Raw genomic sequence first — 57,671 nt, forward strand, 5'->3', positions numbered from 1 at the left:
GCCTTCACCATGCCCGAGGCTTATCCGCTCTCCTATCTGCGCCGTCCCCTTCAGGTCCTCGCCTCCACCGCGTGGGGCAGCCCCCGGATGGACAGCTACCTCGACTACGAGGTGCTCGCCGACGACGTCGGCAACGCGCCCGGTGTCCCCGACGTCGTGGACCCGGCCGCACGGCCGGTCGAGGGCGTGCCGTACGGGTCGGCAGACGCCGCGAGCGCGTTCGACGGTGACGCGTCGACGGCACCCACCGCGACTGTTGCGGGCGCCGCCGTCGGTCTCGACCTCGGTGCGGGCGGGGCGAGGCGGCTGGCCGGTGTCCGGCTGCTTCCACGCAGCAACTCCAGCGCGGATTTGGCCTCTGTGGTCGGGGGAACCGTGCAGGGCTGCACGGACGGGCCGGACACCGGCTGCCGCACCCTGGCGACCGTCCAGTGGACACCGACCCACGACTGGCTGACCCTGCCGGTCGACGACTCCGGCAGCTACCGCTGGGTCCGCTTCGTCGGTGCCCCGTCTGCGAAACCTGCGGTCGCGGAAGTGCAGTTCCTGAGCACATCGGCGGACGTCACGCTCACCGTCCAGGCCCCGGCCACGCTCGCCACGGGCCGTAGCAACACCGTGCGGGTATTGGTCACCAACCCGACCCCGCACGCCCTGGCGCAGCTGCACATCGGCCTCACGGCGCATCACCTCCTGGACAACACGGCTCCGGGTGAGGCCCCCGCCCCGCAGTCCACCACGGTGCCGCCGCACCAGAGCCGTACAGTGGAATTCACACTCCGGCCTCGTCACGACACCTCGCCCGGCAACTACCGGCTCATGGCCACGGCCGACTTCCGCTCCGCAGGCACCACGCAGGCGACGAGCCGCCGGATCAGCGCCACCTCCCGCACTGCCGTGGCACTCCACGACCTCGCCGAGGCCTTCGACAACATCGCCGTGACCAACGACAGCAACCCCCAGCCGGGTGACATCGACGGCGCGAAGTCCAGCTTCTCCGCCGAAGGCCTCGCCGCAGCCGGTGTCACATCGGACGGCACGCTGAACGCCGGAGGACTGACGTTCACCCTGCCCGCCCCCCTCGCCGGCACCGAGGACAACGCCCTCGCCCACGGCCAGGTCATCCCCCTGTCCGGTCACGCAACCCGTGTGGGGCTACTGGCCACCGCGACGTACGCGCCGGCCGCCGGGCTGAACGGCACCGTCACCGTCACCTACGACGACGGAACGACGACCGTCGCCCCGGTCACCGTCCCCGACTGGGCGAGCGGCACCATCCCGCAGGGCACGCTGGTCGCGGCCGACGGGGGCGAGGTCAACGGATCCGGCCGGGCGCAGAGCACCCGCTCCGCGAAGCTCTACGTGGTCGGCGTCGACGTCGACCCGGGCAAACGGCTCGCCTCGATCACCCTGCCGGCGGGGCCCCGCTACATGGGGGCGAAGACTCCGGCCGTCCACGTCTTCGCCATCGCCACAGACCAGCACGACAGCTGAACCCGGCAGGTCCGCCCGCGCCACGGTGCCGGCGCGGGCGGACCTGCAGGCGACGCATGGAACCTCCCACGCGGACCAAGCCACCAGTGACGCACTGCTCAGGCAGCCGGAACGGGCTGTTGGGGGGTGTCGAGCCATGCTGTCTCAGCGTGGGGAGTGACCGTCAAACCGAACCGGGTGATGCCGGGCTGCCCAGCGGTGGCCCACCAGTCGTGGACGGCCTCGACCTCGTCCCACAAGCGGCGTGGGCCGCCCTGGTAGACGGTGGATGTCTGCCGGTCGTCGTGCAGAACTGCGGCAGCCCAGGAGCGGTCCGAGATCCCGTACAGCCAGTAAGCGACATCTGGGCCGCGCCGGTCGCTCACGCTGACGCAGTCGCGGCCCACGAGCAGGCCGGCGACGAAGGAGAACGCAGGATCCGTGAGGTCGGCCGCGGGAAGGCTGGTGGTGGCGATGTGGTCGGCCCCCGCGACGACGTCGCCGCCAGGCACGTACTCGGCGTGCGCGGCTCTGGCCAACCGGTGGGAGCGGGCCTTCATGAACTCCACCGGCCTGATGAAGCGGCCCTCTGCTTGGTTGTGGTCGTCGGCAACGGTGAGCCGTACAACGGCGTCGGCGTTGGAGAAATGCGTCCCCCACGGCGTCACCACGACTCCCCGCGCCGCAGCCTGCCGCACCCACGCGTAGGGGATGGAACGCACCGCCATGGTCGCCACCACCCTGTCGAACGGCACCCCCTGCGGATGCCCGAGCAGGCCGTCGCCCACCACCAGTTCCGGGAACAGGCCGGCCTGGTGGAGCGCGGCCGCCGCGGCGGCCGCAACGGCAGGGTCCACTTCGATGCTGGTGACCTGTTGCCCGCCCAGGCGGCGTGTGAGCAGGCCGGCGCTCCACCCGGACCCCGTGCCGATCTCCAGTACCCGCATCCCGTCACGCACGTCCAGGGCGTGCAGCATCGCTGCGACGACCGAGGGCGCGGATGCCGACGAGGTGGGCACCCTGCCAGGTGCCGTGCCGTCGTGGCGACCGTCGTCCCATTGCGTGGTGACCGGAATGTTGGCGTCGGCGTAGCCGAACCAGGCGTCAGGGTCGTTTGCCCGGTCGCTGGCCGTGGTGTTCCTGGAATTCATGTCGTACGGCCACATCACCTGCGGCAGGAACCGCGCGCGGTCGAGGCCCTCGAACACCTGCGTCCACGGCGGCACCAGCACGCCGGAAGCCGCCAGCGATCGCACCAGTTGCGCCCAGCCTGGCCGCACCGCCTCCTCGCGACCGGCCAGGTTCACCTTCGGTGGGTACCGTCTCCAGGCGGCGTGTCACCATCCGGGGAGGGCGGCTCTTGCGGGGGCGTCCACGGCGTCCCAGGATGACCGTCGCCGTCGTCCCCACCGTGCACCGCGCATGTCGCGAACTCCTGCGCCGGCATGCCTACTTCCTTCCCACCGAGAGTGGACCTTTCCGGACACTACGGTACGCAAAGGTGGGGCAGACAGACAGGCGACGACCAGCCACTGCCCAGCGAGCCCTTGCGCTTCCGTGCTTGGCCGCCTGCCCCCACCGACGCCGATCCTCACGCGCAAGCGACTCGGCTCCACCGACTTCCGCTTCACGCACATGAGCAGTGCCTGCGGTCAACTTGCCTGCGACGGTGCGATGTTCATGTGGTAGGAGGCCGCCGCGTCCGGGACACCGTCGGTGTTGCGGGCGGTGACAGTGAACGTGGCAGTGCCCTTCCTCGTGGGCACGCCCGTGATGCCGCCGGTGTCCTTGTTGAGGGTGAGTCCGGCCGGCAACCCGCCGGACGTGATCTCGTACCGAATGGTCTGCGGTGTGCTTGACGTCACCTTGAACGCGTACAGCTCACCCACGACGCCATCGGTCGGCTCGGGTGTGGTGATGCCGGGCTCCGGCGCGTTCACCGCCTGTGCCGCGCCGACCGGACTGCCCTTCGCGTCCAGTTCCTGCAGCGTCCATTGCTTGCCCGCGGTCACTTCGGCCAGGTGCCAGTACTTGCTCTGGTCGGTCATGAGCTGCCGCTGTGCGGGCGTGAAGGCACCGGATGCGAGGGCCGAGTCCCAGATCTTGATCGCGCCGAGGACTGCCGCGGTGTTGGATCCTGAGGACAGGCTGCTCGCGCTCGTCTGGAACCAGCCGAACCTCGCGTCCAGGGATGCGGCCAGCGCCATGTTCTTCTCGATGTCGAGCGTCCGCGTGTTCCCACCGATCGGGAGCGAACCGCCCATGAGCGGAAGGTAGTTGTCCCGATAGAATGCGCAGTGGCTGGTGACCGTCTCGTAGTTGGAGTCCGACCAGCCGATGCCGCCCCAGCTGATGCGCGACTGGGCGCACCAGCTGTTGGACGACGGGTTGGATGCCTCGTTGATGAGGCCTTCCTGGGACGTCAGTTGCCGGCGGAAGCCGTTGACGAGGTGGGCGAAGCCCTGGCCGCTCCAGCCGCTCCAGCCTGCCTCCTCCAGCCCGTCGAACGAGATGTTCTTGATGCCGGTGGTGTTGCACGCCGTGGCCAGACGGGTGGCGATCTCGTCGAGGATCGGCAGGTCGGCTCGTGCCCCGCCGTACTGGTTCTCGGTGATACGGGTGGCGTCGGTCCCCACGGGATACGCCGCCGCGGCGGACTTCCATTGCGCACGGCTGACGCCGGTGAACTGCCACTCCCCCGCGCTCACCTGGCTCACCGCCTTGAAGGTGAGAAACTCGTCGCCCAGGCGCAGCCGGTGGCCGATGATGTAGCCGCCTCCGCCCGAGTCGCCGTCGGCGTACAGGGTCGTGTCGGTCGCGGCGAGGGGGCGGGTCAGCTTCACCGTGCGGCCGTGCGTGAGCCGCTTGTCGGCCGGAGCCGGAACGATGTACGGGTCGTTGGAGTCGATGAAGGGGGGCAGCGTGTGCACGCCGACCCGCACTCCACTCGCCGCAGCGGTCGCCACCATCTGGGCCGCCGCGGCGTCCGACCCACCGAACGCGCTGTTGAACTGGTAGTGCCCGTGCGACTTCCAGGGCCCGTCCGCATTGAGGGCGTAGACGTTCTTGATCCCCGCCTGCCGGGCGAACTCGACAGCCTGTGCCAGGTTCCCGGAGCTCAGGTCGGACAGCGTCAGGAACGGCTGCCGGGTCGCCTCGGCCACCTTCTGCCACTGCCCGTCGATGGTCGGATACAGCAGATGCTGCTCCTGTGCGACCTGGCTGAGAACGGTGAACACGAGGTCCGGTGCGCTGCCGAACACGGCCAGCTTCGACCCGACGATCTTCCCTTCGGGTCCCGGCAGCGGGCCGGTGGGGATCTGGCCGTCCCTGATGCGCACGGTGCTGTAGTCGTAGGTGTAGGCCCGCAGCATGCTGCCCCAGGATGTCTTCGCCGCGGCGCTCCAGTCGGTCTGGAGTCCGGTCATCGGCCGGGGGACGATATCCGCGCCGAACCCGAACGCGCCGAACTCCAACGGCCAGGCGCCGACCGTCTTGTCATTGAGTGGGTGCATGCCGAACACGAAGCGGCTGTCACCGACCACGCCGACATCCTCGCCCACCGTCTCGGCAGTCGTCGCCAGCGGCCCCCACAGCAGCGTCTGCACCTCGACACCCGGTGCTGCGTCCAGCCTGACAACCTCAAGCGTCGTGTACGTCGCATACGTGGCGATCCTCACCCGGACCGTCACCCTGTCGCTGCTGAACACGAGCGTCCGCGGGTCTCGACGGGAACCCCGCACCCGGGAAGGGGTTTCCTGCTGCCCGTCCGCCAGCACGACCGACACCAGGGGCGTCGTGCGGTCCGACGACACGTAGTCGGTACCGTTGCGCAGGTCCACAAGGCTGACCACACGGCCCGCCGAGTCGAGGTCTATCGCCAGGAACCCCGCCTTGATCCGCCACGACTTCGGTTCGTCCACCGCGGATGCCGGCTCAGCCAGCGCAGGGACCCCGATCGCGGCGAGCGAGCTGGCACCACTGGCGATCAAGAAACTCCGCCTGTCCATGTTTCCTCCGAGTTGCTCATAGGTGTGTCAGTACGGGAAATCCCGGGCAGCGCAAAGGAAGCCGCCGCCTGGAGCAGAACTCCTTTGGCGCGGCCGGTGGCGTTGGAGCCCCGCTCTGGTTCAGTCGTCTGCTATCGGTTCCGCGGTGCCCTTTCGTCCTGGCCGGGTTCCCACCCGCGACAGCGTTGTTGCGCACCCTGACGGTCCAGCCCCTGCTGCGGTGGAGGCGACTCCCTGGATGAGGTGTCGTTGCAGATGGATGAAGACGGTGATCATCGGAGCAGTGGCTGTGAGGGGCCGGCCATGAGGAGCGAGCGAGGATGAATCCGATCAATTTCCGGGCATGGCGTGCCACCCGCTGTGATCGACGGCCACGGTGTCCGATGGTTCCGGACTGCCCTGAGCGCAGCTCCGTGAGGAGCATGCCCAGTAGGTGTCCTGGTGTCGATCGCCTTGAGCGAGACGAGTCTGGGAGGGGTCAGCCTCTCGCGTCAAGACCCTAGATGTGATTCACTAACCTCGGCGCTCATGTATAGACATGAAACATCTCCACCGTCCAGCGCGAGACGGCGGCGGGCGCGCAGCGCCTGCGGGCGGACCGCAGACCTTGAAGGAGGACGATGTGACTGGCCCTGACCTGGGCTCCGCCGCCCAGCCCGGCGGTGCCCCTGGCGCGTATCGCCCTGGTGATGAGATCGCGGGTGAGCGGATCCTGGAGCTGGCGGTGGCCGCCGAGCAGCACCAGGCCATCGCAGCGGCGATCGAGTCGGGCGACGAGGAGCGGGCCGAGTCGCTCATGGCATGGCCGAGCACATCGACATGACCATTAGCCAGTTCCACCGCGAGTTCAGCAACCGCCTCCTACCCCACCGCGACACCTCTTCCTGAGATCCGTACGTTTCCAAGGGCGTGAGAACACACCATGCGTATCACCGATGTCACCGTCGAACTCGTCGACCTGCCCGCGCAACCGTCGTTCAACTGGCGCAAGGGGCTGCCGGGTTCGGAAGGTCCGGTGACCGGCGGCATCCTGCGGGTGCACACCGATGACGGCCTGGTCGGCGAGGCGCACACCCGCCGGGGCGTCATCGTGGCCGACATCGTGAAGCGGCGGATCCGCGAGGACCTGATCGGTCGGGACGCGCTGGCGCGCGAACTTCTGTGGCACCGCCTGTGGGAGCTGGACCGCATAGAAGAGTTTCCGATCTATGCGCTGGGACTGGTCGACGTCGCGCTGTGGGACATCGCGGCGAAGGCGGCGGGCGTGCCGGCATACCGCCTGCTGGGTTCGTATCGCGAGGCACTGCCCGCCTATGCCAGCACCGTCACCTTCTCCAGCGTCGAGGAGTACCTCGACGTCGCCGACCAGTGTCTTGAAGCGGGATACCGCGCGATCAAGCTGCATGCCTGGGGTGATGCCCGCGCGGACGCGGAGCTGTGCCAGAAGTTGCGGGCCCATGTCGGTGACGCGGTGCCGTTGATGTACGACGGCTCGGCGGGCTTCGACCTGGCCGACGCGGTCTATGTCGGCCAGGCCCTCGCCGAGGCGGGCTACGCCTGGTACGAGGAACCGATGCGCGAGTTCAGCGTCACCGCCTACCAGCGCCTGGGCGAACGCGTCAGCGTCCCGCTGCTCGTGGGGGAGACCTCGGACGGCGCGCACTGGAACATGGCGGATTACATCGCGGCCGGCACGGCCGGCTATGTCAGGACGAGTGCGCAGTACAAGGGCGGCATCACCGGTGCGCTCCGGATCGCTCACCTGGCCGACAGCTTCCAGTTGCGGGCAGAGGTGCACGGATCCGGAGTCGTCAACGCCCACTTGTGCATGGCGATCCCGAACACCACCTACTACGAGTCGCTCGTCTACACCAATCCCATCGTGCGTGAAGCCGCCGTGCACCAGGACGGGATGGTGCATGCCCCCACGGCACCCGGTATCGGATTCGGCGAACCTGGGTGGTGACACGGCGCCGGGGCGGACGAGTCCCGGACCCGCCGTTCCTGCGCCAGCCTGCCCGAACCCCGGCCCGAGCACGGCACGAGTGCGGACCGCACGCGGAGCCGGCGGCCGGGGCATAGCCGACGAGTGCGCAAACCCGTGACTCACCTCAAGGCGCATTTGGGCCTCGCAACGCCTTGCCCGACAGAGCCCCCGGACGCATCGGAACCCATCACACCGCGTCGACGGACCGAGCCAAGACCAACGAGACGGCCACCTTCCGCCCGCTGAAGGAACCACTCGATCCGGTCGGCATTGTGGTCACCTTCGACGCCCTCCACAGCGTCAAGGACGAGGTGCGCGGGCTGGCGCAGGAGAAGAACACCCACTACATCGCGGTGGTCAAGGCAAACCAGCCGAGCGCAACGGGTAGACGGTCTACGCCGTCACCAGCCTCGATACTCACCAGGCCGGGCCCCGCCGGCCTGGGTGCAAAGGTGCGCGGGCACTGGGCAATCGAGAACTCCTGGCACCACACCTGCGCCTGCGCCTGCGCGAACCCTTGTCAACCATGAATGGATCTGATCTACTTCACGCCGCCTGAGCAGCATCTGAAACATCCTCACCCAGGTTCCTGGACGCGGCGGTACAGACAGGGGACCGGCTCGATCGCGCGACTTGAGGAACAGCTGTGGTGGCTGACGCACCCAAAGTCTGCACGCCAGGGGAATCTGCTATTTCAAGCCATTTCGAACAATTTCGACAGGCGCAAGGAGGTAGCATGAAGAGATTTCGCACGTTCCAGTGCGGCGTCGTCACCACCGTCATGGCGCTCGCCTTTGCGGTGGGCAATATGGCCATGGGGCCGCAGGCCCAGGCGAATCAGACCGGCGGCACGGCGCCGTACGTGAACCAATGGGCGGTTGCCGGACCCTACACCGATCCGGTGGTCGAGCAGTCTCCCGTACCGGTTGTCCCCTCCATCGGCACGTCTCTTGCCGACCGGAGCAGCAGCGAGACGTCGACCTGGCAGTACTTCGACGATCGCATCTTCAACCGGAACTACGACGACTACAACGATCTGATGGGCTACTTCGACGTCAAGCAGGGCCAAGCCACCACCAACAAGTGGGTTGTGGCCGCCAGTTACGTCTACAGCCCGACCACACAGGATGTTCAGTGGCAGGTGGGCGGCTCGGGCGTGTACCGGCTGTTCGCAAACGACGCGCAGGTCGGGCAGCAAGCCGGCGTCCCAGGCGACGTCAGCAAGAACGGTACGAAGTACCCCATTCAGTTGAAGCAGGGCTGGAACAAGCTCCTCCTCGAGATCCAGCACAAGAACCCCAGCAAGAACAAGAACTTCCTCGGCTTCTACGCGAGACTCTGCGACGGCAGCGGCAACCTCGTCTCCGGCCTGACGTACTCCGTGGCAGGACCGAACACGCCCGACAACCACCTCTCCGTTGCAACGACAGGGCTCAGCGTTGATCGGGCCGCGTTCGAGAAGCGCAACGCGAACACGCCGGCGAACGACTATCCGTCCAACAGCCTGCCCTACGCCTACGACGAGAACCCTTACGTCGGAATGGTCGCGACGATCGACGGCAAGCGAAACACGTCGGGCAACGCCCCGCAGGCGTCCCCGTTCTCCTTCCAGGCAGCCGGTGGGACTCCCGGGTACTCGTGGACCGTCGCCGACGGCCAGCTGCCGCCCGGGCTCACGCTGGCGACCGACGGTCACATCGACGGCACGGTCCCGAAGGGCGCGGAAGGCACGTCGCAGAAGGACTACGCCTTCACCGTGAAGGTGACCGACGCTCAAGGCGCCTCCGCCACGCAGCACTACACCATCACCGTCAAGAGGAACCCGGTCGACTGGTTCATCGACGGGAAGATGTCGGCCCTGTCCCACACCACAGGGACCATGCCGAACCTGTACGACCCGAACTTCAACTACGACGAATGGGCCCAGACCGCCAAAGAGATGGGTATGACGATGCTTTCGACAGAAAGCGTCCAGAACACCGTCTACTACTGGCCGTCACCGAACGCGGACCTGACCCCGAGTGACAGCAACACTCAGTACAAGTACAACTCGCTGTACCAGGCCGATGACGGCACCTGGCACGTGAAGGACCGCGTCGAGCAGGCCAAGGAAGCTGCCGAGCGTTACGGTCTGAAGTTCGGTGTCTACTTCTCAGCCCTGTACAAGGGCGCGGCGCTTCCTGAAAGCGACATCCAGGGCCTGGTGGCGCGATACAACCCCTGGTACGTGTTCGCCGATGGCGGCCCGGAGTCCTATGCCAACGTCGACGTCGCCTGGAGTTCGGCCCGCAACTACAACGACCGGGTACTCATCGACGCGAACCCGAATCCGCAAACCGGCGATCAGGACATCACCCTGCACGAGCGGCCGTTCTGGAACAGCGAGCCGTACACGGACGGCGGCTGGAGCAGCGGAGTCCTGCCGCAGGGCAGGAAGGTCGCCCACGAGGAATGGAACGATCCCTACACCACGGCCCTGGACGTCTGGACCCAATACGCCAAGGGCAATGAGCGGGACGACTGGGCCGACGCGGCAAAGGAGATGATCGACCAGTACGGCCACGGCTACGTCATGAACTATGACTCCTCGATAGCCGTGACCCGCGGCCTGGACAACCTGAGCAGCAATCTGGACAACACCAACATCTTCTCGATGGTGCCGATCTCCTCACAGCAGCTGTCGGACATGCGCACGTCGATCGTGAAGTGGATGGACAACAACCGAGGTCCTGATCTGCGCGAGTCCATGTACGGCACCACGCCGTACACCATGGACTACACGCCCAAACCAGGCTGGTACACCGATCCGCAGAAGGCCATCGCCCACGGTCAGGGTCCCGACTGGGGCTACGCCATGGCTCGCGACCAGTACGTCTACATGCACATGATCAAGAACCAGATCTCCGGCGTGGCGAAGTCGGGTTTCGACGGCCAGGCTCAGATGAGCCGGATCGGTCCGTTCGACTACAAGGTCGACGCCGTGGAGTGGCTGAACAAGGGAACCGCGCTGCCGTTCACCATGGAGCAGGACGGCGACAAGTACTACATCACCATCGACACGTCCACGGTGACATCGGATCCCATCGACACGATCATCAAGATCAGGACGAAGAGCCCGGTCCGGGACTACAAGATGACGAGCGTCAAGCTGTTCAGCAGCCAGACCTCGACCAAGGCCCTGCAGCTCAGGGCCGAGTGCTACATGAACGACTACACCAACGTCTTCGCGCCGGCGAAGCTCACGTTCACCAGCGACAACAAGAAGGTCGCACATGTGGGCGGCTCCGGCCGGGTCAACGCCGGCGACGACGGAACCGCGACCATCACCGTGACGGCAACCTACGACGACGGTGTGAACGCGCCCCAGGTCAAGACCGACACGTATCCGGTCACGGTGCACGACGGCGCGATCTCGGCGGCACTGCCGCTTGTCGGCGTGAACATGCTGACGAAGGGGGCGTTGTTCTGGGGCCAGTTCTCGACGAACAAGGACGTCCCCGTGACCTTCAAGGCCTTCACCCGCAAGGGCGGCTCGGTCGACATCCTCAAGCCCTCCAAGGTCGTTTACCACTACGCAACCGTCAACGGCAACCGCAACAACGCCAGCGGCAAGATCGAGGTCACTGAGGTACCGTCCGGCGACGTGCCCTTCACCGTCGACGGCACCACCATGAAGTTCACCGGCAGGGTCACCGACCCGACGATGTACAGCTACTGGGCCGACATCACGGTGGACGGGAAGACCTACACCTCGACCCGGAACTACATCACGCTCCTCCCCGACTTCAACGCCGCACAGGGGATCGTGCCGCAGGTGTCCACCGACAGCGCGCACGCCGGCGCCTTGTCCGACGGCACTGTCAACGACGCCTCGGGAGGCAACTCCGACAAGTGGGTCGCGCCGGCCGGTGACGCATCCCCCAGCATCACCTACGACCTCAAGAAGATGCAGGAACTCACCCGCGTCAACGTCTTCTTCAACCACCACATGCCGAACGCCGACAACGTGACCTACTACGACGTGCCGAAGAAGGTGAAGATCGAGTACAGCCAGGACGGTGCCACCTGGACCACGGGTAACGAGACGTCGGTCCTGTCCGGGCCGGGGCTGCCGACGTCGAGGAACACCCAGGCTGTTCCGACGAGCGACACGACGCTGTACGGCTGGGAACAGGACGGCCTGTACTACAACTACCCGGTCGACCCGAACCAGTCCAGCGTGAAGGCGCGTTACGTGAGGGTCTCGTTCCCCGGCGGTGGCCAGAACGGCAGCCCCATCGACGTACTCGAAGTCCAGGCCTTCTCGTTGAGAGATCTCACCGCACTCGGCAGTATCACACTGGATCCGAAGGTGGGAGCGGAGGGCCGCACCGCCGCGGTCGATGTCACAGGATCCTCCTTCCTCGGTCAGCGGATCGGCCTGGGACACGCACAGTTGACCTTCACCAGCGAGGATCCGTCCGTGGCCACGGTCGAGGCCGGCGGCGTGGTGACGGCCGCCGGGAAGGGGCGCACCAGAATCAACGTGACCGCGGAGTTGGACGGGTACCGCGCAAGCGACTACTTCTTCGTCGACGTGGATGCATCCGGCCGGCTGTCCCTTCCGGTGTTCCTCAAAGAAGTGAAGCTGTCGCTCAACAAGAGCGACATCAACACGGACGAGCCGATCGTCGGAACGGTTGAGGGCACCCTGAGCTCGGGCGAGAAGGCGAACCTCTCCAAGGCGACGGTGGCCTACGAGCTCAGCGACGACCGCCTGGAGAACGTCCCGGGCAGTGACACCATCGTGCTCAAGCAGCCGATCACCAGCACATTCCAGGCGACTGCTGACGCGGTCGTGACGCTGGACGGGGTGAAGGTGCGGTCCAACCTGGAAGCGATCACCGCACACAGCGCCAACATCGCCAGTCAGGCGACCGTGACGGTCTCCTCGGTCCGAGACCGGAACGGCGTCCCGGACGGCAACACCCAGGACTCCCGCTATCTCGGCACGATGGCGGTCGACGGTTCCAACGCCACGTCCTGGGCGGCGAAGCAGGCCGACCTGACTCCGTGGATAAGACTCGACTTCCCCACTCCCGTGGAGGTTGATCACATCAATCTGGTCGATCGCGGGCAGTCCGTCAACCAGATCGTGGACGGAGTCCTGGAATGGGAAGGCGGCAGCAAGCGGGTCACCGGTATCCAGTGGGATGGTCAACCGGACAACGTCGTGACGCTTGATGCGCCCGTCAAGACCAGCTGGCTGAAGTTCACCATCGATCCCGACAACACGTACCAGAACCCAGCCGGTGCGGAGTGTGGCCTGGCCGAGTTCGGGGTGTACCAGCCGCAGAAGCCGGCGTCCGTCGTCGACGTCAAACCCATTGCCGTGGACACGACGATCGGCGCCGTGCCGACGCTGCCTTCACAGGCCGAGGCCGTCTACAGCGACGGCACGACCGGGCCGGTCGATGTGACCTGGGATCCCATCGCGGACGACAAGGTGGCCGACGCGGGATGGTTCAGCGTGGCTGGAACGGTCGCCAGCACGTCGGTCAAGGCACAAGCGGTCGTCACGGTGACCGGCAAGTAGCCGGTCCTGTGGCTCAGTAGTCTTGTCGCCGTTTGCGTGAGGCGTCGACCACGACGACGCCTGGGCACCCCATGGAAGTGAAGCTACCGACTCGTATGTGTCGGTAGCTTCACTGGCGTGGCGCGGGTGCCGGGCGCGGGCGGTGAGCTTGTAGCAGGCGACCACGGAGGGAAGGCTGGGTCAGAATTCGCTGGCCGCAGGCAGATACTTCCTCGACCCTCACGCCCCTGCGGAAGCCTCTTGCGCTCGACACACCCTTCCATGTCACGGATATAAGAGGGCTTTTGTCCTCCCGATGACGCAGATTGATCTGATCTAACCCTTGACGGGTATCTGGCGTGACTTTCATACTCGACCTGCCGCCGCTGGTGAGCCGAACACCACGCAACTCAGGTCCGTCGTTCTGGCCGGCCCGCAGGGCCGGATGAAATCTAGGAGAATCCAATGGCTCCACGGAGGATTGTGCGCGCTGGCGCGATGGTCCTCGCGGTCGCGTCGCTCGTGACGTTGAACGCGTGCAGTTCGGGCAAGGACAGCGGTTCCGGTTCGCCGAAGGGCTCGAGTTCGGTGAGCCTCGACTTCTGGGGTTGGGCGCCGGGCTACGACAAGTCGGTGGCGCTGTGGAACAAGACCCACCCGAACATCAAGGTCAACTTCAGCAAAGTGCCGTCCGGTTCCGGCGGTGGCTACACGAAGATGCAGAACGCGGTGAAGGCGGGCAACGCACCGTGTCTCGCGCAGATCGGCAACGAGTCCGTGCCGACCTTCGTGGTCAACGGCGCGCTGGAGGACGTCTCCGCGTACGCGAATCAGAGCAAGGACCAGTTCGTCGAGTGGACCTGGAAGCAGTCCAGCCTCGGGGACAAGGTCTTCGGGATCCCGGTGGACACCGGCCCGACCGCACTGTTCTACCGCAAGGACCTGTTCAGCAAGTACCACCTGCCCGTGCCGGGAACGTGGCAGGACTTCGCCGCGGACGCGGAGAAGTTCCATGCCGCGGGTCCGGAGAACTACCTGATCAACGCGCCTGTGGACTCCTATGACATGGCCGGGTACACCTGGCAGGCAGGTGGGCACTGGTTCGGCACGGCGAACGATCAGTGGCAGGTGACGATCGACGGTGCCGAGACGCAGAAGGTCACCCAGTACTGGCAGGGGCTGCTCGACAAGAAGCTGCTCAAGACCGGGGCCGGGCCGCTTGACACCACGTGGTTCAAGGAAGCGCAGGAAGGACATATCGCTTCAGTGATCACCGCGGTGTGGGCGGCACCGCTGATCGAACAGAACCTCCCGAAGCTGGCCGGCAAGTGGGCGGTCGCGCCCATGCCGCAGTGGAACGCGGGAGAGCAGGCGGCAGGGGACAACGGCGGGTCCACCACGGCGGTGCTCAAGGGATGCAAGCATCCCAAGGAGGCCACCGAATTCGCCACCTGGTTCAGCACCAACACGGACAGCCTGACGAATCTGATCAAGAACACCGGCATCTACCCGGCGGCCAAGAGCGGTCTGGACCTGCCAGCTGTCAATACCCCGTCAGCCTACTTCGGTGGACAGAACATCTATCAGGTGTTCAAGACCGCGGCAGAGAACACCAACCCGAACTGGGTGTGGGGTCCGAGCATGACCCAGGTCGAGTCCGACTTCGTCGACGGCTTGAAGAGTGCCGCTCAGGGCAACAGTTCGATCCCCGACGTCGCCAAGACGGTACAGAGCAAGACGGTCGCGGCGATGAAGAACCAGGGACTGTCCGTCGGCTAGGCGAGAGCCGACGCAGTTGAGCGAAGTCGGCCATGAGGGGTGGAGCCCCCTCGTGGCCGACGCGGACGAGGGATCAACATTGACGATCAACACGGTCGAGCAGGAACTCCCGAGAACCAGGCGCAAGCCCAAGGTCCGGCGATCACCGGCAGGGCGACGACGTACCCTCTCGGCGATTTCCTTCCTGTCGCCGTTCGGGCTGCTGTTCGCAGCGATGATGCTCGCGCCCATCGGCTATGCCCTGTACGAGAGCTTCTTCAAGCTGCACCGTTCCGGATTGGGGCTGTCACAACCCACAAAGACCTTCGCCGGCCTGGCGAACTACACGACGGCACTGCAGGACGGCAACTTCCTGAGGTCCATCCTGCGTGTGCTTCTGCTCGGGGTGGTCCAGGTGCCGGTCATGCTCGGGATCGCACTGCTGCTCGCGTTGCTGCTCGACTCGCCGTCCGCCCGGTTCAAGCGGGTCTTTCAAGTGATCTTCTTCCTGCCCTTCGCGATGCCCGGCGCGATCGCAGCGATCATGTGGTCGTTCCTCTACGCCCCCAGCGTCAGCCCGTTCACGGCCGCGTTCAAGCACCTCGGTATGAACGTGGACTTCCTGTCCGGAGGACTGGCACTGGTCTCGATCGGCAACATGCTGACCTGGGCGTGGACCGGTTACAACATGCTCATCCTGTACTCGGCGCTGCAGGCGATCCCGGGCGAGCTGGCAGAGGCTGCGGTGATGGACGGGTGCTCCGGCTGGCGGCTGGCCTGGCATGTGAAGATCCCGCTCCTGCGACCGGCCCTGATCCTGACGACGATCTTCTCGATCATCGGCACCGCGCAGTTGTACACGGAACCGGCCATCCTCCAGCGCGAGGCGGCCGCGGTCACCAGCACCTACACGCCGATCATGGCCGCCCAGTACGCCGCCAACACCGGCAACTACAACTCGGCGGCAGCCGAGTCCGTGATCTTGGCGGTGTTCACTTTCGTCGCCTCCTTCGGATTCATGAAATTCACTCAACGCAGGGGACTCGGCGCATGACCACGAGGAATGTCATGGGAACCGGCACCGAACGCAAAGTGCCACTGGCCGGCCGCTCCGGCGTGTTCCTGGTCCTGCTGCTCTTCGCGTTCTACACGCTGATCCCTGCCTGGTGGCTGCTGGTGAGCGCCACCAAGAACAAGGGCTACCTGTTCACCACCAACGGTCTGTGGTTCTCCCATTTCGATCTGTGGGCGAACGTGCGCGACGTACTCCACGAGCAGGACGGCATCTTCGTCCGGTGGATCGTCAACAGTGTCCTGTACAGCGCGTGCGGCGCTGCCGTCGCGACGCTGGTATCCGCGATGGCCGGCTACGCCTTGGCCAAGTACTCCTTCCGAGGACGCGACCTGGCGTTCAACATCGTGCTCGGCGCCGTACTGATCCCCGCATCGATGTTCGCGCTGCCCCTGTATCTGATGTTCAGCTCGCTCGGCCTGGTGAACACCTACTGGGCGGTCTTCCTGCCCTGCATCGTCAGCCCGTTCGGCGTCTACCTCGCCCGGATCTACGCCGGGGAGGCAGTGCCGTACGAATTGATGGAGGCCGCCCGGGTCGACGGTGCCGGCGAAGCCCGCATCTTCTGGCAGATCGCGATGCCCATCATGTCCCCAGCGCTGGTCACCATCTTCCTGTTCCAGTTCGTCGGGATCTGGAACAACTACCTTCTCCCGGTGCTGATGCTCAACAACGACAAGCTGCAGCCCGTCACCGTCGGGCTGGCGAACTGGCGGGCCGAACTTGACAACGGCGTGCCCTACAGCGTGACCATCACCGGCGCTTTCCTGTCGGTGATTCCGCTGGTCATCGCCTTTCTTGCGCTGCAACGCTACTGGCGTTCCGGCCTGACCGCGGGGAGTGTGAAGTGACGCTGACGATCGAGCCGGACGGATTCCGCCGCGACGGCAGGCCGCACCGGATCGTGTCCGGGGCGATGCACTACTTCCGGGTGCACCCGGAGCAGTGGCGCGATCGGCTGCTGCGGCTCCGCGCGATGGGCCTCAACACCCTTGAGACCTACGTGGCGTGGAACTTCCACGAGCGCGCGCCGGGCGACTTCGATTTCACGGGATGGCGGGACGTTGCCGGGTTCGTGCGACTGGCCGGTGAAACCGGCCTGGACGTGATCGTACGCCCGGGCCCGTTCATCTGCGCGGAATGGGAGTTCGGCGGGCTGCCGGCCCGGTTGCTCGGCGACCCGTCGGTACGCCTGCGGTGCAGTAATCCGGCCTACCTGGACGCGGTGGACGAGTGGTTCGGCGCGCTGCTGCCGCAACTCGTGCCGCTCCAGGCCGTCTCCGGCGGTCCGATCGTGGCCTGGCAGGTGGAGAACGAGTACGGAAGCTTCGGCGACGACGCCGCGTACCTTCGTCATCTCTCCGACGGGTTGCGGGCTCGCGGGGCAGCCGGTCCGTTCGTGACGTCGGACGGGCCGGCCGACTTCTCGCTCGCCGCGGGGATGGTAGACGGAGCCCATGCCACGGTGAACTTCGGATCGCGCACCGACGAGGCGTTCGCCGTGCTGCGACGCTTCCAGCCGACCGGCCCGGCGATGTGCATGGAGTTCTGGAACGGATGGTTCGACCACTGGGGCAAACCGCATCATGTCCGCTCGGCCGAGAGCGCGGCCGACGAACTCGACGCGATTCTCAGCGCAGGGGCGTCGGTGAACATCTACATGGCGCACGGAGGCACGAACTTCGGGCTGTGGAACGGCGCCAACCTTACGGACGGCGTGTACGAGCCGACCGTGACCAGCTACGACTACGACGCGCCGATCGGCGAATCCGGGGAACTGACCGAGAAGTTCCACCGGTACCGCGAGGTGATCGCGCGGCATGTGCCCGTCCCGGACACGCCATTGCCGGTCATGCCGGAACGGCTCGCCCCGCAGTCGGTTCCGACACGAGCTGTCGGTGCCCTGCTGGAGGGTCCGGGGCCGCTGCGAGACCCGGTCGAGTCGCCGACGCCGCTGACCATGGAGGAACTGGGCCGGTCCACCGGGCTCGTCCACTACCGGGCCCGGGTGACCGTGCCGCCGGGGGACACCACACTGGGGATACGCGAACTGCGGGACCGGGCCCAGGTGTTCCTCGACGGCGAGCCGGTGGGCGTGCTCGAACGCAACGCGCCGCAGGAGCGCCTGGCGATCCGCGGCAACGGAGCCGACGTCACCCTGGATGTGCTGGTGGAGAACCAGGGGCGCGTCAACTTCGGCCCGGACCTGGCCGACCCCAAGGGGATTCTGGGTGGTGTGCTGATAGGGCAGCGCTACGTGTTCGGCTGGCAGCACCGGCCGATCCCGCTGGACACCCCACCGGCACCGACCGGGCAGGACGGTCCGGGGCCATCGCTGCACCGGGCAAGGATCACCGTCGACGATCCCGCCGACGGCTTCCTCGCCTTCGAGGGATGGACGAAGGGATTCTGCTGGCTCAACGGATTCCTGCTCGGCCGCTACTGGCGCGTCGGCCCGCAACGCACCCTCTACGCCCCGGCCCCCCTGTGGCAGCCGGGCCTCAACGAGGTCATCCTTCTCGAACTGGACACGCCGGGGAGGACGGTCGAACTGCGGGCCTCCCCGGATCTCGGCTCACCGGCACCTCAGCCCGATTCCACCGATCAGTGACCACCGCCGCACGACCCTTGGTGAAGAGGCACCAGGTCGCTGTCGCACATCCTCACCCGTTGGCGCCGCACGTGCGGGTCACCGCGCTTGTCGGCTTGGCTGACGTCTGCCACCGACACTCCCGGTCTGCAGGTATCGCGTTGATGCGCCGCGCAGGAGTCTGAGCATTTGACTCCTGCGCGGCGTATCTCCCCCGAACGAGCGCCTCCTGGCCAGGAGTTGGCGGCAGTCGTAACTGATCGTTTCAATATGAGCTGGCGGGCGAGTGGGGCGCTTAGCGTCGGGATGTCCCATGGGTGAGCCGCCACGAGTGGTCACCGACCGCTGCATGACCGTCCCACCGCGGTCTGCGCATCGGCTGCGGCGAGCACGATGTCAGCCAGTTCTGCGGCAGACCGTCCGCCACCCGCGTCGATGCGATCCAGGCCCAGCCTGTCGATGGCATCGATCATGAGTGTCTGGTAGCGCTCAGTGCGGGCCAGGAACTTGTCCATCAGGCGCTGTTCCTCGTCTGTGGCTGCTTCATAGCGGCCCGCCGCGTGAACGCGGGCGCTCACTACGGAGTCCTCGGTGGTGAGCCACACGGCAGCCGTGCGCGGGACCTGCAGCCCCGCGACGCGGACGGGCCAGAGTGCCGACCCCTCCAGAACCAGGCCCGTCCTGCCGTGGTCCTCGGCCGCATGGGCCGTGATCAGCTCTTCGATGCGGGGCCACAGGCGATCGTAGAGGTCGAGAACAGACGTGATCAGTTCGTCAACCGTAAGTGATCCGTAGTGCTCGGCGACGTGCGCCGGCACCTCCCGCTCCGAGGTTCTCCAGGGGCGCCCAGGGTGCCGGGCCAGCCCGTCAGTGCTCAGGCACTCGAACCCGAGCTTCTCCGCCACCACTTGGGTAACGGTCGACTTTCCGACATTCGACGTCCCGCCGATCAGTACCACCCGCACCGAGGGCGGCCCCGTAGCCCGCCTTTGCGAGGGATCGCGTCGAGCAGCGGAATCAACTGTGTGACGTCGTGACGGTTTCCGCCGGTCAGCGAGACCGCGAGCGGTGTCCCCTGGCGGTCCACGTTCACGTGATGCTTGGATCCGGGCCGCATGGTGCAGAGCCGGCCAGACTCCGGCCTCGGTCCAGTCCCGCAGCCGGCGCCAGCTGGTGATGCCGGAACAGCCCACCACCTGGACAGGAACGTCAGGCCAGGCCACACCCTTGCGCAGCACGTAGATGATCCCTGCCAACGCCACCCGATCAGACACGCGAAGGCGGCCGGGGTACCGGTGCCGACGTGCCTGTCGCTGCGGCAGCAGCGGAGCTTTTCGGCCGTCCGAGAGTCCAGGGCACGGTCACGACCGCGGCCACGTCGGTGTCCATGGGGGTGTCGAGCCGGCCACAACGTTCTGATGCCCTTGGAAGCGGGCTGGATCTCAGGAGGAGGTGTCGCGGTGGGGTAGGAGACGGTTGCTGATCTCGCGGTGGAACTGGCTCGTGGTCATGTCGATGTGCTCGGCCATGAGCGACTCGGCCCGCTCCTCGTCCCCCGACTCGATCGCCGCGGCGATGGCCTGGTGCTGCTCGGCGGCCACCACGAGCGACCCACCCGCCGTACCCGCCATGCCTATCACCCCGACCTGCCGCTGAAGTCGCCGCACGAAGTCGACGGTCTGGCTGAAGAACATGTTCGACGCCGCCGCGCCGATCGCACCGTGGAAGACCTCATCGGCCCGGTTGAACGCCTCCACCTCACCGTCCCGCGCCGCGTCCAACGTCAGCCCGGCCGCCTCACGAATCGACTTGACCTGGGCAGGCTTGGCACGCTGCGCGGCCAGCCGCGCGGTCGTGGTCTCCACTTCACGACGGAACTCGAACAGATCGTCCACCTGCCGCAGATCCGCGGGAAGGAACTGCGCCAACGATTCCTGCCAGCGCGAACCCTCCGGCTCGGCGACATAAATCCCGCGGCCCTTCTGCACCGACACCCGGCCCAGCGCCGAGAGGATCTTCACGGCCTCCCTGACCACCGTCCGGCTCATCTCGACGGCGTCCGCCAGGTCCTTCTCCGTCGGCAGCCGGCTCCCCGGACCGAGCCCCTGCGCCACGATGTACTCAAGGATCCGCTCAGCCGCGATCTCATAGCCGGGGCGATACGCCGCGCGGGCACCACCCTCCTGCGGGGCGGACTGCGACTCAGGGCCAGTCACGTGCTCTCCTCCAAGGTCCGCGGTCCGGCCGCGGGCGCTGCGCGCCCACTCACTTCGCGCCGATTCGCAAATGTTTCATGTTTATATTCGAGCGTGAGGTCAGTGAACCATATCCAGGGCCTGGATGCGACCGGCCCGTCAGACACGGGCCGAGGGAGCGCACGAACCGGCGGTAGCGGCCGGCGCCGCGCAGGCGCCGGCCGCTGCCGGTGTCAGCCGATTGCGGTGGAGAAGATGTGCATGCCCGAGGCGTTGGGGAGGGCGACGTAAGCGACGGTCTTACCGGGGCGGAGGGCCACGGTAGCGGCGTAGACGTTGACTTGGAGGTTGGTGACGCCGCCGCGGCTGGCGTTGCGGTGCGGGAGGGTGGCGAGGATGTCGCTCCCGGGCGCTGGGGTGGTGCTGGTCCAGTCGCTGATGGCGAGGGTGTAGGCCTGGGTGGTGCCGTCGGTGTAGGTGATGGTCCCGGTGCCGGAGGCGTCGCCGCCGCTGGTGGCGAGGAATCCGAGCGTCGCGCCCGTCCCGGTCATGGCGATGGCCTGGCCCTTGGCGGTGACGTTGTCCGGTGCGCCGGGTGTGGTGTCGGGCCAGGTGAACGTCAGGCCGTCGTGGCTGACCTGGGCGCCGGGGGTGAGGCCGGCCGCGGCGAGGGTCTGGGCGGAGATGCTGCGGCCGCCGCCGTCGAAGTCGGCCCCTGCGGGGTTGCTGTCGTCGCTGATGCCGGCGTTGTTGAACGTGGCCGGGAGCGAGGAGTAGGGGACGGTGGTCTGACCGTCGGCCTCGTCGGTGACCGGGGCGCCCTGGTAGGTGGCGGTCGCGGTCAGCGGGTAGGCGGCGGCCTTGGCGTCGGCGGGGACGGTGACGTTCCAGGTGGTGGTGGCGGTCTGTCCGGCGTCCAGGGTGGGGAAGGTCGCCGGGGTGGCGGCCGTGGCGGTCCAGCCGTCGGGTACGGCGAGCTTGACCGCGGTGTTGGGCAGGGCGTGGCTGCCGCCGTTGGTGTACGTGGTGGTCACGGTCGCGGTGGCACCGGGCTTGGCGAGCGCGGGGGTCGCGATGGACAGCGGGTTGGGGACCGAGACGTCGGCGATGGCCTCGGCGCTGGTCCTGGCCCCGTCGTAGGTGGCCTGTGCCACCAGGGAGGTGCCGCCGGGCTTCGCGTCGGCGGGCGGCGTGACGTGCCAGGTCATCGTCATCGTCTCGCCGGGGGCGAGGCCGCGGGTGCCGGCGCCGGTGGTGGCTTCGGCGGTCCAGCCCTTGGGCACGGTCAGGGACAGTGCGGCATGCCGCAGCGTGGTGGTGCCCGGGTTGGTGTAGGTGGCGGTCACGGTACCCGTGCCGCCGCGCTGCACGGTGGAGGGAGCGTCGATGGTGACCGGGGCCTTCACCGCTTGCGGGGCGCTGTAGGTGAGGAAGCGGATCTTCGCGGTGGACCCGGTGGACCCGGTCGCGTTGTACGCGATGGTCTGATCGCCGGCGGTGTAGGACGCGGCGCCCTGGGCGGTCACGGTGCTGAGCTGGTGCCAGGTGCTGTCGTAGACCTTGGCGGTGGCGGTGCCGTCGGCCACCAGGTAGCCGCCCGAGGGCACGGTGGTGTGGAAGGTCACCGTCTGCCCGCCCAGGGTGAACGAGGGGTCGGTGACGTTGCCGCCGGAAGCCTGCAGCTGGAACTGCAGCGGCTGCGCGTCATGCGTGTTCGTGTACGTCCAGCTGCTGGAGCTGCCGTTGTTGGGCGCGTTCAGCGTGCTCGCCGGGTACTCGACGTTGTAGAGGTTCCACTCCTTGCCCGGGTGCACGGTCTCCAGGTGCCAGTAGGACTTGGCGTCCTTCATCGCGTCCATCTGCTGGGTGGTGAAGGCGTGCGCGTTGCGGGCCGCCTCCCACTGCTTCCACGCGTCCAGAACCTCGGCGGTGTCGCCGCTGGCCTTGAGGGCGGAGACGCTGGCCTGCAGGCCGGCGCCCGCGTTCCAGGCGGCGTTCTTGGAGAGCTGCCATTCCTGGGTGAGTACCGAGTCGCTCGAGTGATAGGTGACCCAGCCCATCATGTTGGGCATGTAGTTGCGCTGGTAGTAGGCCTGATGGGCGAGGAGTGACCCGGTGTACGTCGTCCCGTGAGAGCCTTCTCCCCACGAGATGCGGCCTGTTGCGTCCCAGGTGCCGGGGAGGAGGTTGCTTGCCTCGGAGATGAAGTCGTCAGTGGAACCGATCTTCCGGTACATCCCGTTGACGAGCTTGTTCGTTCCGAACGTCCCGTAGCCGGCGAGGGTGGCGGTCTCCAGGCCGTCGAAGGACATGGCCTTGATTCCGGTGGTGTTCCAGATCTGCGCCAGCCGGTCGGCGAGCCCGGGAAGCATCGTCATGCCGGCGTCGAACTGGCCGTACGCGTACCACTGCATCCGGGCCAGGTCGGCGCCCGCCGGGTGGGCGGCCGCGGTGGTGCCCCACCCGCCGCGGTTGGTGAGGGTGACCTGGTACTCGTTCGCAGTGTCGGCCACCTTCGTCACCGCGGTGAAGCTCAGCAGCTCGTTGCCGATCCGGATGTTCCCGGACCCGCCGGTGAAGATGGAGTTGCCGTCGACGTAGACGGTCTTCGAGGTGGCGTCCAGGGGGCGGGTCAGCGTGACCGAACCCGCTGTCGCCAGCCCAGGGTCGGGCACCGGCGTCACATAGCGGTCCCAGGTGTCGACCGTGTTGGACAGCGTGTGCACGCCCACCGACACCCCGCTCGTCGCCGCCGTGGCGGCCAGCTTGGCCGCGGCCGCGTCCGAACTGCCGAAGGAGGAGTCGAACTGGTAGTGCCCGGTCGACTGCCAGGGCCCCTCCGAGTTCGGCAGCGAGTAGACGTACCGCATCCCGCCCTGCTTGGCGTACGCGCTCGCCTGGCCGACGTCGTTGGTGTTCAGGTCGCTGAGCACCAGGAAGGACTGCGAGGCACCCTGCGAGGTCTTCTCCCACTGACCGTCGATCTTGGGGTGCAGCAGGCCCTCCCCCGTCTCGACGTCGGAGAGGGTGTTCAGGACGTTCCCCGGGTCGGTGCCGAACAGGGCGATCTTCGAGCCCTTGATCAGCGCGTCGTCACCGCTCAGCGGCGGGACCGCCACGTCCGGCTCATTCGTGCCCTGCCAACCGACATACCGATGACGGGTCTTGGTGTAGTCGTAGGTGTAGGCCTGCAGGATGCTGCCCCAGGACGTCTGGTCGGCACTGAACCAGCCGTACGCCCAGCTCTGTGTGGAAGGGTCGCTCTTCGCGGGACCGTCGGTGTAGGTGAGGTTGTCGTACTCGTCGGGCCAGCCGCCGACGCTCTTGTCGTTGAGGCCGTGGATGCCGATCGCGAAGTCGTTGTCGCGCACCACGCCGACCGTCTCGCCCACGGTCTGGGTGATGCTGGTGGTGATCGGACCCCAGAGCAGGGTCTGCACGTCCACCCCCGCCGGAGCGTTGACGCTCGTCACCTCCAGCGTCGCGTAGCCCGCCTTGGACGCCACCTGCACACCGATGGTGACGCCCTTCCCACCGAAGCCGAAGACGTAGGTGGAGGACCGCCCGTCGTAGGACAAGGACGTCGGCAACTGCTGCGCACCGTCCACGACCAGCTTGATCAGTGGCGCATGGTGGTCCGCGCTGGCGTAGTCACGGCCGTTCACCGTGTCCACCAGCCCGGTCACCGTCCCCGTGGAGTCCAGCCCGATCCGCAGCGAGCCCGCCCGGATCGTGTACGGCGCATCGGCCGCAGACGCGGAGGGCACAGGAGCGATGGCTGCCACCACCCCGATGGCCAGAGCCACCAGCCCTGGTCTCAAAGCGCCGCTTGTTCGCCTTCTCATGTTCGTTCCTATCAACCGTCGTGATGGGGAAGTTGTGCGAGCGAAGGTCGTTCCGTGGGATCGCGCCGCGTATCCCGTTCGCGGACTGCTGCATGGATTCCCGGCCGCTCCCTGTCCCTCTCCGTCAGGCGACCGCGGAACCGGCGCGGGCAAGGAGTGGCCCTGGGGATCGGTCACCTGGAGGCTGCTGCTCCTGGCCGGGAGCGCCAGTCGCATCAGGGTGGGCATGAGTCTGGGTGCGGGAGCCCAGCCCGTCAAGACCTTAGATAGGATTCATAGGCCAGCACCCGTCACATGGATGGGAAACATGAAGGCGTCGCGCTCGACCGATCACCCAGGGGGTTTTGCCGTCACCTGATCGCTTCGTAGGCTGCGGAGGCGGGTCGCACGAGTGGGCCCGTTCGACGTGACCACCGGAAACCCGTAAGCCCGAATCGTGAACTTCCAGCAAAATGAGGGCGTTTATGTACCCCACCTTGCAGGCACCAACCCCGGATGTCTGTGAACCTTCGCGGCGCATGAAAAGTCCCCCGAGACCCACGGCCGCGAGCCGGCCTGGCTGCCCGTGCGCGGTAAGTCAGTGACACGCCTGGCGGCCGACGGCACCGCCCCGCGGCTCGGCTGGACACCGAGCCTGCTCATGGCGGGCGGCCTGGTGGCCCTGCTGTCCCTCACCTGGTTGCTGTCCGGTGCCCTGGTGGCCCGCGCCGAGCCCTTCGCTGTTGCGGCCGGTCGTGCGACGAGCAGCTTCGTCGGGCTCTCGTTGGTCGCCGCCGCGCGGAGCGCGACCAGGCGCCCTGCGCTGAAGGCCGCAACACGCCGTCCTGTTGGGGCTGTCGTTCTGGGTGCCCTGGGCGTCTTCGGCTATTCGGCGGCGTCCGTCTGGGCCATCGGCCTGATCGGGGCGGCGACCACCAACGTCATTCTCACCTTGCTTCCTTGCATGACGTTCCTGCTCGGTCTGTGGCTCTTCCACGAGCCCCCTGGCGCCGCTGCCGTCATGGGTACCTGCGTGGCCGTGGCCTCGGCGGCTGCCTACGGACTCCTCGACCACGGCCGAGGGCTCGGGATCCGCGGTGAGGTCACACCGTCTCGCGCGCTGCTCGGCGTGCTGGCCGCTCTCGCTGCCGTCGTGGCGATGGCGTTCTACTCGCACCTCTACGGCAGGCTCGCTCCCGATACTTCGTCGTTGGTCGCCCTGCCATCGGTGTTCGGGGCCGGGGCGACGATGCTGTTGCTCCCGGCGCTCGCGCGAGGCGCCTTCGGCTCTCTCACGCCGGCGCAATGGGGCGAGATCGTGCTGCTGGGCTGCGGGGTGTACGTGCCGGCGTACGTGATCCAGCACGAACTTCTCCTGCGCCGGGGCCCGCTGTTCACCACCAGCGTGTCCTTGGCGGTCCCGTTCTGCGTACGGCTGTGCACATGGGGGCTCGGCAAGGCCGGTCCGCCGAGCCCGCTCGTCGCCGTCCTCCTTCTGGCGTGCTGCTGCGGAGTCCTGCTCACGCTGCCGCGAACCAGAAATCACACCCCCGGGCCCGCAACTCCCGGAGCCGCAAAGCCGACCGACCACCTCCCGAGAGGCACCAGCACTCATGCGCAAGACCAGTCTCGGCCGTAGCGGCGTCAGCGTCACCGGCGTGTCGTTCGGTGCCGCAGGGCTCGGCAATCTCGGCACCGAGGTCAGTGAGGAACAGGCACGTGCCACGCTGGATGCCGCCTGGGACGCCGGCATCCGCTACTTCGACACCGCTCCCCACTACGGACTGGGCCTGTCCGAGCGACGCCTGGGTGAAGCCCTACGACACCGGCCGCGTGCCGAGTTCGTCGTCTCGACCAAGGTGGGCCGGCTGCTGCGGCCCAGGTCCGACACGAGTGGCAGCGACATCGCGAACGGCTTCGCCGTCCCCGCCACGCACGAACGGATCTGGGACTTCAGCGCCGCCGGCGTGCGTACCAGCATCGAGGAGAGCCTCACCCGCCTCGGCCTGGACCGTATCGACGTGGTCTACCTGCACGATCCGGACCACCACGAACACCAGGTCTTCGCCGAGGGCTACCCGGAGTTGGAACGGCTGCGCGATGAGGGTGTCATCGGCGCCATCGGCGCGGGCATGAACCAGACCCGGATGCTCGACCGCTTCGTCCGTGACACCGACGTCGACGTGGTCCTGCTCGCCGGCCGCTACACCCTGCTCGACCAGACCGCACTGGACTCGTTGCTGCCGGACGCCTTCCGGCGCGGTGTCTCCGTCGTCATCGGCGGGGTCTTCAACTCCGGCCTGCTGGCCGCCCCTAGGTCCGGCGCCACCTTCGACTACGCGCCCGCACCCTCTGCCCTGCTGGACCGTGCACTGCGCATGGAGACCGTGTGCGAGAACCACGGTGTCCCCTTGCGGGCCGCGGCCCTGCAGTTCCCCTTCGGCCACCCGGCCGTATCGAGCGTGCTGGTGGGCGCCCGCTCGGCCGAAGAGGTACGCGACGCCGCGGCGCTCTCCGCCCGGCCGCTGCCCGCCGCGCTGTGGGCCGACCTGCTCTGCTCCGGCCTGCTCCCGGCCGGTGTCCCCCTTCCGACCGACCTACCGTGATCCTGCGGCCCGAGCCGATACCGGCTCGGGCCGCGGATCCCGTTCGTGCCGTGGGCCTTCCTTCCGGGAGTCCAGGACGGTGCGGGGAGTCCTTGCTAGGGATTCGACAGCTGGAAGGATGCGAAGTTCCAGTTGTTCTGTACCACCAGGATGGTGAGGGTGTGCAGGCCGGATGTCAGGGACACGGTGTCCTTCACCGTCTCCCAGCTGTCCCACCCACCGCTGGACGGCAGCGACGTCGTCTTCTGCGCCACACCGTCGACCAGCAGCTGTACCGCGCCGGTGTGGCCGGCGTTGACGGCCACCCGGTAGCCGACCGTGTAGACACCACTGGAAGCGACGTCGACCTTGTAGTCCATGGAGTCGTTCGGAGCCAGATACCCCACGGCCGACCCCTCCGACCCCGACACGGTCTGGATCGCACCGGACTCCGCGTCGTAACTCACGGCGGAGATGGTGCCCGGAACACTCTGTGCCACGTATGCCAGCTTCGCCGACTCCAAGTTCCAGCCGCCGGCCGTGGCCTGGAGGCAGATGGTGTGTATTCCGCTGGTCAGGGAGACCGTGTCGTTGACGGTGGTCCAGTTCTGCAGGCCGCCGGTGGAAGGTAGGGCGGTCTTCCGGGCTGACGTGCCATCGATCAGCAGGTTGGCCTCTCCGGTGGAGCCGGACCCCACGGCGACGCGGTACCCGAGACTGTAGGCACCGGTCCTGGGAACGATGAGCCGGTAGTCGAGGTAGTCGCCGGCGTGGAGCGGGCCGGCGAACTCGGCACTCTCCGGGGCCTGAGCAGTGGAGACATGGACGCCGGAGGACCGGTAGAAGTCGGTCGCGGTGAGGCCCCCGCCGAGTGGGACGGGTGTGGGCAGCGCGGGAGCCTTGCCGCCACCTTTGCCGCCGTGGACGCTGACCTGGTCGTAGTAGGAGACGCCCTTGCCGTCGTCACTGCCCAGCTCCAGGTGGCTGACGCCGGTGATGCCGCTGAGCGTGGCGACCACGGTGCCGTCGATGGAGACGGTGACGCCCTTGCCGCTGGTGTAGTCCCAGGTGGCCTGGTGCCAGCCGTACGAGCGGGGCACCGTCGTCGCCGTCTCGGTGGAGCCGTTCTGCAGGACGTAGTCCGTCGAGCTCAGCGTGGTGTCGATCCCCAGCCCGACCGCGTGCTGCCCGTCGTCGGCCCGTGCGAGCGACTTCACAGTCGTCGGCCGCGAGACCCCGGAGTCGTACGCCGCCAGATTGGCGTTCTGCCGGTCGTAGAACTGCACGGAGACCAGCTGGTGAAGTGGCTTGCCGAAGTCACGGACCAGGACCGGTTTGCTCCCGGCCGGCGCGTCGTCGCTGTCGATCTCCAGCGCTCCCTTGCCGCCGAGCACGCCCTCGGACATGAACTCGGGGGAGGTCTGCGGCGCCACACCGCGGTAGGACCACTTCGTGAGGTCGAGCCCGGTCTCGAACGCGTCCTGGAAGGAGACGTTCTTCGGAGAGGCGGGCTTGGTCGTCCGCGGCCGGTATCGGTCCGGGAACGCCGCCGTCAGGCCGATGTTCGCGTAGTCCATCCTGGAGTCGTCGAACGTGGCCAGCTGGTTGACGAGTGTGCCGTAGTCGATGTTGGTGTTGGTGAGGCTGATCGTGTCCTTGTACTCCAGGATCGTGTTCAGTTCCGCGTTGAAGTTCTGCGGGTTGACGGCCTTCAGATTGCTGACCTGGAAGCCGGAGTCGCCCATGTCCAGGTTCATGCCGTTGGGCGCGTAGTCGGTCATACCGGGGTTCGCCCCGACCTTGTCGATCAGCATCTGGTCGACGTAGTTGGGCCGGTTCGCGTTCGGGCCGTCGGTCCCGCGGTACAGCTCCGCGCCGAAGAACGCGCCGTCGTCGCCGCCGTCCTGCTGCAGGCCGTGCAGGTAGTCGTGGCTGAAGACGTTGTCGTGCGCGTACAGGTCGGTCATCCGGTGGTAGCCGTTGTCGTTCGGCGTGGCCGAGCCGGTGTTGCGCGGCCAGCCGCCCATGACGAACAGCGCGCGGCGCGGGGAGTTGTAGATCTCGCTGTGGGAGACGGTGTTGGCGGTGGCGTTGTTGATCGTCACGCCGGAGGTCTGGCCGACGAGCTGTCCGATGTCGTGGATCAGGCAGTCGGTCACGACGTTGTTGTTGGTGTAGCTGTTGCCGGAGGCGTCGCCGCCGGTGCCGGGATAGCCGCCCTCGATGTTCACCCCGCCGTGGCCGGTGTCCTCGATGAGCGAGTGCGAGATCGTGACGTGGTCGACACCGAGGTAGAGCTCGATGCCGAACATCCCGGCGTTCTTGATGTGGGCGTCGGTGACCGTGACATGACTGGCATTGGTCATCCGGATGGTGCCGGTCTGGAACTCGACCCGCTCGCTGGTCTCGCTGTAGGACGGCAGGGTGGCGCCGGCGGCCTGCGGCGGGTAGGTACCCATGCCTCCGCCGCCGTCGCCCCAGTTCCAGCCGTAGGAGTAGTAGTCGGGGAAGTCGGTGTCCTCGAACTCCAGCCCGCTGAAGGTGATGTTCGAGGCCGGGCTCGTCCGGGACGCCCCGGCGACGTTGACGATGTTCTCGGTCGTCGGGACGACGATCGACTCGTTGTTCGGGTTCGCCCCGTTCACCGGGTAGTAGTAGAGATCACCGGTCGTCTTGTTGTAGTAGTACTCCCCCGGGGCGTCCAGGAAGCCCAGGTTGCCCTGCAGGAAGTACCGCGACCCGCTGTAGACCGGGTACTTGGGCCGGTTGAGCTCGGGATGGCCGGGCACCGACTTGAAGGTGATCGTGTCGGTGGAGGTGTCGACGCTCCCGATCGGGATGGTGTCGGTCATCCAATCCTTGCCGAAGTCCCACACGTAGAGCTGGGCGTCCAGCTGGTTGTTCTCCTGGGCGTCGACCAGCCCCTTCACCGCCGCCGACGACGCGGGGAGATCGGCGTCGCTGTAGGTCATTCCCGTCATGCCGCCGCCGGTCGCCTTGGAGTACGGGCCGGGCACGGACGGGAACCGCGGGTCGACGGCAAGGTTCGGCGTCCGCGCCATGGTCGCGCGGGTGTCGTCGACATACAGCGTGTTGAAGTCGGTTCCTGTGCCGACGTGGGTCTTGTACACGTGTCCGTCGGCGCCGGCCGGCAGATCGGTGTCGCTCCCGGTGCTGCTCGTGACGAGGTTCCAGGCCGAGGTGACCCGGTTGCCGCCGACGAACCTCGCCGAGCCGACGGGGCTGCCCGGGGCGTTCTGGTAGATGACCTGGTGGCCACCGGTCCCGGAGTCGGACTGGTTGAACGTCACCGGCTTGGGCGTGTAATAGGTGCCCGGCTCGATGTTGACCACGATGTCGCCGGTCTGCGCGCCCGAGGCCAGAGTGTGGTTCACGACCTGCCGGGCGTGATCGATCGTGGCAAACGGGTGCCGGCTGTCACCGGCGTTGGCGTCGTTGCCGGGGGTGCGTGGATCGTTGGGCGAGGCGACCCAGTAGGTCGTCGGGGCAGCGGCATGGACCACGCTGGGATACATGACCAGGCCGACGAGCACGGACAGGCCGACCAGGCCTGTCGCGCCGCGGCGTGCGAGTGCAGTCCTCACTGTTGATGACTCCTCATGCTGATGGCCGACGTTGTGCGGCGCGGGCATCGGCGACTGTCGCCGGCACCTTTCGGAGGCACCGCCGAGCGGGTACGGAGCGGGCCAAAGGACAGCTCCGTACCCGCCCTTGTGGCGTCGCTTTCCGGTCGGTCTCCTTCACTTTCCGGCGGGTTCGAGGGCGACCACCGAAGCAGTGCGGCGTGCCCGCTCAGCGGCGAAGACGACGCGGTGGCCGGCCAGGCTGTCCCGTAGACGGGACGGGACGTCCTCGGGTGTGCCGTTGCGCAGCGCGCGGATGAAGGACTCGAACAGCCCCCGGTCGCCTCCGCCATGGCCGTCGACAGCGGCGTGGCCGCCGGCGCCTGCGCCGGCCTCGGTGTCGATCACCCTGGTCTGCTCCGACAGGAAGTCGAAGACCTGCAGGTAGCGTCCGTCTCCGGTGATCTGCCCGCGGGTTCCGAATATCCTGGTCTTCCGGTTGGCGCCCTCGCAGAACGCCGTCAGCGTGAAGCTCACCGTCGCGCCGCCCTCGAACTCCATCTGGACCACCTGGTGGTCGACGACGTCGTTGTCGCTGGCGTAGACGCAGCGTCCGTACGGACCGTGCGCCAAGGCGTGTTCGACCTCTTCTGAGCTGAGCCCGCCGGCCATCACCAGGGCGTTGTACCCGTCGACGGAATCCGGGGCGCCCACGCCCCGGCGATACACCCGGGCGGCGGAGAACGCGCAACTCGCCTCGATCGAGCAGTCGACGCACCGGTCGGCCGCACCAGCCGGCCGGTTCGCGGCGTTGAAGTGCTTCAGGCTGCCGAACGAGGCGACCTTCTCCACCGGGCGGTCGACCAACGACATGAGCCAGTCGATGTCGTGGCAGGACTTGGCCAGCAGCAGCGGGCTCTCGTCCGTGCGGCGCCAGTTGCCCCGGACGAAGGAGTGAGCGAAGTGTGAATGCCCGATCGGTTCGAGGTGCTCGATCGAGGCGATCTCACCGATCGCACCGGAGTTGAGCAGATCCTGAAGTGCGAGGGTGTAGGGGGTGTACCGGAGCACGTGGCACACCGCGGCGGTCACTCCGGCCGCCTCGACGGCGTCCACGATCTTGACGCATTCGTCCTCGGTGGTCGCCATCGGCTTCTCCAGCAGGATGTGGTAACCCCGTTCGGCGAAGGCCATCACGGCGTCCACATGCTGGTGGTCGAGCAGGCTGATGACCACGACGTCGGCCAGGCGAGGCGCCGCGGCCAGATCGCGCCAGTCCTCGAAGACGTTCTCGGCGGGAACGTCGAACTGCTCCACGAACCGCCCTCGTGCGATCGGCCGGGGTTCGGCCACCGCCACGACCTGCACCGGCTCGGGCAGTCGGACGGCGGTGTTGGCGTAGGCGAAGCCCCGCGCCCCACCGCCGGCCACGGCCACGGTCAGAGGTCGGCCGGACGTGCCGCTTGACTCGGGAAAAAGCGAGCCGGACATGGTGATGGTCATCCCTTCGTGGCCCCGCCGAGCAGGCCCTTGACGAAATACCGTTGGAAGAAGAGGAACAGGATCAGGATCGGAATCGTGGCCAGCACCATGAACGCGAACACCGCTCCGTAGTCGGACACGTGCTCGCTGATCTCGCGGTACATGCCCACCGTCACGGTGCCGCCGTTCGCCGGCCCCAGAACGATCAGCGGGGTGACGAAGTCGTTCCACACGCCGACCGCGGTGAAGATCAGAACGCTCGCCGCCGCCGGCCGCATGAGTGGGAAGACGATCGACCAGAACGTCCGCAGCGGCCCGGAGCCGTCCAGCGCGGCCGCCTCCTCGAGCTCCATCGGGATGTTCCTGACGAAGCCCATGAACAGGAGGACGCCGAAGGGCATGTTCGCGGCGATGTTGGCGAGTACCAGACCCAGGACCGAACCCATCAGGTTCGCCCGCCCGAGCACCTCGGTGACCGGTTCGAGCGTGACGGTGTTCGGGATCATCAGGCCGGCCAGGACCAGCAGCGTGAGGACGCGCGCGGAACGGGTGGTCGTTCGCACCAGGTAGTGGGCCAGCAGGGCGGAGAGCAGCGTCGCGGCGATGACGGACAGGGCCGTGACCTGAACGCTGTTCACCAGCCCCGACCAGAACAGGTTGTCGGGCCGGCCGGCGACGTTCCGGATGTTGGCCAGTGTCGGGTGCGAGGGGAGCGCACCGGGGTGGGCGAAGATGTCCGTACCCGGCTTGAACGTGTTCACCAGCACCAGGTAGACGGGCGTGATGAAGACGACCGTGACGGCCAGGGCGGTCAGCGTCCGCAGCGGGCTGGTCGCCGATCGCGTGCGTCGCGGCGCAGTGCGGGCGGTCCGGGCTGTCAGGGTCACAGTTCGACCTCTCTGCGGCGCAGGAAACGGAGTACGACGAAGGACACGACCGCGATCAGCACGAGCATCAGCGTGGCTTTCGCCGCGCCGTAGCCGACGTGCGGGCCGGAGACCCCGGTCTCCACGACGTCGAACGCCAAGGTGCTGGTGGTACCGGTGCCCGGACCGCCGTTCGTCATGACCTTGACCGGGTCGTACACCTTGAACCCGCCGATCATCAGCAGCACCGTGCAGATGGTGACCGCCGGGGCAAGCATCGGCCAGGTGACGGTCCGGAACCGGGTCACCGGGCCGGCGCCGTCGATGGCCGCGGCCTCCGTCAGCTCCTGTGGAATGCCCTGCAGCGCCGCCAGGTAGATGACAACGCAGATCCCGAGCAGCTGCCAGCAACAGATCGAGGCGACGGTGTAGAGGGCGATGCCCGGGTCGGACAACCACCCCGGCGGATGCGCGACGCCCAGGCCGTGCAGGATCCGGTTGGCCAGCCCGTCGTCGGACAGGATCGTCTCCCAGATGACGCTGACCACCACGGAGGACAACACCACGGGGATGAAGAACACCGCCCGCATCGCGTTGAACACCCAGCCCCGCCGGTCCAGCAACACGGCGACCGCCAGCCCGAGGACGTTGGGGACGATCGTGACGATCAGGGTGATGATCAGCGTGTTCCGCAGGGTCTGCAGATAGGCGGGGTCGTGGAACAGGTCCTCGTAGTTCCGAAGTCCCACGAAGTGGGTGACCGCACGGAATCCGTTGCGGTCGGTGGTGCTCGTCCTGATGGCCATCACCATCGGCACGAGCACCAGCGCCGCGTAGATGACGAATCCCGGCATCGCGAACACCAGGAAGCGGTACATCCCGCTCCCCCGCTTGCGGCTCGCCCTGGCGGGCCGCAGCGCGCCGGGCCGCTTGCGCGCTGGTTCCGTCGGTCTGTGTGTGGTGGCCGGGCTCGGCCGGCCTGCGTCTCTCACGCCTTGCATGTGCCGCTCCAAGGTCAGGGCCCGAAGGGGCTACCGCGTCGCCGCGGTGTACTGCTGGTCGAGGTAGGCCGCGAAGTCCTTCGGCGACTTGCGACCGGTGATCAGGTCGACGATCGCCGCGTTCAACTTGTCGGAGAAGCCGGGGGGAAGGGAGCCGTCGCCGGAGGTGTTCATCCAGGCCGGCACGGTCTGGCCGGCAGCTTGCGCCTTCTGGTAGGTGTCGAGGGTCTGCTTGTACATGGGGCCGACGTCGGCCGGCGGCGTGTAGCCCTTGATGCCGATGATGGTTCCGTCGGTCTTGACGCTGCTGTCGAGGTTGGTCTTGTCCTCGGCGAACGCCAGAGCCCACTTCTTGGCCAGGTCGACGTCCTTGGCGTGGGAGTTGACCATCAGCCCGCCGCCGGTGACGACCGGGACGATGTTCTTCCCCGCATCGCTGGGCCAGCCGAAAAGGCCGACGTCGAAGGAGGGCTTCGTCTTGTCCACCGAGGCGGAGAACCACGAGCCCATCGGGTACATCGCTGCCTTGTTGCCGCGGAACGCCTGCTCGACGTCCGCGTAGGAGCGGCTCAGCCCGGCCTTGTCGATGTATCCCTTGGCGGCCAGATCGGCGACCTTCTGGGCCGCCCCCACGAAGGCCGGGTCGGTGAACTTCACCTTGTTGTCGGCACGCTGGGTGAACCAGTCCGGGGTCTTGGTCAGGACGTCGGCCGACACGGTGGCGCCGAGACCGAAGGCCGCCGCCCAGGTGTCCTGGCCACCGCCGCCGATCTCCAGGGGGGTGATCCCCACCGCCTTCAGCTTCGCGCAGTCGGCGAGGAACTCGGCGTAGGTGGCAGGCGGGCCGGCTATGCCCGCCTTGGCAAAGTCCTGCTTGTTGTAGTAGACGAGGGGGATCGGCTGGACGTTGAACGACAGGGCGTACGTCTTGCCGCCGATCTCGCCGGCGTGCGGGTCGACGAAGTCCTTCATGTCGTCCGCGCTCCAGGGCGCGAGCTCGCCCTTCTGCGCGAAGCCGTCCGGCGCGATGCTCGTCATGATGTCCGGCGCCTGGCCGGAGGCGTAGAGCTGCTGCAGGTAGGCGGTGCTGTTCTGCCCGACCAGCTTCTTGATGGTCACCCCGGGGACCTTCGCGGTCGCGCGGGCGATCGCGGCGTCCCAGTACTGGCTGGTCAGGTTGGGGTTCTCGAACGTGAGGAAGGTGAGCGTGACGGTCTTGCCGTCGCCCGAACTCTGGCTGACGCTCTTCGTACTCCCGGCCGTGCAGGCGCTCAGTGCGGTCGCGGCGGCCAGCGCCATCACCGCGGCCACTCGGGATCTGGATCCACGCAGAACAGGCATGCCGATTCTCCTTCGAGGAATGTGGGCGGGCGGAGCACGCGCCGGACGCGGGGCCTTCCCTCGCGGCCGGGGCATCGACCCCATATTTTTAATTAAACTTTGTTTTTTATTCGGATGGCTGGTAGTGTGGCAGCTCACATCGAGAGCGTCAAGGGGTGGGAAATGGCTGGTCTGAGCGGCGATCCATCGGTGCTGCGCAGGCTCAACTCGGCGGCTGTCCTGCAAGTTCTGCACCGAGCACTGCTGCCCGGGACGGCACAGCCCAGCACCGCACCGCAGACCGCCGCGATGACTCTGACCGAGATCACGAAGGCCGTGGCCTTCTCGCGGCCGACCGTCGAGGACGTCGTCGAGGCACTCCTGGAACAGGGGCTGCTGAACGAACTGCAGCCCACGGAGAACCGCTCGGCGGGCCGGCCCGCCCGCCGGTTCGGCTTTCGTACCGACGCCGGCCACGTGCTCGGCGTCGACATCGCCCCCGAGTGGGTGCACGTCCTGGTCGCCGACCTGGTCGGGACGGTCGTGGCCAGCCATCGCGCCGTGGTCTCGCGGCAAGCCGACGGTCCCGAACGCGTGGCCGCGCTACGGGGCGCCGTCACTCGGGCACTTGCCGCGCCACCGGCCGGGGAACGGCCCATCCTGGGTGCTGCGGTCGCGACCACCGGCATCGTCGACACAGCCGGCCGCGTGGTGCTGGCCACGGTGCCCGGGTGGACCGGAGTGAACATCACGGAAGCACTCACCGACATCGTCGACGCACCGATCGTCGTGGAGAACGACATGCGCGCCGGCGCGATCGCCGAACGCTGGATCGGGGCGGCCATCGCTGCGGACAACGTCGTGTACCTGCACGCGGGCCTGCGCATGGGCACCGGATTCCTGATCGACGGCCGGGCCCCCCGGGGCTACCACGGCGCCGCCGGGGAACTCACGCAGGCAGGGGGGAAGGGAGCGCTCAAGGCGTATCGCCGCCTGCTCGGCTACTTGCCCATGGCCGATCCCGAACAGTCCGCGGTGACCGAAGGCTCGCCGGAGGACGTGGAGTCGCTCTTCGCGGCGGCAGCCCGCGGTGAAGCCGCCGCGAAGTCCGCGGCGAAGGACTTCGCCCACGCGTTCGTCAAAGCCGTCGAGGGTCTCATCGTCACCATCGACCCCGAGGTCGTCGTGGTCGGCGGCAGCCTGGCCCTGGCCGGCGACGTCGTGGCCGAACCGATCCGCAACCACCTCGCCAGTGCATGCGTCTTCCCGCCGCGCGTCGAGGTGTCCCCGATGGGCGACGACTCGGTCGCCCTGGGCGCCGTCCGGATCGCGCTGGACCAGGTCGAGGCCCGGCTGTTCCTCAACGGGCACCGGCCGTAACACGCGAACGCCGGCCGCACGGCACTGCGAGCCACCGCACCGTCCGAGCAGAACGCGGCCTCAGCCGGAGGCACCGCCGTTCCGGACGGCGCGTACGTTGCTGCTGAGCCCGTGGTCCATGCCCTGGTCACGCTCGAGTTGGATCATGGCGGCCGAGCGGTAGTTGAGGATGTAGGCACGGCGGTGGCCGTCGGTGCTGTTGCCGCGGGAGTAGTGCAGGGTGGCTCCGCCGTGGGCGGCGGCCTCCCCGGGGTTGAGCGGGACAGGGGCGGCCCCCGGCTCGTTCTCGGAGCAGTCGCACTCGATGGCTCCGCCTCCCCCGCCCGCGGGACGGTGCGGGCGGATGGGTGTGCCGTGGGAGCCCCGGACGTACCACATGCAGCCGTTGTCGATGGTGGACGGATCGAGGGCGACCCAGATGGACACCGCTCGGGTGTCGGGCAGGTCGACCCAGTAGGCGGCGTCCTGGTGCCAGGGGGTGGGCGTATTGCTGTGCGGGGCCTTGTCGATGAGCATGTCGAAGTCCAGGACCATGTCGTCACCGGCCAGTTCCCGGGCGACCGCCAGCGCCCGCTGGTGCAGCGGCAGGTCGAGCAGTTCCGGATGGAGCGCGGACGGCCACATGATCTGGGTGATGTTCTCCGTGGCACCGCTCGGGACGCCTGCTGCGGAGCCCAGGTCGGAACGCTTGTCCCCGGCATCGATCTCCCCGTTGAGGAACCGGTCGTAGATGGCGCGGTACACCTTCACCTCGTCCGGGGACAGCAGGAGGCCGGTGGGCGTGTACCCGTCGGTGTGGAAGGCCAGGCGGCGTGAGTTCCGCGGTTGAGTGGTCATACGGCGACGCTAGGGCCGCGGTCGCGGTTTGGGCGTGCGGGTTCCTCCGCCGTAGATTTCGGCCATGCCCGCCGAGACCTCGCCGCACAGCCGTCCCGGTTGCAGCGACGAGGTCGACCTGGCGGCGACGGACGAGCGGACGATCGTCGACCTCGCCGGGCGGGGCCTGGAGCCGCTGGTGGCGTTGGGCAGGTACCGGTACCTGCGTGCGCACGGCCCGTTGCCCGCACAGCGCCACTGCTCGCTGCTGGTACTGGCCATGCCCGGCAGAGGCTCGTTCACCTTCGAGGTCGACGGACGCGCGCGGGAGGTCGTTCCCGGCCGCGTGCTGTGCGTGCCGCCCGGCAGGGCGTATCTGACCGGGACCGACGTGCAGGCCCGCGGGGAGCTGACCTGGCTCATCGCCCGCCGCTCCGCTGACGACGCGTCGGTGCTGGGCCGTGCGGTGGCTTTGATGGCCGATCCGCCCGAGTCATTGGTGTGGGACGTGTCCAGGGAGGCGGCGGCCGACCTCCGGCGTGCCTTCGCGCTGGCGGCCGGCCCGGCGGGCTGGCTCACCGAGGCGCGGTTGCAGTACCTCGTCTTCGGGGTCGTGCTCGACCTGGCCGCGTCGATGACGGCCGCCCGCGTTCCCAGTCCCGCCCACCGGGGCGTCGCCCGGAGCCTGGCATGGATCGACACGCACTTGTCGGAGGCGGTCGACGCGGCCGACCTCGCCGCCGTGTCCGGTCTGTCGACGAGCCACTTCTACGAGGCGTTCCGGGAGATGACGGGCACCAGCCCGAAGGACTACCTCCTGCGTCGCAAGACCGATCGGGCGCGGGCGCTGCTGGAGAGCGACCCCTCGGCCACCGTGACCGAGGTCGCCTATGCGCTCGGCTTCTCCTCGTCGCAGTACTTCGCCACGGTCTTCCGTCGCTACCAGCACTGCGCACCCTCCGAGTGCCGTCGTCGCCAGTGAGCGGAGCGTTCCGGCGCCGGTTCGGCATCCTGTGGGCCTTGCGCGGGCGCGCGGACGGCGCCGGGTGGCGCCGGCCGCGCGCGAGGGGCATCAGCCGATTGCGGTGGAGAAGATGTGCAGGGTGGTCCCGCCGGAGATGCTGGGCAGCGTGACGTAGGCCGCGGTCTTGCCGGCCGCCAGTGACACGGTCGCGGCGTAGACGTTCACCTCGTGATCCGTCCGGCCGCTGGTCGAGTTGACGTACGGGAGGGTGGCGAGGATGTCGCTGGAGGCTGTCGGCCACCAGAAGTCGGCGAAGCCCAGCTGGTAGGTCTGGGTCGTGCCGTCGGTATAGGTGATCGTGCCGGTGCCGGAGGTCGCGCCGGCGGCGGAGAAGCCCAGGAAGCCGATCTTGGTGCCTGTTCCCGCGACCGGGAAGGTCTGGCCCTTGGCGGTGATGTTGTCGGGCGTTCCGGGTGCGGTGTCGGGCCAGGTGAAAGTCAGCCCGTCATGCTCGACCCGGGCTCCGGGAGTGAGGCCCGCGGCGGTCAGCGTCTGCGCGGAGAGGCTGGCCCCGACGCCGTCCAGGTCGGCTCCCTTGGTGTCGCTGTCGTCGCTGATACCGATGTTGTTGTACGCGGCACTGGCCGAGGGGTAGGCCACCACGATCTGGCTCTGCGCCTCGTCGTGTCTCTGCGCGCCGTTGTAGGTGGCCTCGGCGGTGAGCGCGTAGCTGCCGGGTTCGACGTCGGGGGGTGCGGTGATCTGCCAGGTGGCCGTCACGGACTGTCCCGGTGCGATGCTGGAGAAGGCGGTGGGCGAGGTCGCCCGCAACGTGACGCCGCCGGCAGCCGTCAGGGCTACCGAGGCGCTGCGCATCGTGCGGGGGCCGGAGTTGGTGTAGGTCGCGGTCACCGTCGCGGTGGCACCGGCCTTGACCGGGGATGGCCGGCTGACGGCGAGTTCGTGGTGCACGGTGATGGCCGTCGAACCGGTGACGCCACCGACGGTTGCGCTGATCGTGGCGACGCCGTTGTCGACCGCGGTGACGACGCCCTTGTCGTTGACGCTGGCCACGGCCGGATTGCTGCTGGAGTAGTGGACATGGGCTGTGGCGGGATCGACGAACGAACCGTCGTCGTTGACCGCCTCCACCACGCGGTCGGCACGTACGCTCATGTTCCGGTCCGGCTCGGCGGCCGGAGAGGTGTCGTCCTCGATCCAGCGGTTCCTGCCCGTCAGGTCGATGGTGTCGCCGGCCGTGTAGTCCACGTTCTCGGGCTGCACCGTGACGTACTGGACCTTCGGGGTGAGGGCGCCGGCGACGGAGACGTCCACCGAGGAGGCGATGTCCGACGCGCTGGATCCGACCTGGAACTGGTAAGTCCCGTCGTAGACGACCGACTTCATCGCCGAGGAGTCCCAGAACGCCAGGTCGGCGATCTTGACTGGCAGCGTGATCGCCTGCTTCTCGCCGGGGGCCAGCGTCCGGGTCTTCTGGAATCCGGCAAGGCGCTTGATCGGCAGCGGCACGGGCTTCGTTCCGGCGGGAGCGGTGACATGCGGAGTGGCCGCGTACAGCTGCGCCACGGCGGCTCCGGGCACCGAGCCCGTGTTCGTGACCGTGACGTGCACGTCGACGGTGCCGTCTGCCTTGACCGAGTGCTCGTCGACCGTGGCCCGCGAGTAGGCGAAGTCGGTGTAGCTGAGGCCGTGCCCGAAGGGGTAGGTCGGGGTGCCGGTGAAGTACTGGTACGTGCGGCCGAGGCCGCCGGTCGCCTCCGGGGCGAGCCCGTAGTTTTCCATCGGGGGGAGCTGGGACTCGTCCTTGTACCAGGTGAAGTCCAGGTGCCCGCTGGGGTTCTGCTTGCCGAACATCACATCGGCCAGCGCCGTTCCCTGGCTCTGGCCGTTGTAGCCGCTGAACAGGATCGACGGGAACCGGGCCTGGATGTCGTCGATCTTCACCGGGCCGTTGGCCTGGAGGACGAGTGCGGTGCGGGGATTGCCCAGCGCCGTCGTCTGGTCGATCAGCGAGCTGTAGTTGCCCGGCATGGCCAGGGACTTGCGGTCGGTGTTCTCGGTGGCGTTGTCCATGTTGGTGCCGGCGAACACCACCACCAGGTCGGCCTTCTTGACCGCGGCCTGCGTCGACGCGCTCAGCTTGGCGGCCGACGTGGCGGTGCTGGAGGTGCCGGCGGCGTCGAACAGGATGTTCGCGCTCGGGTTCGCCGCCTTGATCGCGCTCGTCAGCCCTTGTACCGCGTTGACCTGGTGGGTCGGGGTTCCGTCATAGCCGCCGAGGGTGACGGTGCCGGCCATGTCGCCCAGGATCACGACGTTGTCGAGCTTCGCGGGGTCCAGCGGGAGCAGCGGTGCCGTGCCCGAGGCCGGCTTGTCGTTCTTCAGGAGCACCAGGTCGTTGGCCGCCATCTTCTCGGCCAGTGCCTGGTGTTCCGGGCTTTCGATGTTCGCCTTGGTGATCGATGTGTAGGGGACCTTGCTCGTCGGGTCGAACTCACCCGTTGCCATGCGCGTGGTGAAGACGCGAGTGAGCGCGGTGTCGATGACGCCTTCGCTGAGGAGCCCGGCGTTGATCGCCGCCCGCAGGTTGGCCGCCGAGTTCTCGAAGCCGTAGCAGTTGAGGTAGGTGCCGGCCCGCAGCGCGTACGCCTCCGCGCCGGCCTGGGCGGAGATCGTGGCTCCGGTGGTGGTGTTGGTCCAGGTGGAGTCGTCACCCAGGCCGTCGGTCTTCCAGCCTGGCGGGGCCCAGTTGTGCCCGGCCGCGTACCAGGGGTCGGTGGGCAGGTCGTAGACGGTGGCCACGGCCCCGCAGTCTCCCGTGGTGTAACCGGAGAACCCGTAGGTGCGCTGCGCGATCTGGTTGGCGGTGTAGGTGTTCACCACCGCGGGCGTCCCGTTGATCGCGTTGTACGACGTCATCAGGCCCGAGACGTGGGAGTCCTCGATCAGGCTCTTGAACTGCGCCGTGTAGTAGTCGCGGAGGTCGGCGTCGGTGACGACCGAGTCGGAGGCCTTGCGCATGCCCTCGACGTTGTTGAGCGCGAAGTGCTTGGCGGTGGCGGCGACCTTCAGATAGCCGTTCGCGGACCGCCCGGTCGGCGTGTTGCCCTGATAGCCGTTGACGAAGGCCCCGGCCATCCGGCCCACCAGGTAGGGGTCCTCGCCGAAGTCCTCGTCGTTGCGGCCCCAGCGGGGGTCGCGGTCCATGTTGACCGTCGGCGCCCAGAAGGTCAGCGAGCCGTAGTCGGTCTTCGACGCGCCTATGTTGTTGGGGGCGACGCCGAACAGGCTCTTGTCCAGGTACCCTCGGACCTCGTCGGAGATCGCGGTCGTCTCCTGGTACATCAGGTCCTTGTCCCAGCTCATCGTCGCCGCGAAGTTCACCGGGAAGCTCGTCGCGGGAGGATGGTCCGATCCCCCGGGGTTGTTGGTTCCCGCGCCCATGTAGCTGACCCCGTGCGCGCCCTCGCTCCAGTAGGTGTAGTCCTGCACCCCCAGACGGGGGATCGCCGGCGCGGTGTCGGTGTTGAGCTGCGCGGCCTTCTCGTCGAAGGTCATCCGCGAGACCAGGTCGGCCGCGCGTTCCGCGAAGGAATACCGGGTGTCCAGGTAGACGGGTGTGGTGGTCGCCGTGTCCGCCCCCGCCGCCGGTCGGCTGAAGCCGGCGAGGCCGGTCATGCAGGCGAGCGAGGCCAGAGCGGCCAGGAGGGCGCGCCGTCTGCGGGCTGTGCGTCGTGCCATCGGATGACTCCTTGATTCGGGAACCCGGTGGTGGGCGGCGTTCGGAGCCCGCCCGCCACCGGGTTCAGGAGCGTCGTCTAGCTGCAGGTGAGGACGGGGTTGACCCAGTCGCCGTGGTCGTTGCCGTTGCCGTTGCCGCCGTCGCCAACGTTCAGGTCGAGGACCTGGCCGCCGGTGACGGGGACGTCGATGGTGACGGGCGCCGACTGCCCTGTGAGCACAGGCGTGGTGGTGAGGACCTTCCCGTCCAGGACGACGGAGAAGGTGGACGAGCCCGGGTCGCCGTTGTCGATTCCGACCGTGGCGGTGAACCGGCTGCACCGCCCGCCGAGATAGACCTGCACGTCGCTGGGCGAGTTGGTACCGAGCCCCTTGGCGTAGACGACACCGCCAAGCTTGAGCGGTGTGCCGTCGCCGGCGGCCTGGCCGCCGACGCTCTGGTCCCGTTCGACCGGTCCCCAGCCGTTCGTTTCGGACAGGAAGGGCAGGTCGCTGACCTGGCTGGTGCCGGCCGGCGGCGGGGCGGGCACCGACGGGACGACGCGCTCGTCGGTGAGGGTCTGCGACCGGCCGCCGCGGGTGAACCGCACGCTGGTGACCAGCGGGTTCACCTTGCCGGGGGTGGCCGGTGCGGTGACGTCCCAGGTGAAGGTGGCCGACCCTCCGCCGCTGATCCGGACCGGATCGGCCGTCGCGGCGTGCGGAGTGACGGTCCAGCCGCTGGGTGCGGTGAGCGTGGCCGTGACGTCGGTGGCCGGAGGCGTGTCCGCGGGCACGCTGACCGTCGTGGTGGCCGTGAAGGAGTCACCGCCCTGGACCGATCCGGGCGCCTGGAGGGTGACCGTCGGCTGGCTCTGCGACGGCATGGCGTATCGCGTCTTGTCGTAGCGGGGGCTGTCGTTCTGGGCGACCTTCAGCGAGGAGGCGTAGCTGCCGTAGTTGGTGAGCTCGACCTTTCCGAGTCCGCCGGTGGAGCCGTCGAGGTTCCACACGGCGATGGCGATCCGGTTGTTCCGGTTGGGGTTCAGGATGCCGTTGGGTACGGGGAAGCTGTGCTGCGGGCCGAGGTAGTTGACGTAGTTGCCCATGTCCCAGCCGTTGACGTAGATCTCGGCGCGGTACTTGCGGGACGGGTTGTCGGTGAAGGTGAGGCCGAGGGAGGTGTCCTGGCCCTGGGGCGTGTTCAGGTTGACGTCGGTGGTGTACCAGGAGACGCCGGGGGTGGTGTCGGTGGCGGGCAGGGTGGTCGGGGTCCAGTTCCCGGTCGGGTAGCCGGGCAGCATCCAGCCGGCGCGCTCGCCGTACAGGCCACCGGTGGCCAACGGGCCGCGGACCGGGTCGACCGGGCTCTCGCCGCCGCGGTTGCCCTGCAGCCGCCAGGTGATGCCGGCGAGCGGGTCACCGACCAGGGCGGCGCTTCTCAGACCGCGGACGGTGCTGCTGTCGGACTGCCCCCAGTTCTCGTCATGCCCCATGTTCACGGTCAGGACGGAGACGACGTTGTCGCCGCCGTCCTTGAGGACGCCTGCCGGGAAGGTGTACGTCTTCTGGCCGTCGGCGGTGGAACTGCCCAGGAAGGTGCCGTTGAGCCACACCGAGGACGCCCCCGCGACACCGCCGCTCGTGGTGGACAAGGTGATGCCGGTCGTCCTGCTGCTGCCGGTGAAGCGGCCGCGGTACCAGGTGGAGCCGGTGTGGAAGCCGTAGTCGTCGGCGAAGAGGACCGGGAGGGTGGCGGGCGTGGTGATCTTCGATGTGGTCTTGTCCGCCACCTGCCAGGACGAGTCGTTGAAGCCGGGCTGCGACTCCGGGGACTCCTGGATGTGCTTCCAGTTGGTGAGCGCGGGCAGGGTGACCGGGGCGGCGGTGGGGAGGGTGCCGGTCAGGTCGCCGCCGTCCGCCGAGCCGGTGTGCACCGGTTTGCCGTTCCAGGTCAGGGAGTTGGCCGTGGACCAGACCTCGACCGAGCCGTCGCTGCCGGTGTCACCGCTCAGTGCCAGCGACGCGCCGTGGGCGGAGGCGCCGCGCAGCAGGTGGGTGCCGCGGACCAGGACGGGGCCTGCGGTGGTGTCCTGCCGCCAGAAGGTCTTGGCGGTGTCGGTGTCGGCGAGCAGCAGCAGGAGCGGGTGGCCGCCGCCCTTGATCTGCACGCGGGTCAGACCGGTGTGGCGGTAGTTCAGGCGCAGGTCGCCGGTGGCCGGATCCCAGGTGGAGGTGACGTCTCCCCCGGTGGCCGTCACGGTAGGCCGGGTGGCGTAGTGCAGGACCGTCTCACCGTCGGAGCCGTGGTCGCCGTAGAGGACCGCGACGTCCTGGCCGCCGATGGTGGCGTTCGTCATGATCTGCGAGGTGGAGTAGCGCAGCAGGTTCTTCGCACCGAGGTCGTAGTTCGCGACGATGATCGAGGACTGCCGTCCGTTCAGCGTCAGTTCCGTGCCCGGCTCCTGCGGGACGGTGTAGGACTGCCCGGCGACGTCGAGCTTCAAGTGCGCGCTGTCGGTGCTGGTCGCCGTGGAGTCGGTGTGCCGCAGGACATGGAACTGCGTGCCGGTGTCGGGGTTGGCCCGCGCGGTGTCCGTGATCTTCGCGTTGTCGGTCGCCACCGCGGGCATGGCGTCGGTCTTGGTCAGCGGCGCGACGGCCTGGGTGAAGTAGCCGATCAGCTTGTCCTGGTCGTACTTCGGGTCGAGCTGGCGCGTCTCGCGGATCGCCGCGCCGTAGTCGTACGAGGTGTAGTGGCTCATCATGCCCAGCCAGCCCCAGTTGGTGCCGCCGTAGAGCATGTAGAGGTTCTGCATGGTCGCGCCGACCGCGATGTTCTGCTTGGAGGAGACGTCGGCGAACTGGTCGTTGATCAGCTGCGCGCACTTGTCGTAGCCGGGGCCGCCCCACCAGTCGAACGCGCCGGCCTGGAACTCGGCGGTCACCAGCGGCCTTCCGGCCGGGTGGTCGTAGCTGATGTCCGGGACGCCGTTCCACTTCGACGGGTTGGAGCAGTCGAAGCCCATCGGGTAGGAGTCGACCGCGTCCACATCCAGGGCGCCCAGACCGGAGTTGAACGTGCCGTCGTTGTTGCCGACCAGCGGCACGCTGATGCCGTCCGCCCTGGCCTTGTCCTCCAGGTGCTTCATGTACGCCCGGGCGCCCGCACTGCTGTCGTAGAACTCGTTCTCGACCTGGTACTGGATCACCGTGCCGGTGCCGTTGGTCAGTTGGTGGCGGGAGAGGATGCGGTCGATCTGCGTCTGCCACTCGTCGGAGTACTTCAGCCACGTCGGGTCGGTGGTGCGGGTCTCGGTGACCTTGTTGTGCAGCCAGGCCGGGAATCCCCCGCCGTCCACCTCGGCGTTGATGTACGGACCGGGGCGGGCGATCACGTAGATGCCCAACTGGTCCGCCATGTCCAGCAGCTTGTCCACATCGCGCACGCCGGTGAAGTCGTAGACCCCGGGCGCGGGCGAGTGGTAGCCCCAGTCGAAGTACACCGACACCGCGTTGAAACCGGCGGCCTTCATCTTCTGCAGCACGTCCAGCCATTCGCCCTGGCTGGGCAGCCGGAAGTAGTGGAACTCCCCCGACCACAGGTACACGCGCTTCCCGTCGATCTTGTACGAGTAGCCGTCGTAGGTCACCGAATGAGTGGTGCCCGTGGGCTTGACGGGCTGCTCGGCCTGCGCCGCCGGCGGTCGCGACGCCGCCGTCGCGCTCCCGGCCAGCCCCAGCCCACCGAGCAGAGCCGCGGCGGTACAGGAGGCCAGACAGCGATACAGAAGCCGGCGTCTCGCGCCAGTCGAACTCATGAGGAACCTCCGGTAGAGGGATCACTACGCTGAAACGCGGAAGGTGGTGCTGCCGGTCCCGCCAGCTGTCCCTCGTATCGCTGCCTGCGCGTACAGGGGGTGTCTCGCTGAGGGCAGACCTCCTCGCCGCGTGCGTGGGGGGCGGCGGATGGAGCGAGGCGAGCATTAATGAACGAAACACCACCGAACTGAACGTAATCAATCAGACTCGCTCATCCGCCTTGAGCGTAGGTACGCACCTCCGGCGCGTCAAGACTTCACACAGGTAACACCCCCGTAGGAGCCATCTACCAGGAACTTGGCCCAGACCTAGACCACTTGACGGTCAATCACTCCACAGCCGACCGGCGGAGTCCATGACATCCAGCTGTTCGGGTCTGATTGATCTGGCAGAGAACAGCGCAATCGTGCGAGAGGCTGCACAAAGTCAATCGGTCACTCGACCGTCGAGGGAGGTCAGGGCTCGGCCGCGTCGAACGGCCAGCCGCAGCAGACCGCACCGGGCGCCCATCTGCACTGGTTCCTCTGCTCGTTTCGACGTCAGCAACACAGCCAGCGCCCAGAACCGGCGCCCCGGCCACTACGCCCAGTGATCTCCAGTCATCGCTGAGCCCCGAACGCCGCGCGATCATTTCGAGCCGCACGGCGTTCGGGGCAACGCGAGCGCACCAGGGCCCTGCGGGAGGTGAGCCCGGAGAGTGTCCGCGTTCCGCGCGAAGTCATGCCTCAGGGAAGCAAGAGAGCACAGGAACCGTCAATACCCAACGCCGACAGGGACGTTCCGGCCCGGTGTCCGGAGACTGCGGCCGCAGATCCTCGTCCACCTGCCAGGTCCCAACATACGGGCCGACCAGGTCCCAACACCTGACCCGGCAACGGTGCGAACCCTTGACAGCCGCCGGGCCCCGCTGGTGACATCGGCGACCGTCCACGTTCGATTCTGTTGGTTTTCCGTGCTCTTCGCTCGCACGCCGCCCCGCACGGCCTCCGCCACGCGGCGTGCTCCCATCCCCCCAAGGAGACGCACCCATGCGAACACGCAGTTCGGGTGACCGGCGCCGGCCAGGCCGCCCCCGCATGCTCCGCGCCCTGCTCGCCTTCGCTCTCACCTCCTCCGGTCTCGGTCTCGCGGCCGTGGCCGGACCGGGCGCGACCGCTGCCGCCGCCCTCGACAACGGCCAGGCTCTGACCCCGCCCATGGGCTGGAACTCCTGGAACATCTTCGGCACCCAGGTCGACGAGCAGGAGATCGTCCAGACCATCGACTTCATGTCCTCGTCCGGCCTGACGGCCGCCGGGTACGACACCGTCACGATCGACGACGGCTGGTCACTCGGCCACCGCAGCGACCAGAGCACCGACCTGGTCAAGAACTCGTACGGCTCGATGCAGTTGTACGACGCCGCGGGCAATCCGGTCAGTGGCACCGACGGCTCGGGGCTCGATCCCACGTCCGGGCACCTGGTCCCCCATCCGACCCGGTTCCCGGACCAGTCGGTGAACGGGCAGACCGTCAACGGCATCGCGTACCTCGCGTCCTACGCGCACAGCAGGCACATGAAACTGGGTCTGTACGGCACCGACACCTACACCACATGCCAGGGCCACCCCGGAAGCCTCGGGCACGAGACCACCGACGCCGACGACTTCGTGTCGTGGGGCGTCGACTTCGTCAAGTACGACGACTGCCCCTACGGCCCGCCGATCTCCGGTCCCGACGGGTACGACTACGGCACGCAGGGCGAGGGCAAGGAGCTCACCCGGTCGATGTACGCCCGGGTGCAGACGTTCCAGAAGGCACTCGACGCCGCGTCGTCCGCGCAGGGCCGCCCCCGGGTGACGCTGAGCGTGTCCGCCCAGCCGGTGCACACGGGCATCCCGTACCTGGAAGACCCGAACGACCCAGCCAGGACCGACCCGGTGATCCTCGCGGCGGGCACCCCTGAGCACGACGCGCCCGGCTACACGCCGACCGGCGTGTGGTGCGGCCGGGTCGCGAACCTGTGCCGGATCGGCGGCGACCGCGACAGCGAGTTGGACGGCGTGCTCTACAACGGCCAGCTGCAGACCGCCCTGCAGTACGGGCCGAACGCCGCACCCGGCGGCTGGAACGACATGGACATGATGTTCGCAGGGTGGATCTACCCGTACGCGATCTACGGGGTGAACGACTCCTGCCCGTGCCACAAGCCGTTCACCGACACCGAGTCGCGGACGGAGATGTCCGTCCTGTCGATGACGGCCGCCCCGCTGATCTCCGGCGCCGACTTCCGCAGCGCGGCCGACTCGCAGGTCAGCCGTGACGGCTACACCTGGACCACCGGTGTCAGCTCCGCAAGCCTGGGCATCTACGAGAACGCGGACGTCATCGCCCTCGACCAGGACCCGCTCGGCAAGGCCGCCACCCTGGTCGGGTCGCCGCCCTCGTCCAGCACCGCGCCGGTGGTGCTGAAGCGGCAACTGGCCAACGGTGACACCGCGGTCCTGCTGCTCAACCAGGACCCGAACAGCACCGCGACCGTCTCCACCAGCCTGGCCGACCTGGGACTGACGGGATCGGGCTACTCCGCCAAGGAGTTGTGGACCGGGGCGACCCAGGACCTCACCGGAACCCTCAGCGCGTCGGTGCCCGCGCACGGCGTCGCGCTCTACCGCCTCACCCCGCAGGCCGCGACCGTCCCGGCGTCCGTCGTCGGCGACGGCGTGTACCACGGCATCAGCGCCGGCGGCACGGACGGCAAGGTGCTCGAGGTCAGCGGCACCTGCAGTGCCAGCGACGGCGCGGTCACCGACATCAACACCTGGTGGCCCGCACACACCTCGGAGCACTGGCGGTTCTCGCCCAACCCCGACGGCACGGTCCGCATCACCGACGACTGCGACACCGTGACGCAGACCCATGGAACGCTCAGCGCGCCCGCCTCGTCGGGCGGGAGCGCGTACGTCCTGAACCAGTACGCCGCAGGCAATCCGTACCAGGAGTGGCGGGTCCGCCAGGACACGGCCTCGGGCCGCCTGACCATCACCAACGTCGCGACCGGCCTCGTGCTGGGCAGCCCCGGCACCACGGCCGGCTCGGCGGTGACCACCGACGGCGGCAACACCGCGTCGCCCGGCCAGCGGTGGACCTTGATGGACTGACGGCAGGGTCCTCCCGGACGGGCCTTGTCGGCCCCCATCCTCGCAGCCAGCCTTTAGGAACGTTCAAATCGCACGCCCTTCGGGGTTAATTGTTCCTGATCACAGTGAATGGAATAAATTTTGAACGATCAAATCACGCCTCCTGTCACCGCCGGCATGGCCGATGCCGGCCGGCTCGCCGGCCATGAGGCGGCCTACCTGAGGGAGTTCAGGGAGCCGACCGGCTATCTGGACTTCGCACGGTTCGGTCCCGTCTCGGCAGGCGTGGCGGCGACCCTGGAGCGCGCGGTGCGGGCGGTCCACACCCAGGGGCTGCCCGCGCTGCGGGCGCTGGACGCCGAGGCCGACGCCGCCGGGCGTGCCGCGGCACGGCTGCTGCACGCCGCGGCGCACGAGGTGGCGTTCGTCGGCTCCACCTCGCACGGCCTGTTCGCCGCCGCGTACGCGCTGCGCGGCCCGGGCGACGTGCTGGTGTGCCGCCGGGACTTCCCCGCGGCGCTGTACCCGTGGCTGCGGGCCGCCGAACGCGGCGGGCTCGCGGTACGCCGGCTCGACGGTCCGCCGACCGCGGACGCGGTACGGGCCCGGCTGCATCCCGGCGTTCGGGCGGTGTGCGTGAGCGCGGTCGACTCGGTCACCGGTTTCCGGGCGCCGCTGGGCGCCATCAAGGAGGTGATCGGGCCGCACCGGGTGCTCGTGGTGGACGCCGTCCAGGCCGTCGGTGTGGTTCCGATCGAGGTCGAGGCGGCTGATGTGCTGGCCGGCGGCGGGCAGAAGTGGCTGCGCGCCGGCTGGGGCGCGGCGCTGCTGCTGGTGCGGGACCGCGTCGCGGGGATGCTGGAGCCCGGACTCGGCGGCTGGTCGGGAGTGCGGGACCCGCTCACCGGGTCCGACCACCCCAAGCAGCGGCTGCCGGGCGCCGCCGCCCACACCTTCACCAATCCTGACGGGCCGGCCGTCGCGGCCCTGGGCACGGGGATCTCGCTCGCGCTGCGGTTCGGCGTCCAGCAGATCTTCGAACGGGCCACAGCGGCACTGGAGTTACTGCTCGAAGCCGCCCGGTCGCAGGGCTGCGCCTGCGACCGCGGCGGCCCGCGACCCGACATGCGCAGCGCCATCGCGCGGATCCGGAAGCCCGGTGACCCCGAGACTCTGCACCGCCGCCTGCTGGACGCCGGGCTCACCACGACCCTGCGGGACGGCTGGATCCGGCTGTCACCGCACGCCAGCACCGGCGGTGAGGCCGCACTACAGCTCGCGGCCGTCCTGCGGGACGACCGGCGGACGCCCGGCTGACCGTCAGCCGGCCGGGGGTGGCCGGCCGGGGGTGACCAACGCCCAGCGCGCGTGCTCGCTCCCGGCCGTCCCTCGGCAGCGGCGATCCCGCGCCGGATAGGCGCCGAACCCGTGCTGACGCACTGAACCCCGCTGAACCCGCTCCGGGCCCACGCACCCGCGGCCGTTCCCCCGCTCCGGGCCCACAGCGCCGTTCGCCCTCGCACCACGTACACCGGGCGGGCCGACGAGCAGACCACGCGGACCACGCGCCCCGCGCGCACCACGCCTGCCCCGCTCGTCAACTCCCCGATCCTGCTGCCCCACGCGTGGACCCGCGCGGCCACGCATCTCCTTGCCCTACCTCCTCTGCACCGTCACCCACCCTCACCGCCAGGAGGCACAGCCATGTCCGAATCCTCTCCGCTGTCCGGCGGGCCGGCCCGCCCGCCGTTCCGCCACCCATCCCGCCGGGATCTGCTGCGCGGGTCCTCCGGCGCCGTCCTCGCGCTGGCCGCGGGCGCCGCACTGTCCGCCTGCGGCAGTTCGGGCGGCGGTGGCCAGGGCGGCGACGCGGCCACCGGGAAGGTCACCGTGTGGTCCTGGACCACGGCGGCCACCGCGCTCAGAAGCGTGGTCCCGGCCTTCGAGAAGGCCCATCCCGGCATCACCGTCGACGTGGTGGACGTCGGCAACCCGGCGATATGGGACAAGATCACCGTCGGTCTGGCGTCCGGCGGGCAGGGACTCGCCGACGTGCTGCACATCGGGTGCGACTACCTGCCCGGCTACCTGGAGAAGTTCCCCGGCGGGCTGGCGGACCTGTCCGCGCTCGGCGCCGACCGGTACAAGGGGGCCTTCGCGCGCGGGCTGTGGCCGGTCGTGAGCGGCAGGGACGGGCACGCGTACGCGATGCCGTGGGAGGTCAACCCGCTCGGCTTCTACTACCGCAAGGACATGTTCGACCGGGCCGGGATCGACCCGACCGCGTATCGCACCTGGGACGACGTGATCGCCTCGGCCGGGAAGTTCCGGCAGGCCAACCCCGGCTGCTATCTGATCGGCATCGACAAGTCGGCGACCACGGCCCCCGACTGCGACTTCCTCCAGTCGCTGATGCAACTCCAGGGCGCCTTCTACTTCGACCTCCAGGGCCGGGTCACGCTCGGCTCGCCGCAGGCCGTCAAGGCCCTCACCGTGATCAAGAAGCTGAACGACGCCGGGCTGGTCGGCGACGCCTCCGGGGACCACGGCTGGTCCAAGCTCGTCAAGGCCGACAAGGTCGCCGTGTCGCCGCTGCCGGCCTGGGCGGCGCACTACCTGGAGACGGAGTTCCCGAAGCAGAAGGGCCAGTGGCGGCTGGCCCGGCCGCCGGCGGTCACGCCGGGAGGCAAGCGGGCCGCCATCGTCAACTCCACGCACCTGGCGGTCGCCGCGTCCAGCAAGCGGCGGCGGGCGGCGTTCGCGTTCGTCGAGTTCGCCCTCACCCGGCCGGACTCCATGAACAGGATGTTCCGCGCCGGGGGTGTCTTCCCGGCGCTCACCGCCGCGTACTCCGACCCGATGTATGCCCAGCCGGACCCGTACTACGGCGGCCAGCCGGTGCTCCGGACGTTCACCGGGCTGCTCGGCGAGGGCGCCGACGCCACCAACTACTCGGGTGACTACGCACGGGCGCTGAAGCTGGCCAGCGACGCGCAGGTCAAGGTCTTCCTGAAGGGCGGCGACCCGGCGACCGTACTGCACAGCGCCGCACGGCAGTTGGCCCAGCAGAGCGGGCGGCGCATCGCATGACGTCCACCGCCACCCGCGGCGCGCCGGCCGCGCCGCGCCGCCCGCGGCCCGGGACGGCCCGCCGCCACGCCCTCCCCTACCTGCTGCTCGCCCCCGCGCTGATCACCTTCGCGGTCTTCAAGGCGTATCCGATCCTCGACTCGCTGCGGATCTCCTTCACCACCGGCGCGGGGTCGGCCTCGCACGGCGCCGGCTGGTCCAACTACCGCCGGATGCTGCACGATCCGCTGTTCTGGACTGCGCTGCGGAACACCGGGGAGATCCTCGCCGTCCAGGTCCCGCTGATGCTCGGGCTCGCGTTGCTCCTCGCGCTCGGCATCAACTCCGCGCTGGTGAGGATGCGTGCCGTGTGGCGGCTGGGCGTCTTCATGCCGGCGGTCACCGGGCTGGTCGCGACCGGAGTGATGTTCTCGTTCCTGCTCAACACCGACCAGGGCGCGCTGAACTGGGTGCTGCACTCGATCGGCCTGCCCAAAGTCGACTGGCTGGGACAGCCGTTCTGGGCGCGGATCGCGGTGGTCCTCGTGCTGACCTGGCACTACACCGGCTACAACGCCGTCATCTACCTGGCCGGGTTGCAGGGCATCCCGCGCGACCTGCACGAGGCGGCGATGGTCGACGGCGCGGGCCCGCTGCGCCGCTTCTGGTCGGTCACGCTTCCCTCGCTGCGGCCGATCCTGCTCTTCACCGTCGTCCTGTCCACCATCGGCACGCTGCAACTCTTCGACGAGCCCTACGTGCTGACGCAGGGCGGACCGGACAACGCGACCCTCACGGTGTCGATGTACCTGTACCAGAACGCCTTTCACTACTTCGACTTCGGCTACGCCTCCGCCATCGCCTACGGGCTCACCGTGCTGGTGGTGCTGCTGGGCGCGGCGCAGATGCGGCTGATGGGAGAGCGCGAATGACCCTCGCGAACCATGCCGACAGTGCCCACCGTCAGGGCAGCGCCGGGAGTGCCGCCAGCCCCCGGAGTCCCGGTCCTCCGGAGGGGCCCGTCCGGACCGCCCGCCGGGGCGGGTGGACCCTCACGCTGGTCCTGGCCGCCGTGACCGGTCTGTCCGTCGGCCCCTTCTACTGGCTGGTGGTGACCTCCACCCAGGCAGACAGCGACATCTACGCGTGGCCGCCGAAGCTGCTGCCCGCGGGGCACCTGATCCAGAACCTGCGGGACCTCCAGGCGAGGATCGGCCTGCTCAGGGTGCTCGGCAACTCCCTGCTGCTGGCCGGCCTGCAGACCGTCGGCGCCCTGGTGATCGCGCTGCTCGCGGGCTACGCGTTCGCGAAGTTCCGCTTCCGCGGCCGCAGTCTGATCTTCGCGCTGCTCCTGTCCACGCTCGTCGTGCCGGACCAGGTCACACTGGTGCCGCTGTTCCAGATGATGATGAGGTTCCACCTGATCGACAGCTACGCGTCGATCGTGCTGCCCGGCCTGTGCGTGCCGTTCGCGATCTTCCTGATGCGGCAGGCGCTCAGCTCGCTGCCCGACGAACTCCTCGACGCGGCACGGGTGGACGGCGCGGGCGAGCTGCGCGTGCTGGTCAGCGTGGTGGTACCGGTGATGCGTCCCGTGCTCGCGGCCCTGAGCGTCTTCCTCTTCCTGGGCTCGTGGAACCAGTTCGTCTGGCCGCTGATCACTCTGCGCAACCCGCAGCACTACACCCTGCCGGTGGCGCTGGCCACCCTGCACGGGGTGGAGAGCAACACCGACTACGGCGCGATCGTCGCCGGCACCGCGCTGTCCACCGTGCCGATGATGATCCTCTTCCTCGTGCTGCAACGGCAGTTCATCGCCGGCCTGCTGGCCGGAGCCACCAAGGGCTGAGCCCCGGCCCTGCCCCGACGTACCGATGCGACTCACGAAAGGCATGCGCGTTCCATGACCGAAGTACAGGAAGTGTGGGAGCCCTACGCCCGTTCGGGCCCGGCACGCCCCCGGCTCAAGGCCGTCCCCACGAGCGGCGTCGACCTGCTCGTCGCGGGCACCGCCGGCGTCAGCGAACTGTCCGAGGGCGTCACGGAGGTGACGGTCGTCCCGGAGGGCTCCGGGTCCGGGCCGGTGCGCCTGGAGTGGCGGATCCCGTGCGTGGATGCCACCGCCTTCTGGACGCCGTACGGCAACGGCGCGGGCGGCTGGCTGCCCGCCTCGTGGTCGGCACCGCAGCGCATCGGCCTGTCCCGTGGCGCCCCCGTCGCCGCGCTGGTCGGCACCGGCGACACCGGGCTGTGCTGCTTCGCGGCCGACCGCACCGACGTGGAGGCCGGCGGCGGCGTGGTGGAGGAGACCGGGGAGTTCCGGTTCTGGCTGGGCGCGGACGGCCCGCTGACGGTCCGCATCGACACCTCGCGCCGCCACTTCGGCGCCTGCCTGCGGGAGTTGACCGGCTGGTGGGAGGAGTTGCTGCCCGACGAGGTGCACGTGCCCGACACGGCCCGGCGACCGGCGTACTCCACCTGGTACGCGATGCACCAGGAACTCTCCCCGCAGCGTCTGGAGGAGCAGGCCGCGCTCGCCGGACCGCTCGGCATGGAGGTCCTGATCGTCGACGACGGATGGATGACCGCCGACCGCACCCGCGGCTACGGCCACTGCGGCGAGTGGGATCCGGTATCGCTGCCGGACACCGCCACACACGTCGCGACCGTGCACCGGCTGGGACTGTCGTACATGCTCTGGTACGCGCTGCCGTTCGTCGGGCGCCAGAGCCCGGTCTGGGACCGGTTCCAGCCGTACGTCCTGGACCGCCTGGACCACCTCGACGCCGTCGTGGTCGACCCTCGCTACCCCGAGGTGCGCGCGTACCTCACCGAGCGCGTGGCCCGTGCCGTCGAGGAGTGGGGCATGGACGGCCTCAAGCTCGACTTCATCGACCGGTTCCACGTCCCCGACGCGTCCGCTCCCGGCCCCGAGGCGGACTGCGCGACGGTCGACGAGGGCGTGAGCGCGCTGCTCGCCGCCATCCGCCGCCGGATCACCGCCGCGGCTCCGAACGCCATGATCGAGACCCGGCAGCCGTACGTCTCCCCCGGGTTGTGGCCCCACACCACGATGGTCCGCGCGGTGGACTGCCCGCTCAGCCCGGGAGAGAACCGGCAGCACACCGTCGACACGCGGCTGGTGTCGGGACCGCTCGCGGTGCACTCCGACATGCTGATGTGGCACCCGGCCGAGCCGGCCGAGCAGGTCGCCTGCCACCTGATCAACGTGCTGTTCTCCGTCCCGCAGATCTCCGTCGACCTGCGGGCGCTCACCGAGGGGCAGCGCGACGCGCTGGCCTTCTGGCTGCGGGTCGCGCGGGAGCATCACGAAGTGCTGCAGCTCGGCACGCTGCGTCCGTCCCGCCCCGACCTCGGCTACCCGCTCGTGCGGGCGGACCTGGGCGCGACGGCGGCGGTGGCCCGGTATGCCGCACTGCCGGTCCCGGTCGACGGGGACTGGCGCACGCTGCTGGTCGCCAACGCCGACGCCGATCCCGTCGTCGTCCTCACTGCGGGCACCGGGGCGGGGGTCGCGCACGTCGCCGACGCCTCGGGTCGTACGGTGTGGCAGGGCCCGATCGCACTGTCCGGGGAGTCCGGGGACAGCATCCAGGTCAACGTCCCGCGCGGCGGCTTGCTCATGCTCGAACGATGAACCGGGCCCGCGTGCCGCCCGCCCGGCCACCACGGGGGGCGGCCGGGCGGCCGGCACGCGACACATGACGAGAGGGAGCAGGCAGCACATGGCAGCAGCACGCCGGCCGGCGACGCGCGGGGGCCGCGACGCGGTCACCATCGAGGATGTCGCGAAGGCTGCCGGGGTCTCCCGGCAGACCGTGTCGAACGTCCTCAACGCGCCCGCACGGGTCCGGGCCGACACCCTGGCCCGGGTGCAGGCCGCGATCGAGGAACTCGGTTACCGGCCGGACCAGTCGGCGCGCTCGCTGCGGACCGGTGAGCGCCGCACGCTGGCCTACCTCGCCCCGGTGGACAGCCCCGGGGACCCGAACCCGCTCATGGGCGGGTTCCTGGAGGCGCTGGTGGATGCGGCGGGCGACGAGGGCTACCGCATCCTGCTGTTCCGCCCGCCGCCGGGCACCGTCGACCCCCGGCCCTCGATGGACGAGGTGATCGCCGCCCGCCAGGCCGACGGTTTCCTGCTGTCCGATGTGCTGCGCTCCGACCACCGGGTGGACCATCTCGTCCGTGCCGGCGTGCCGTTCGCCGTCTTCGGGCGCACCGCCCCGGGGCTGCCGCAGCACTGGGTGGACCTGGACAACACGCGCGCGATGGCGGCGGTGGCCGGGCACCTGGCGGCGCTGGGCCACCGGCGTGTCGGGTACCTGGGGGCGTCTTCCGAGCTGCCGTGGATGGCCGACCGCCGTGAGGGCTTCAGCGTCGGCCTGCGCGACCACGGGCTGGAAGGCACCTCGGCCCTGGAGCCGCTCGACCCCACCGATCCGGCGGACACCGTGGATGCCGTCCGCGCACTGCTGCGCAGCTCGCAGCGCCCGACGGCGATCGCGGCGGCGAGCGACATGCTGGCCGTGACCGCATACGAGGCGATCCGCGCGGAGGGGCTGACGGTCGGCCAGGACGTGGCGGTCGTGGGCTTCCACGACATCCCGCTGTGCCGGATCCTCAGCCCGGCGCTCAGTTCGGTGCGCCTGCCGCTGCGGGCCATCGCGTCCGGCTTGGTGGCCCGGCTCCTGTCCCAGATCCGCGGCGAGCGGGCTCCGGACGAGGGCCTGCTGCTCCCCGGCGAGCTCGTCGTCCGCACCAGCAGCGCCCGCGGCGCGGGCGGCTGAGGCCCTGATCGAACCGCTTCCTCGCCAAGACCGTCCGCCTCCCGCCGCGCCGGCCGCTCGCGGGACCGAACCAGTCGTAGGAGGAGTGCCTGGCCCACTCCGCGCCGCGACGGTCGAAGTCACTGCGTTCAGGATCACCGCGCATGCAGTGCAGAGTTCACCCTCGGCGGGAACAGGTGTCCCGACCCCGGCATCCACGGTGGCTCGCCGGCTGGTGCCGGTGCTTCGTGTGCCGGTTCATGACTCGGTCACTTCTCACTCCAACGGGTTCACCATGTGCGTTCCGGCGTCGTCCATGGGTGGCCGATGTACTATCCCTACTCCTAAGTAAAGTACCCCGGGAGGTTACGTCGTGACGGAGAAGACGCGGGAAACGGCCGGCATCCACGCTGAGTACGCGGCCAAAGTCACTGCGGACCTCGAACGCAACACTCAGGAACAGGCGCGCATCGCGGCGGAGGCGGCCGCGCTGGAGGAGCAGTTGCGGCTGCTGCGCCGCGACCACGAGTTGCTGATGAACGTCCAGCAGGCGCTGCGTGACGGCGCGGAGACGGTCCAGGCGACGCAGATCGAGAACGACACGGTCGCGGCACCGGAACCCGAGCACAAGCCGGAGGCGACCGCCGTACCGAAGCCCCGCCGGTCCTC

At 68.5% G+C, this 57,671-nt stretch carries 33 protein-coding genes and 1 pseudogene (2 of these 34 cut by a window edge); 20 read left to right on the forward strand and 14 right to left on the reverse strand.

Annotated features, from left to right (window positions below):
* Positions 1–1,494, forward strand: the 3' portion of a protein-coding gene (locus ACH4TG_RS08710) for a family 20 glycosylhydrolase (RefSeq protein ID WP_398241445.1). 1,395 nt of this gene lie to the left of the window's left edge; the window shows 1,494 of its 2,889 coding nt (coding positions 1,396–2,889); the start codon falls outside the window, past its left edge; its stop codon occupies positions 1,492–1,494.
* 98 nt (positions 1,495–1,592) lie between these two features.
* On the opposite strand, the gene ACH4TG_RS08715 is transcribed toward ACH4TG_RS08710, so the two are convergent.
* Positions 1,593–2,780 carry a methyltransferase domain-containing protein gene (locus tag ACH4TG_RS08715; protein WP_398241446.1) on the reverse strand — a complete coding sequence of 396 codons (1,188 nt, stop codon included), beginning with the start codon at positions 2,778–2,780 and terminating at the stop codon, positions 1,593–1,595.
* A gap of 345 nt (positions 2,781–3,125) precedes the next feature.
* Complete coding sequence (locus tag ACH4TG_RS08720) at positions 3,126–5,483, reverse strand: Ig domain-containing protein (RefSeq protein ID WP_398241447.1); 2,358 nt, start codon at positions 5,481–5,483, stop codon at positions 3,126–3,128.
* A 622-nt stretch (positions 5,484–6,105) separates the two neighbouring features.
* Here ACH4TG_RS08720 and ACH4TG_RS08725 point away from each other — a divergent pair.
* The 7 genes from ACH4TG_RS08725 (at position 6,106) to ACH4TG_RS08755 (ending at position 18,465) form a co-directional block, all read left to right on the forward strand.
* The gene (locus tag ACH4TG_RS08725; RefSeq protein ID WP_398241448.1) at positions 6,106–6,306 is read left to right on the forward strand and encodes a hypothetical protein; all 201 of its coding nucleotides are present in this window, start codon (positions 6,106–6,108) and stop codon (positions 6,304–6,306) included.
* Positions 6,307–6,405: 99 nt separating this feature from the next.
* Complete coding sequence (locus tag ACH4TG_RS08730) at positions 6,406–7,449, forward strand: enolase C-terminal domain-like protein (protein WP_398241449.1); 1,044 nt, start codon at positions 6,406–6,408, stop codon at positions 7,447–7,449.
* Between the two features lie 757 nt (positions 7,450–8,206).
* The gene (locus tag ACH4TG_RS08735) at positions 8,207–13,045 is read left to right on the forward strand and encodes a putative Ig domain-containing protein (RefSeq protein ID WP_398241450.1); all 4,839 of its coding nucleotides are present in this window, start codon (positions 8,207–8,209) and stop codon (positions 13,043–13,045) included.
* Positions 13,046–13,507: 462 nt separating this feature from the next.
* Complete coding sequence (locus ACH4TG_RS08740) at positions 13,508–14,803, forward strand: ABC transporter substrate-binding protein (RefSeq protein WP_398241451.1); 1,296 nt, start codon at positions 13,508–13,510, stop codon at positions 14,801–14,803.
* 52 nt (positions 14,804–14,855) lie between these two features.
* A complete protein-coding gene (locus tag ACH4TG_RS08745; protein WP_398241452.1) occupies positions 14,856–15,836 on the forward strand; it encodes a carbohydrate ABC transporter permease in 981 nt (326 codons plus the stop codon).
* 14 nt (positions 15,837–15,850) lie between these two features.
* Entirely contained in the window at positions 15,851–16,705 is an 855-nt protein-coding gene (locus ACH4TG_RS08750; RefSeq protein WP_398241453.1) for a carbohydrate ABC transporter permease, read from the forward strand.
* Complete coding sequence (locus ACH4TG_RS08755) at positions 16,702–18,465, forward strand: beta-galactosidase family protein (protein ID WP_398241454.1); 1,764 nt, start codon at positions 16,702–16,704, stop codon at positions 18,463–18,465. Before ACH4TG_RS08750 ends, ACH4TG_RS08755 begins: the two co-directional genes overlap by 4 nt.
* A 314-nt stretch (positions 18,466–18,779) precedes the next feature.
* Here ACH4TG_RS08755 and ACH4TG_RS08760 read toward each other — a convergent pair whose 3' ends face one another.
* The 4 genes and pseudogenes from ACH4TG_RS08760 to ACH4TG_RS08775 all read right to left on the reverse strand — a co-directional run bounded on the left by ACH4TG_RS08760 (position 18,780) and on the right by ACH4TG_RS08775 (position 24,484).
* Complete coding sequence (locus ACH4TG_RS08760) at positions 18,780–19,403, reverse strand: hypothetical protein (RefSeq protein WP_398241686.1); 624 nt, start codon at positions 19,401–19,403, stop codon at positions 18,780–18,782.
* A gap of 5 nt (positions 19,404–19,408) precedes the next feature.
* Positions 19,409–19,769, reverse strand: a pseudogene (locus ACH4TG_RS08765) (transposase); the annotation flags it as partial.
* Positions 19,770–19,886: 117 nt separating this feature from the next.
* Positions 19,887–20,660, reverse strand: a complete 774-nt coding sequence (locus ACH4TG_RS08770) for a FadR/GntR family transcriptional regulator (protein ID WP_398241455.1) — start codon at positions 20,658–20,660, stop codon at positions 19,887–19,889.
* 212 nt (positions 20,661–20,872) lie between these two features.
* Complete coding sequence (locus tag ACH4TG_RS08775; RefSeq protein WP_398241456.1) at positions 20,873–24,484, reverse strand: NEW3 domain-containing protein; 3,612 nt, start codon at positions 24,482–24,484, stop codon at positions 20,873–20,875.
* Between the two features lie 580 nt (positions 24,485–25,064).
* On the opposite strand from ACH4TG_RS08775, the gene ACH4TG_RS08780 reads away from it, so the two are divergent.
* Together ACH4TG_RS08780 and ACH4TG_RS08785 are read left to right on the forward strand one after the other, a co-directional pair.
* Entirely contained in the window at positions 25,065–26,102 is a 1,038-nt protein-coding gene (locus ACH4TG_RS08780) for a DMT family transporter (protein WP_398241457.1), read from the forward strand.
* On the forward strand, positions 26,077–27,069 hold the full coding sequence (locus ACH4TG_RS08785) for an aldo/keto reductase (RefSeq protein ID WP_398241458.1): 993 nt from the start codon (positions 26,077–26,079) through the stop codon (positions 27,067–27,069). Before ACH4TG_RS08780 ends, ACH4TG_RS08785 begins: the two co-directional genes overlap by 26 nt.
* Positions 27,070–27,164: 95 nt before the next feature.
* Here the strand turns inward: ACH4TG_RS08785 and ACH4TG_RS08790 are convergent, their stop codons facing one another.
* From ACH4TG_RS08790 to ACH4TG_RS08810, 5 genes are all read right to left on the reverse strand, one after another.
* Complete coding sequence (locus ACH4TG_RS08790) at positions 27,165–30,653, reverse strand: carbohydrate-binding protein (RefSeq protein WP_398241459.1); 3,489 nt, start codon at positions 30,651–30,653, stop codon at positions 27,165–27,167.
* Between the two features lie 156 nt (positions 30,654–30,809).
* Complete coding sequence (locus ACH4TG_RS08795; protein ID WP_398241460.1) at positions 30,810–32,123, reverse strand: Gfo/Idh/MocA family protein; 1,314 nt, start codon at positions 32,121–32,123, stop codon at positions 30,810–30,812.
* Positions 32,124–32,131: 8 nt separating this feature from the next.
* Entirely contained in the window at positions 32,132–33,001 is an 870-nt protein-coding gene (locus ACH4TG_RS08800) for a carbohydrate ABC transporter permease (RefSeq protein WP_398241461.1), read from the reverse strand.
* Positions 32,998–33,858, reverse strand: a complete 861-nt coding sequence (locus ACH4TG_RS08805) for a carbohydrate ABC transporter permease (protein WP_398241462.1) — start codon at positions 33,856–33,858, stop codon at positions 32,998–33,000. The genes ACH4TG_RS08800 and ACH4TG_RS08805 overlap by 4 nt, the downstream gene beginning before the upstream one ends.
* Positions 33,859–34,011: 153 nt before the next feature.
* Positions 34,012–35,322 (reverse strand): ABC transporter substrate-binding protein, encoded by a 1,311-nt coding sequence (locus ACH4TG_RS08810; protein ID WP_398241463.1) that lies wholly within the window; start codon positions 35,320–35,322, stop codon positions 34,012–34,014.
* 162 nt (positions 35,323–35,484) lie between these two features.
* Between ACH4TG_RS08810 and ACH4TG_RS08815 the strand changes: the two genes are divergently transcribed.
* Positions 35,485–36,681, forward strand: a complete 1,197-nt coding sequence (locus ACH4TG_RS08815) for an ROK family protein (RefSeq protein ID WP_398241464.1) — start codon at positions 35,485–35,487, stop codon at positions 36,679–36,681.
* Between the two features lie 60 nt (positions 36,682–36,741).
* Here ACH4TG_RS08815 and ACH4TG_RS08820 read toward each other — a convergent pair whose 3' ends face one another.
* Positions 36,742–37,518 (reverse strand): phytanoyl-CoA dioxygenase family protein, encoded by a 777-nt coding sequence (locus ACH4TG_RS08820; RefSeq protein WP_398241465.1) that lies wholly within the window; start codon positions 37,516–37,518, stop codon positions 36,742–36,744.
* 64 nt (positions 37,519–37,582) lie between these two features.
* On the opposite strand from ACH4TG_RS08820, the gene ACH4TG_RS08825 reads away from it, so the two are divergent.
* Positions 37,583–38,479, forward strand: coding sequence for an AraC family transcriptional regulator (locus ACH4TG_RS08825; protein ID WP_398241466.1), 897 nt, complete (start codon positions 37,583–37,585; stop codon positions 38,477–38,479).
* A gap of 90 nt (positions 38,480–38,569) precedes the next feature.
* On the opposite strand, the gene ACH4TG_RS08830 is transcribed toward ACH4TG_RS08825, so the two are convergent.
* On the reverse strand, positions 38,570–42,223 hold the full coding sequence (locus ACH4TG_RS08830) for a glycoside hydrolase family 3 C-terminal domain-containing protein (protein ID WP_398241467.1): 3,654 nt from the start codon (positions 42,221–42,223) through the stop codon (positions 38,570–38,572).
* 77 nt (positions 42,224–42,300) lie between these two features.
* The gene (locus tag ACH4TG_RS08835; protein WP_398241468.1) at positions 42,301–45,855 is read right to left on the reverse strand and encodes a beta-galactosidase; all 3,555 of its coding nucleotides are present in this window, start codon (positions 45,853–45,855) and stop codon (positions 42,301–42,303) included.
* A 1,197-nt stretch (positions 45,856–47,052) separates the two neighbouring features.
* Between ACH4TG_RS08835 and ACH4TG_RS08840 the strand changes: the two genes are divergently transcribed.
* From ACH4TG_RS08840 to ACH4TG_RS08875, 8 genes are all read left to right on the forward strand, one after another.
* On the forward strand, positions 47,053–49,164 hold the full coding sequence (locus tag ACH4TG_RS08840) for an alpha-galactosidase (protein ID WP_398241469.1): 2,112 nt from the start codon (positions 47,053–47,055) through the stop codon (positions 49,162–49,164).
* A 120-nt stretch (positions 49,165–49,284) separates the two neighbouring features.
* A complete protein-coding gene (locus ACH4TG_RS08845; protein WP_398241470.1) occupies positions 49,285–50,460 on the forward strand; it encodes an aminotransferase class V-fold PLP-dependent enzyme in 1,176 nt (391 codons plus the stop codon).
* 387 nt (positions 50,461–50,847) lie between these two features.
* On the forward strand, positions 50,848–52,233 hold the full coding sequence (locus ACH4TG_RS08850; RefSeq protein WP_398241471.1) for an ABC transporter substrate-binding protein: 1,386 nt from the start codon (positions 50,848–50,850) through the stop codon (positions 52,231–52,233).
* Positions 52,230–53,144, forward strand: coding sequence for a carbohydrate ABC transporter permease (locus tag ACH4TG_RS08855; protein WP_398241472.1), 915 nt, complete (start codon positions 52,230–52,232; stop codon positions 53,142–53,144). The genes ACH4TG_RS08850 and ACH4TG_RS08855 overlap by 4 nt, the downstream gene beginning before the upstream one ends.
* 140 nt (positions 53,145–53,284) lie before the next feature.
* Positions 53,285–54,061: a carbohydrate ABC transporter permease gene (locus ACH4TG_RS08860; RefSeq protein ID WP_398241473.1), complete on the forward strand. Its 777-nt coding sequence runs from the start codon at positions 53,285–53,287 to the stop codon at positions 54,059–54,061.
* Between the two features lie 54 nt (positions 54,062–54,115).
* Positions 54,116–55,870, forward strand: coding sequence for a glycoside hydrolase family 36 protein (locus ACH4TG_RS08865; RefSeq protein ID WP_398241474.1), 1,755 nt, complete (start codon positions 54,116–54,118; stop codon positions 55,868–55,870).
* 88 nt (positions 55,871–55,958) lie between these two features.
* Positions 55,959–57,023: a LacI family DNA-binding transcriptional regulator gene (locus ACH4TG_RS08870; protein ID WP_398241475.1), complete on the forward strand. Its 1,065-nt coding sequence runs from the start codon at positions 55,959–55,961 to the stop codon at positions 57,021–57,023.
* Positions 57,024–57,375: 352 nt separating this feature from the next.
* Positions 57,376–57,671, forward strand: partial view of a hypothetical protein gene (locus tag ACH4TG_RS08875; protein WP_398241476.1) — the start only. 442 nt of this gene lie beyond the right edge of the window; the window shows 296 of its 738 coding nt (coding positions 1–296); the start codon lies at positions 57,376–57,378; its stop codon lies beyond the right edge, outside the window.

Source organism: Streptomyces sp. NPDC020917, assembly GCF_044333795.1.
Taxonomy (GTDB): domain Bacteria; phylum Actinomycetota; class Actinomycetes; order Streptomycetales; family Streptomycetaceae; genus Actinacidiphila.

Bases quoted from the DNA above. Each gene is read 5' to 3' on its own strand.
- ACH4TG_RS08720 (WP_398241447.1), bottom strand. From the start codon at position 5,483: ATGGACAGGCGGAGTTTCTTGATCGCCAGTGGTGCCAGCTCGCTCGCC.
- ACH4TG_RS08730 (WP_398241449.1), top strand. From the start codon at position 6,406: ATGCGTATCACCGATGTCACCGTCGAACTCGTCGACCTGCCCGCGCAA.
- ACH4TG_RS08735 (WP_398241450.1), top strand. From the start codon at position 8,207: ATGAAGAGATTTCGCACGTTCCAGTGCGGCGTCGTCACCACCGTCATG.
- ACH4TG_RS08750 (WP_398241453.1), top strand. From the start codon at position 15,851: ATGGGAACCGGCACCGAACGCAAAGTGCCACTGGCCGGCCGCTCCGGC.
- ACH4TG_RS08775 (WP_398241456.1), bottom strand. From the start codon at position 24,484: ATGAGAAGGCGAACAAGCGGCGCTTTGAGACCAGGGCTGGTGGCTCTG.
- ACH4TG_RS08785 (WP_398241458.1), top strand. From the start codon at position 26,077: ATGCGCAAGACCAGTCTCGGCCGTAGCGGCGTCAGCGTCACCGGCGTG.
- ACH4TG_RS08795 (WP_398241460.1), bottom strand. From the start codon at position 32,123: ATGTCCGGCTCGCTTTTTCCCGAGTCAAGCGGCACGTCCGGCCGACCT.
- ACH4TG_RS08805 (WP_398241462.1), bottom strand. From the start codon at position 33,858: ATGTACCGCTTCCTGGTGTTCGCGATGCCGGGATTCGTCATCTACGCG.
- ACH4TG_RS08810 (WP_398241463.1), bottom strand. From the start codon at position 35,322: ATGCCTGTTCTGCGTGGATCCAGATCCCGAGTGGCCGCGGTGATGGCG.
- ACH4TG_RS08815 (WP_398241464.1), top strand. From the start codon at position 35,485: ATGGCTGGTCTGAGCGGCGATCCATCGGTGCTGCGCAGGCTCAACTCG.
- ACH4TG_RS08820 (WP_398241465.1), bottom strand. From the start codon at position 37,518: ATGACCACTCAACCGCGGAACTCACGCCGCCTGGCCTTCCACACCGAC.
- ACH4TG_RS08825 (WP_398241466.1), top strand. From the start codon at position 37,583: ATGCCCGCCGAGACCTCGCCGCACAGCCGTCCCGGTTGCAGCGACGAG.
- ACH4TG_RS08830 (WP_398241467.1), bottom strand. From the start codon at position 42,223: ATGGCACGACGCACAGCCCGCAGACGGCGCGCCCTCCTGGCCGCTCTG.
- ACH4TG_RS08840 (WP_398241469.1), top strand. From the start codon at position 47,053: ATGCGAACACGCAGTTCGGGTGACCGGCGCCGGCCAGGCCGCCCCCGC.
- ACH4TG_RS08850 (WP_398241471.1), top strand. From the start codon at position 50,848: ATGTCCGAATCCTCTCCGCTGTCCGGCGGGCCGGCCCGCCCGCCGTTC.
- ACH4TG_RS08855 (WP_398241472.1), top strand. From the start codon at position 52,230: ATGACGTCCACCGCCACCCGCGGCGCGCCGGCCGCGCCGCGCCGCCCG.
- ACH4TG_RS08865 (WP_398241474.1), top strand. From the start codon at position 54,116: ATGACCGAAGTACAGGAAGTGTGGGAGCCCTACGCCCGTTCGGGCCCG.
- ACH4TG_RS08870 (WP_398241475.1), top strand. From the start codon at position 55,959: ATGGCAGCAGCACGCCGGCCGGCGACGCGCGGGGGCCGCGACGCGGTC.